Source organism: Actinomadura alba, from assembly GCF_014323705.1.
Classification (GTDB): Bacteria; Actinomycetota; Actinomycetes; order Streptosporangiales; family Streptosporangiaceae; genus Actinomadura_C; species Actinomadura_C alba.
This window is the reverse complement of sequence record NZ_JABVEC010000024.1, coordinates 1-56,626: the sequence shown is the minus strand read 5'-3', so window position 1 is coordinate 56,626 and position 56,626 is coordinate 1. Positions and strand designations below refer to the sequence as shown.

Sequence of the window (56,626 nt, the reverse complement as noted above, 5' to 3'; positions counted from 1 at the left end):
GGTAAAACTTCGGTTTGTATAGGGTGAATTCGGGGTCATGGCGCAGTACGCGGGAATCGGGGGCGGGCCGGATGCGGGAGGACCTGCAGGCTCATATCGACGAGCTGATGAAGCAGTATCGCACCAAGCGCTCTCAGCTCCAGGACCTGCAACGGCAGATGGGCTCCGCGCAGGCCACCGTCGAAGCGGCGGACGGCATGGTGACGGTCACGGTGGGCGCGCAGGGCCGGCTGTCGGGCCTGGAATTCGACCCCCGGGTGTACCGGAAGCTATCGCCGTCCGAGCTCGCCGAGTGCGTGCTCGCCGCCGTCAACGAGGCCGCCGCGCAGGTCGGCGATCAGGTACGGGCGGTGCTGGAACCGCTGGTGCCCACCGACACGTCAGATGGCGGCGTGGGCCGAACCGACCTCTCGAAGGTTCTCCCGGAACGCCCGGACGACCTCGACGCGATGAAGGAACGCTACGGGTTGCGCGACAAGTGACGCTGCCGGCGGATTGTCAGTTGAAAAGTTGAAAACAGGTGGGCGATGAGTGAGCTCCGGGTCGATCCGGCGGGGCTGAGACGTTCGGCCGAGGGTTTCACGGAGGGTTCGAAGCAGCTCGGGAAGATCCACGACGCCTTGGACGGCAAGTTGTCCGCGGAGGGCAAGTGCTGGGGCGCGGATGACACCGGCAAGCAGTTCGAAGGGGACTACCTCAAGCACGCCGAGAAGGTCCTCAAGCAGTTCGGCGACCTCAGTAAGAGCCTGACGGAGATCAAGACCGGCCTCGACGAGATGGCGAAGATCTACCAGAAGGCCGAAGAGGGGTCCGTCAGCGCGGTCAAGGGCGTGGGGCGGCGTTAGAGCGTGGGCCTCGTACTCCCCTCCGAACTTCAGTGGCTGGAATGGATCGTCGGGTCGGACTGGCCCGAGGGCGACGAGACGGCGATGCGGCGTGGCGCCGACGCGTGGGTCGAGGCCGCCACCGACATCAACGAACTGATCGGTGACCTCCAGGCGACGGCGACGAAGGTGCTCGGCACCGTCGACAGCGTGGGCGCCGAGGCCTTCAGAAGGCACTTCGAGACCTACGTCTCCACCGATCCGCAGTACCTGACCAAGCTGTCGCAGGCGTGCCAGGCGCTCGCCCAGGCGATGAACAACGGCGCGAACGAGATCGAGTACGCGAAGTACATGTTCATCGCCCTGTTGATCATCACGGCGATCGAGATCATCTCACTCATCGCCGCGGCGTTCGCGACGTTCGGGGCCTCAACGGCGGCGATCCCCGCGGTCCAGGTGGCGGCTCAGATCACCTCGCGGACGATCTTGCAGAGACTGCTCATCGCCATCGCCAAGGACGTGGCGCGCGGCCTTCTCGAGGGCGTGCTGCTGGACCTCGCGATCCAGGGAATCCAGATCGCGAAGGGCGACCGCGAGAAAGTCGACTGGAGCAAGACGGGCGCGGCCGCCCTCGACGGGGTCATCGGTGGCGTCATCTCCGGCGGGATCGGCGTCGGGATGGGCAGGGTGCCGGGGCTGGGCGAGGGCGCCGAGAGCGCGCTCGGGGGCATGCTGAGGGGAGCCGCCCGCGAGGGCCTGTCCGAGGGGATCGGCGGGGTCGCCGGCACCGTCGCCAGCGCGGCGATCTCCGGTGAACCGCTCACCGCCGAAGGGCTGGCCAAGAGCGCCACCTCCGGTGCGTTCGGTGGCGCCGTCGGCGGTGCCAAGGGCGGTCTCGGCGACGTCGACGTCCCCCAGGTCGGCTCGCCGAACCTGGGCGGGGCGGCAGATCCCGGCGCTCCCGGCGGCGGTGGGTCCGGCGACGGGTCCTCCGGTTCGGGCGGCTCGGACTCCGGTTCATCGGGTTCGGGCGGCTCTGGGTCGGGCGACTCCGGTTCGGGCGGCTCCGGTTCGGGCGGCTCGGGCTCGTCCGGTTCGGATGGCTCCGGTTCCTCCGGATCCGGCCCGTCGGGCTCGAACCTGGCCGGTGGGGGCGGTTCCGCCGACGGCGGATCGAGTGGCACCACGATGAGCGCGGGCGGCTCCGACGGCTCTTCCTCGGCGAACGCGTCCGCCGGCGGAGGCTCCGGGCACGCCGGTGGATCCGATGGTCAGGCGGCGTCGACGTCCGGCGGCGGTTCACCCTCGGTCCTTTCCTCCGCCGACGGCGGCGGGGGCGCACAGCATGGTGGCGGCGGCGCCGGCACGACCGGAGACGGCAACGGGTCGAGTCCTTCGGGCAACCGGGTCGCCGACGCGCTGAACACCCAGACCGTCGGCGACTCGTCCGGATCCTCGACACAGTCCTCGCCGAGCGGCGGCCACGCCGCCCCCGCCGATCCCGGGACGTCCCATGGGGCGCCGTCCGGGACGCAGGGCGGCGATCCGCAGGATGGCGGCTCGCCGGGCCGCTTCGACGGCCCGAAGGAAGGCACGTCCCTGGCCGGTGCCGCAGATCCGGGCTCCGCGCCGGGCTCTCAGGCACAGCCGGGAGGGGCCGCTCCGGTGCCCCCGGGCGGAGCGGGAGCCCCGATGTCCGACGGCCGCTCCGGCGGACCGGCCGGCGCGTTCCCCATGGGCGGAGCCGCGCCGGGAGGTTCCCCGGCGGGCGCGCCATCGGCCGGCGCTCCTCCTCGTACGGCAGGAGACGGCTCACGCCCTTCGGGCCAGAGCGGTTCGCCGTCGGGCTCGCCTCCGCGCACGCCCGAGCGGGCCGGTGACCCCGGTCGTCCGGCCGGCGACGCGCCTGCGGCGGGCCGCACGCCCGACCCTCGTACAGACCACGCGGGCAGGGGCGACAGGCCCCCAGCCCGACCGGGGGGCGAGGGAAGGGCCGAAGGCCCTCCCTCCCGCCCGCCACGCGCGTACGCCCGCCCGCCGGAGGCCACCCCGCCCCCCGGCACCGGAACGCCGGACGGTACGGGGCCACAGACGACTCCCGCACCGCCCGAGGTGGGCTCCGGGCCCGAAGTGGGTGCGGGGCCGCCGGAACCGGGTCCGAGCCCGGAGGTCGGCCCCGGGCCATCGGAACCGGGTACCGGCCCGGAGGCCGGTCCAGGGCCACAGGTCGGTTCAGGGCCGGAGGTCGGTTCGGGGCCGGAGGTCGGTTCGGGGCCGCAGGAACCGGGTCCGGGTCCAGAGGTGGGTGCCGGGCCGCAGGAACCGGGCTCAGGACCAGAGGTGGGTGCCGGGCCGCCGGAACCCGGTACCGGCCCGGATGGCACCGAGGTGCACGAGGGATCGGGAACGCAGGACGGCGCTGAGCCGGACGCCCAGGACCCGCAGCAACCGGCCCCGGTGCCGGAGAACCTCCCGCCGCACTTGCACGACGTCTATCGCATGAGCGAGGAGACCCCGGCCGGCCGGTCGTTCTTCTCGCCGGACGAGCAGAACATGCGCGACCTGGCGCAACAGGTGCCGCCCGATCCCGACGGCGGCTATGTCGTCGACGGTCACGGCCGGCCCGACGCGATGCAGGTCGGAGACATGCTGCTCAATGCCCGCGACGCCGCCGACCTGATCAGGAGCGATCCGAACTGGGGCGGCCGCCCCATCATGTTGATCTCGTGTGAGACGGGGCAGGGGCCGGACTCGTTCGCCTCCCAGCTCGCACGGGAGCTGGGCGTGCCGGTCACCGCGCCGGACCAGCTGGCCTGGACCGACGACACCGGCAACATCTACTCCGCGTCCGGCGTGTACGAGCCGGACGATTCGTTCGTGCCGACCTGGCCGCCGGACGGCGGCTGGAGTTCGTTCGAACCCGACGGCACGGTCACCCCCGTGGGCCACGACGGCCTTCCACCCGGCCGCGATTGGGCTTATGGCGATTCGGACACACCGGATACACCGGACTCACCGGACCCGGATGCCGAGAACCGCGGCGCGGACGACCTTCAGACCGGCGACGACGGCCGGCTCCACCGGGAGGGCGACGAACCGGGTACCTACCGAGACCCGGACGGAACGCTGCATCGTGACGGCGATCCAGCCGGCTGGTACCGCTCCGATGACGGAAAGCTGCACCATCCCGACGATCCGCCGGGCTCATTCCGCAACGAGCACCATCACAACCTGTACGGTGCGGGCGGGCGCATCCCCGACCACCTCACCGAACGTGATATCGACTACCAGGCTCAAAAGGGAGAGCCGACCGAATATCACGTCATCGATGAAACCCAGGCCGACCTGGAGAATCTCGCGGACAGCCGCGAGGACCAGTCGGAGCACGGTCTCGGTGGTCGCGCGGACCTCCGCGACGACATGGCCACATATTTCGATGAGTTCGGCATCGAATCGATCAATGAGCTGAGCAGCACGAAGCTCGACGCCGCGATGGCCGACCTGCAGGACAAGATCAGAGATAATCCAGATCTGTCCGACGAGGAGAAGGCGGAGGCCCTGGACCGGCTGCAGGAGCTGGACGGGCACGCGTTCGAATACAACACGAAAATGCAGGCGCTCGTTCAGGTCAGCGAGCAGATGGGCATGATTGCGGCGGTCGACTACGCGACGAACGACCGCGGTGGCATCCTCCTCACCCCGTCCGAGGACAAGCCCGGAACGCCCGGGACGATAGACGTGGTGTCCTTTATCGACGGAGATCCGCCCACCCTGCTCTGCGTCGAGGCCAAGGGCGCCGGCTCCGACCTCGAGACCCGTACGGTCGAAGGCGACAAGAAGGCTCAGCAGGGCAGCCCGGAGTATCTGCGGCACGTCCTGTCCATCGACCGTGATCTCGCGGCCGCGCTGGCGGACCGGCCCGAGGTGAAGGCGAAGATCGAAGCGGCACTCGCCGCGGGAACCCTGCGCGTCGAGTATCACCTGATGCACGCCGACAAGAACGGCATGGTCACGCGGTCGGAGTTCGACCTGAAGCGCGACCCGGATCAGCCGTTCAGAGCCGACCAGGTCGCGGGAGCCGAACCGGGCGGCGGCCCGGGACGCGCCGATCCCTCCGCGGCGGCGCGAGACGCGGCGCCCCCGCCACGACCGGAGTTCGCCGCGCCCCGCTCGGCCGGCGGTGACGGCGGTGACGGCGGTGACGGTGGTGACGGCGGTGATGGCCAGGGCACCGGGCGGCGTGACACCAACGCCCCTCAGGACGGCTCGGGCACGCAGAGTTCGTCCGCGGGTTCCGGGCAGACCGCGACCGAGCCTGCCTCGCCGGCCCCTCGTGCCGGTGAGGCGGGATCGAGCTCCGATGGGCAGGGCGCGCGGCCGGGTTCTCCCGAGGCCGCCTCGGCGTCGCGCGCGGACATGGGCGGCCCGTCCGGCGAACAGAGCGCGGGTCCCGTGCGACCCGACAGGACACCGGCCGAGACGGCCGCCGCGAGTGCCGCGTCGCCGCCCGCCGCTACCTCGGACGACGCTGCGCCGGCCTCGGATGGCCGGGACGGCCAGAGCACCGAGGATCGGACCGACGACGGGACCGACGACGCGTCCTCCGCGGCTGAGGAGGACACGCGAGCGCCCGAGGCCCCGGTGTCCCGCGCACCCGTCCGGGAGGCGCCCGATCATGACTCCATCGAACTCGCCAAGCAGTACAAGGAACTGCTCGAACGCCGGGAGGACGTCGATCCCGGAGATCCCGCGTCGGAGGAGTTGGCGCGTGAGATCGAAAGGCTGGATGGTGAACTGGATCGGCGCTTTCCCGACGATGCGGCACGTGATTACGTCGAGCAGTACGCGGACGTGCACCGCAACATCGACCAGCTCGCGGCGGAGACGGGACAGGATCCGGCGGCTCTGCGTGAGCGGATGAAAGCCGAGTTGGACGAACTCTTCGCGGGCAAGCCCGTGGGCATCCGCATCGACGCGGACACGCTGCTGCAGGTCCTCGAGGACGGCCGATTCAAATCACAGTTCGAGAGCGGGGTGTCGGGCGGACTCTTCCGGCCGGAGTTCCGCGCCGAAGTGGAGTCCGCGTGGTTCGGTCACCCGGCGGACCTACCCGGCCGCGAGCGTCCCCTTTACGGTTACGTCCAGATCGGTGACGACCGCCCTGCGGGTATCGGTGAGCGCGGCATGACGATGAACACCGATGAACTATCGAAGTACGGTGAAGTCCAAGTCGTTCTCAACTCCGAAGTGCTGGAGCGCACGACCGCTTGTGTCGGTGATTCCCTCGACAATCGTACGGGGACGATTCCCAGCCCGATCATGAATCCGCGGCCAGAGTCATATGGCGCGTTCCCTAGTTCCGCAGAAGGGCGCGAGGCCGCGCTCGCCGGCCTGGATCGAGATTATGAGAGCACAGCATTCCAGGGTAGGGCCTATATAGAGGCGCAGATCCACGGTGGCGTCGCCATCGGTGACATCGATCACGTCATTTTGCATGGCACGGAGAGTCCGGAATTGCGTGCGGCGCTGGACGAGGCGGGACTGGATTGGCGTATCGTTAACAACGAGACCCTCGCGGAGGGTGGCACCCCCGAGGAGCGTGCTGCTGCGTGGCAGCGTACCTTCGAGGACCTCGCGTGGGTTGAAACCGAGATCAATCGCTTGAACGATCTCCTTCCCAGTCATGACCCGGATGCCGATATATGGCAATGGGACTTGGATCGGGCAACGCGAATACAACAGCAACTACTTACTGAGATCGAACGGCTTCGGCCGGGATGAGAAGATAGTCGATATGCCGAGGATCGTTGCGAGGCGGCCCGACGGGACGCTACTCGTCGCCGTGGGTCATGCGGGACTCATCGTCCATCCGGACGGGTACATTCCCGTGATCCGCGAGAATATGCGGATATCAATGGTTTACTCATTGTTCGCCCGGCCTGGGTGGGAGGAGGTCAACGAGCCAGTGCCGGAGGGTCTTCTCACGCAGGAACATATCGCGGCGATGCGTGAATTCGACAAGCAGCAAATGGAGAAGGCTTCGCCACGCGAGCGGAGAAGGCTGGAGCGGTACCGCCTGGACACGGGCGACGATTAGCCGTGAGCCGGGGTGATACGGGGTCCGGCCGGTGTGCGCGCTGGACGGGTCACTGGGATGAGGTCATGGTCGAGCGGCGCATATCCTCGGACGAGGAGATCTCCGACCTCGTCACGGGGCTGCGGACCCTGGACTGGACGTGGGATCCCGATGAGGTCGATCAGGTCGTCGAGCGGTTCGGCTGGAAGGTGGAGTCGCGTCGGCGCAGGTCCGTGCGGCTCGACGCCGGATTCGGGATGGCCACCGGTTTCATCGACTTCTCGCGGGACGGCAAGGTCGAGCAGATATCGGTGGCCGTGTGCGAGTCCGCCAGTGCCGAATCGCCTGAAGGCAGGGCTTACGTCCAGGACGCCTTCGCCAAGATCGTGGCGGCGGCCACGCGGGCGCTGGGTGAGCCCACCGAACGCGTTCCGGGCGAGTCGGCCGAGGTGCGGTGGCGTGGGGACGAGGCGACCGTCGGAGTGAAGCGCCTGTCGGTGCAGGTGAACGTCTTCCTGGCGACGAACGAGTACGTTGACGAGTTCGATCGGGTCGTGGAGCCGGGATCGTGAGCGTCGTGGATCGGGAGTGGTTCGGGCCGGAATGAGACTGATAGAGGCATGCCCAGGATCATCGCGAGGCGGCCGGACGGAACCGTACTGGCGGCCGTTGGCCATGCCGGGCTCATCGTCCGGCCGAACGCATTGCTCCCGATAATGCGCGAGCATATGCGAATATCGCTGGTGCACTCGTTGATGGCCAGGCCGGGCTGGAAGCCCGTCGACGGGCCGGTGCCCGACGGACTTCTCGCCGAGGTCCATATCCAGGCCATGCGGGAATTCGACCGGCACCAGCGCGAGACAGTGGCGCCCTACGAACGGGAGTTGTTCGAAAGCGCCCGTCCGGATACCGGTGACGACTAGCGGGATGGAACCCACCCGGGAAAGACGTCGAGCACCGAGTTTCGGATGCCGTTGAGCGGAGCGGCTGGTCGCTAGGATGAGAGTCATGACTGATCGGCGCGTATTGTCGGAGCAGGAAGTCGCCGACCTGGTCACGGGGTTGGGCTCCCTCGAGTGGTCGTGGGAGCCCGACGAGGTCGACGGGGTCGCCGAGAGGTTCGGCTGGAAGGTCGAGTCGCGCCGCGGCCGGTCGGTACGACTGGACGTCGGATTCGGGGTGGCCAGCGGCTTCTTCTACCTCTCGCGGGCCGGGAAGGTCGACAGGATCTCGGTGGCCGCGTGCCGATCCGCGAGCGCCGAGTCGGCCGAAGGGCGGGCTTACGTGCAGGACGCCTTCGCCGACGTCGTGGCGGCGGTCACGCGGGCGCTGGGCGAGCCCACCGAACGCGTCCCGGGCGAGTCGGCCGAGGTGCGGTGGCGTGGGGACGAGGCGACCGTCGGAGTGAAGCACCTCTCGGTGCAGGTGAACGTCTTCCTGGCGACGAACGAGTACGTCGACGAGTTCGATCGGGCCGTGGAACTGGGGTTGTGAGCGCCGTGGATTGGGAGTCGTTCGCCGAGGGGCTGGCCGAGGAACTGGCCGCCCTGCCGGCCGGAGCACTGGTGGTGATCTCCGAGTTCGCCGACGGCTCGAGCGGCCGGTACGCGCAGTTCGTCCAGAGGCCCGACCGGTTGATCGCCGAGGTCGTGGAGAACTCGTTCCTGGAGCCGGAGCAGCGGGCTTCGGCCGGCGGCGAGAGCGCGATCACGGCGGCGGGCTGGCGACCCGCGGACCGGCCCGCCGGCCGGGAGAACTGGTGGACCGAGCTGGGATGGCCCGCCTCGGCCCGGCAGTACCGGGACATGGCCGGGATGGTCGTCACGGCCCTGCGCGACGGGTACGGCATCGCCGACCCGGGCGAGTTCCGGTACCGGGCGTGGAACGAGAAGAAGGGCAACGACCCCTTCGACCTGCCCCGGCTCGGCCTGCCCCGCGAGAAGCCGCGTAAGGCGAAGCTGTTCGACGGGGAGGACCTGGACGGCCGGCCCTACGTGTCCCGCCCACCGGTCGACGCGGCCGAACGGGAACGCTTGCTGGAGTACCTGCGGAAGGCCCCGATCGTGCTGGCGGCACGGGGGTTCGACGCCGACCGGCTGGAACCCGGCGGGCACAAGGACGTCCCGATGGCGTTCCACACCGACGGCGAGTGGGTCTGGCCGGGGGCCGTCGGCTACTACCTGCGCAAGCACGACGTGGCCCCGGAGCCCGATCTCGTCGACCATGTCCGACGGATGGACTTCCAGTTGCCCGAGGTCGACGAGCGCGCTCGTGCCGCCGCCCTATCGGTGATCACCGGTCCCAAGGGCGCGGCACCGGCACGGCCGGCGGATCAGACCGTACGGCGGTCCACGCCGGACCGGCCGTCCGGTGGCCGGTCCACGGCGCCGGACCGACGACCCACGCCTTCGGCCGGCGCGGCCGACGAGGAGAACTCGATCGAGCCGTTGCCCGGCGAGCCGCCGTTGTCACTGCTGCGGGACCGCCGGGTCGTCGGCCTGCCGGTCGATGCCGAGGTCGACCGGCACGGGGACCCGGACGGAAACTTCACGTACGCGGTGCGCACGCCCTTTGAGCGGCGGTCGTGGCCGGTGGAATGGGCGGACCGCCCCTATCACGTGTACCGGTTGCGGCGGCCGTTGCGCGTGCTGACGGGCGTCGCGGTGCCGTGGTTCGACCAGCCCGGCGGCGGGATCGCCTACGTCCTGCCGTCCTCGGTCGCGGACCTGCTCGCCGACGGCACCCTCACCGAGGTCACCGGCGACCGGTAGTTCGAGTGCGCTTGCGCCGGACGGGCATGACGGCACGACGCCGGTGCCTCGTCCCGCCCGGGAGCACCCTCGGGGACGAGGGCGGCGCGGCCGAGGTGGGTGGCGCGCGACGTGGCCGAGGTGGGCGGTGTGGGCGATAAGCCGTTGTTCGTCACGGAGCGGCCCCTTACGGTCGTGGCATGCCCGTCGCCGTACGCCGCGCCGAACCGGCTGACCTTCCCGTCCTACCGGAGATCGAGGGAGCGGCCGACCTGCTGTTCGCCCGGCTGGGAATCGTGTTCCCGCCCGGCCCCACCGTGATCGAGGAGGCCATCCGGGACGGCGAGCGCATCTACGTCGCGGGAGACCCGCCGGTCGGGTTCGCCGCCGTCCGGGAGCGAGACGGCGGCACCCATCTGGAACAGATCGCCGTGCATCCCCATCACTATCGCCGGGGCATCGGCACCTCGCTGATGGACCAGGTCATCGCGCATGCGGCCGAGGCGGGATCTCCTCGCATCACGCTGATCACCTTCCGCGACGTGCCATGGAATGCCCCGTGGTACGCCCGGTTCGGCTTCACCGAGATCCCCGAGGTGGCCCACGGCCCCGAGATCCGGTCCCTGTGGCAGGCCGAGATCGCTGCCGGCCTCCACGAGCTCGGCCCGCGTGTGGTCATGTCCGCCCGGCCCACCCCGGGCTCCCCCTTGCCGTCATGATCATGCGGTCGTTGTCGCAACGACCGCATGATCACGAAGGGTATGGGGGTGTCAGGGGGAGGGGCCCGAGTGCGCCGCGGTGCGTTGCCTCCGCCGACGGCGTCGGGCTCGCAGGCGGCGGAGGAGCCGCATGGCGACGTAGACCAGGATGATCAGCAAGATCAGGGCAACCACCGGCAGCAGGATGGCCAGCAGGCTCATCCCGAGGGAGATGGTGTCCTCCACCGTGCTGACCACCGGCGTGCCGGTCCCCATCGTGCCCCCGTTGACGACCGGTCGCACACTGGCCTTGGTCGCGTGGACGACGAGGGCCACTGCCATGCCCAGCGTCCAGCCGATCCAGGAGTGCTCGCGCATGAAGGCCGAGGAGTCGAGCTGTGCCGCGGCGTTGCTCGCGGCGAACACGGCACCACCGGCGGCGGGTCGTACGAACGTCTGGATGGCGTCGTTCACATGGTCGACAACGGCGATCTTGTCGAGCACCACCTCGGCGGCGAGCAGCACGGCCACGGTGGCGAGGGCCCAGCCGTTGGTCATCCAGGAGAACTCGGCCGGCACGGTCACCACATCGGAGTACCGGTCGAGCAGCCCAATGACCAGGATTGGGATATAGGCGTTCAGTCCGGCCGCAGCTGACAGGCCCAACCCTGTCACCATTGCGAACAATGTGATCGCCCCTCGATGTGATCCGTTGTAGCCCGTTGGACGTGGGGGTTCTCGTCCGGGTTCCTGGGCGTTCGGGGAGGGGGCAGAGTTCGTGATCGACGTCACCTGACGTCGTGATCTCCGGCGAGAACCCGGCATGGTGTCGAACGTCTACGGCCGGCAGGTGGAGAGGCAGGCGATCGCGGACCTGCCCGCGACCCTCCCGGCCGCCGCGCGCAGCACCTACGTGTACGAGGGCAACTCCCAGGTACTCGACCACGTCCTGCTCTCGCGACCGGCTACAGCGACATCGTGCACGTCAACAGCGAGTTCACCACCCCGGCGAGCGACCCCCCAGGTCGTACGACTGCCACTTCCGTAAGCACCGAACTGCCGTAGCCGCGAGCCTCGTCATGTCCGACCACCGGCCTACCGGCGGGACCGGTGGTCTGGAGGCTCAGTCCGGATAGGCATGGATATCGGCTCGGTGCCCCGGCGTGCTCGCGAACTTGCCGTCATCAGTAAGCAGCGGCATATCCAGTACCTCGGCCAGCGCCACATACATCGCGTCGTAGGCGGTGAAATCGTGGCGCAGATCCAATACGCGCTTCTGAAGTGGCTGCATGGCCTATCGCACGATCCGCAGGCCCGCATAGTCGGTCAGCATCTGGTCGGCACGCTTCAGGCTGACGCGGACGCTGGGCGTGCTCGTGATCGTCAGGCCCGAATGGCGCTGGAGACCTCGGCGTCGATGAGCGCTGGGGCGTGCACCGTACGGGCCAGGCGCTGACGCAGCAGATCATCACCCTCCACGTTGCACAGCAGCCGGATGATGATGGAGCAGTCGACGACGAACGTCATCACCGACCGTCACGTATGAACGACCGGAGATCCTCGATCGAGTAGTCGACCGGCTCACGTGCGGCGATATTCGTCATCACGTCCTCGATCGATGGTCGTGCCGCCTCTTCCGTCAGGAGGTCGCGAAGGTAGACGGCCAGGGACTGCCCGCGAGCCTCGGCGCGTGCCTTGAGTATGGCGACGACATGCTCAGGGACGTCCCGCACCTGCACGACTGTGGTGTCCATTAGGCCATCTAAGGTGTTCTGCATGCGCACTGCATGCAGATTCCCCCTCCGCATCACCGCCGAGTCCCATGCACTGTCGTGATCTTGTAGTCGTTCGCGCTGTTCGGATGAGCCGCTGATCACTCGTCAGCCGAAGTCGCCGTGCTTGATCGAGGTGAGGAGGGTGTGCCACTCCGTGGGCGTGACGGTGAGCATCGGTCCGTTCGGATTCTTCGAGTCGCGTACGGCCACCAGCCGGTCGGCCCGCGCCACCTCGACGCATTCCCCCTCTCCGCTTCCGCTGTGGCTGCTCTTGCGCCAGACGGCGTGGGAAAGGTCCGGTTCGGTCATAGCTCTGAGATTATGCGCTGGATCAAGGTCCGGGAATCGGTTTCCGACAGTGCCACGGCACAGGCCCGCTCGAATGTCTCGCGGTAGCGGACGAGATCTGCTTCATCCTCCAAGGTCAACCGGCCAGTCAGATGGTCGACCAGCACTGCGCTGAGGATGGACGGCCGCCCGATCTCCAACATCGTGGACGCTCCGTTGATGCCCGGATCGGCCATGCAGGAGAACGGAAGGACCTGCAGGGTGATGTGGTCTCGTTGAGACTCGTTGAGCAGTTGGTGTAGCTGGGCGCGCATCACCTCACGGCCACCCCTGACTCGGCGCAGCGTGGCCTCGTCGAGGATCGTCCGCAGCTGTGGCGGGTCTGGTCGGCGCAGGATCTGCTGTCTGGCCATCCGGAACGCGACAAGCTGATCTGCCTTGCCGATCTGGCGCTCCACCAGACTCGACTCCATGACGGCGCGTGTGTAGGCCTCGGTCTGTAGCAGCCCGGGGATGAACTGTGTCTCGATGGCGTCGAGCAGCGTGGCGTCGTACTCCAGTGAGGCGTAGTCGAGTCCGGAGGGCGAGAGGACGTCTTTGAAGTCTGTCCACCAGCCGGTCTGGCGGGCTTGGCGGGCCAGTTCCATCAGGCCCACGCGGAGGGTGCCGTCGGGGGCGCCGTACACGTCGAGGATGTGTTTCAGGTCGCGCAGGCGGAGCGGCTGGAGGCCGTTCTCGATCAGGCTCAGCGAGCCGGAGGAGCGTTCGACGCGGTGGCCGGCCGCCTTGAGCGTCATTCTCTTGGCCTCGCGCAGCTCGCGCAGCGTGCGGCCGATCCGGCGGAGGCGCGCGGAGGACGGGGGTTCTTCCGGCATGTGGTCAGCGTGTCACGCTCCGTTGTCGGCCGGGCGTGAAAGCGCGTCGCTCTCAATCTTCAATTTTCGATCGTCCCGAGGCGGTCGAAAAGTGTTGTCTTCGCTACCGTGCGCGACCATCGTGGCAGGCGGCATCGAGGACAAGGAACGGTGATGACGCCGAGCGAGGCACGCTACGCACTACTCGTCCGTCTGGCGTGGGAACTGCACGCGATCCCGGTGAACTCGTGGCTGGTGCTCCTCGGCCGTGCGGAACCCGTGCTGTACGTGCCCCGAAATGACGGGCGCAAGGACGCGATCGTCGCTCTGCCGCACACGGGCAGGTGGCTCCTGCTCTGGCGGGGCACCGTGTTCGACGGCGGAGATCTCCGGGTGGCCGCTCGGCGCATCGCGATGGGGGCGGCCAGATGAGCGAGACGGTCGTCATCGGTGCGATCACACTGCCGGGCCTGGGTCGTTCGGTGGCGCACGCCCGGAGTTTCACCCGCGACGTGCTTGGAGCCGGACACCCTTCGCTCGGGGACGTCCAGATGTGTGTGAGCGAGGCGTTCACCAACGGCGTGGTGCACACCGCCTCGGGGCGGGGCGGCAAGATCACCGTCGTGTTCGTCGCCGCGGACGACATGGTGATAGCCGAGGTCACCGACGACGGCGCAGGAGGGGCCCTTCCCCGTCTCCGGGACGACCTGATGGGGGTGAGCGGCCGGGGTATGCGGATCATCAACGCGCTGGCCTTGGGCTGGGGCGTCCGGCCGGAGGGCGGTCGGACCACCGTCTGGATGCGCTTTCCCGGGCCGATCCCGGTGATTCCATGACCGCCGGCGGAGTTATCCACAATTGTTGTGACCGACCCACAACACTCTGTGAGAATGCCAGCCTGGCGAGCATGGAGACGAGGAGGCACCATGAGTGTCATGCACATCAACGACGTTCAGTTGCCGGACGATCGGCCGCTCACCGTCGACGATCTCGAACTGTTGCCCGACGATGGCAACCGTTACGAGTTGATGTACGGGGTGCTTGAGGTGAGCCCGGCACCCGGCGGCGAGCACGAGGACGCGCTTCACCGGCTGGAGTTCCTTCTGGAGCTTTGCCGTCCGGCGAAGTTCAAGCTCATGGGAGGCCAGGGCGTGAATCTCCACGGAGATCCCACCCGGCACCGGATTCCGGACACCACCGTGATCCGGCAGGACGAGTTCGAGTCGAAGTACCAGGTCCGCCCCGCTGTGCTCGCGGTGGAGGTCGCCTCTCCCGGCACCGCGCTGCGGGACCGGAACGTCAAGAAGGCCGAGTACGAGGAGTTCGGCATCGAGTCGTACTGGATCGTCGTGCCGGATCCGGACCATCCGAGCATCACCGCGTACGACCTTCGCGACGGTCGCTACGTGCAGGTCGCCCATGTCGTGGACGACGAGGTCTTCCGCACCGAGCAGCCTTACCCGTTCGCGGTCAGTCCGCGGCAGCTCGTGACGCAAGGGGAGTGGCGGCCCGGGGATAGGCGTCCGTGACCCCGCGAGGCCAGGTCCGGCGGGAACCGGCTCCGGCGGTGGACGTCTTCTATGGCTGAGACTCCGGGAAGGGCGACGACCACACCCCGGTCCGACCTGCGTCCCGGGGGCGCGGTCAGAGATCCTGGCTGATGGCCTCCGCCGTCGCGCGCAGCGGCGGAAGCATCGTGTGCAGGTTCTCCTCAGTCATCCGCTGGTGCGGCAAGCTGACCGCCAGCGCGGCGAGCGCGCGGTCCAGATGGTCTCGTACGCAGACCGCTACCGCGTCGAGTCCGGCGGCGCTCTCCTCGTGGTTCACCGCGTAGCCGAGGTCGCGAACGCGGCGTAGCTCGTCGCGCAGCGCGTCGACGTCGGTGATGGTGTGGTCGGTGACGCGGGTCAGCCCGTCCGCGAAGAGCGCGAGCACCTCGTCGTCCGGCAGTTCGGCGAGCAGGGCCTTGCCGCCCGAGGTGCTGTGCGCGGGCAGCAGGGTGCCGGTGCGCGAGGTGACGCGCAGCGGCCGGTCGCCCTCCACCCCGTCGATGAAGCGGCTGCCGGTGCCCTCGAGCACGATCAGGTTCACCGTCTCGCGCAGTTCGGCCGCGAGCCGCTCCATGTGCCGCCTGGCCTTGCGCCGTACGTCCAGCCCGCCGACCGCCGACAGCCCGATCTCCACGACGACCCGGCCGGCCCGGTAGGCGCGGGAGACGCGGTCCTGGGCCACGAACCCGCGGTGCGCCAGCGTGAGCAGCAGGCGATGCGCCGTCGAGCGCGCCACGCCGAGCTCGTCGCTGACGTCGGTCACCCGCACCTCGCCACGCTCGCGGATCAGCAGCAGCACGAGCATCGCCTTGTCGACCGAGCCGATCGCGTAGGGAGGCAGCGGGTCCGTCATGTGTTCTGTATAACAGAAAGCCAAGCTGAGATCATCCCGCATCCCGCAACGCGTGGGACGATGAGCACGACGGCCCCGACCGGCGTCCGGCCGGTCGTCGGGGCGGGTCATCCGGCCGCCTCGCCGCCCGGTGGCGGCCATCGCACAGCCGAGGAGCATCCATGCCACGACACCGGACCGATTCCAGGACCGCCTCGATCGAGGACGACGTCCTGATCGTCGGCGCCGGCATCGCCGGACTGGTGCTCGCGCTCGAACTGCACGACGCCGGGATCGGCTGCCGCGTCTACGAGGCCGTCCCCGAGGCGGGAGCGGTCGGGGTCGGCATCAACCTGCTGCCGCACGCCTCCCGGATCCTGCACCAGCTGGGCCTCGGCGACAAGCTCGGCGCGGTCGGCGTCACCACGGCGGAGTCGGCCTTCTACAACCGGTTCGGCCAGCTCATCTACCGCGAACCCGCGGGGCGGTACGCCGGTTACGACCACCCGCAGTACTCCATCCACCGCGGAGACCTGCACGCCGTCCTCCTGCGGGCGGTGCGAGCCCGGCTCGGCGACGACGCGGTGCTGTTGGGACGCCGATGCGTCCGGGTCGAGCAGGACGAGACGTCCGCGACCGCCCACTTCCGCTCCTCCGTCACCGACGCCGTCCTGCCGCCCGTCCGCGCCCGGGTGGTGATCGGCTGTGACGGGATCCACTCGGTGGTCCGCAAGCAGCTGCACCCCGGTGAGGGAGAGCCGCGTTACTCCGGCATCAACATGTGGCGCGGTGTCACCCGGGGCCGGCCGTTCCTCACCGGCGCGAGCATGGTGCGGGCCGGCTGGCTCGACCGGGGCAAGCTCGTGGCGTACCCCATCCGCGACTTCGCCGACGGCTCCGGCGACCAGCTGCTCAACTGGGTGGCGGAGATCAGGACGCCGGTCCACCAGCAGCGGGACTGGAACCGCAGGGGCCGCCTGGAGGACTTCATCGGGGCGTTCGAGGACTGGCACTTCGACTGGCTGGACGTGCCCGCGATGATGCGCGGCTCCGAGGCGGTGCTCGAGTATCCGATGGTCGACCAGGATCCCCTGGACCGCTGGACCTTCGGCCGGGTGACGCTGCTGGGCGACGCCGCCCACCCGATGGTGCCGCGCGGCTCCAACGGCGCCGGGCAGGCGATCCTCGACGCGCGGGCGCTCCGCCGGCGCCTCTCGGATGCGCCGGACGCGGTCGCCGCGCTCCAGGCGTACGAGGATGAGCGCCGGCCGGCGACCACCAGGGTCGTGCTCACCAACCGCAGCACGCCGCCCGACGTCATCCTGCGCGAGGTGTGGGAGCGGACCGGAGACCGGCCGTTCGAGTCGATCGACGACGTGATCAGCGCGGACGAGCTCGCCCGGATCACGCAGAGGTACAAGGACGTGGCCGGTTACTCCGCCGCGGCCCTGCGCGACGCGCCCCCGGCGGCGAACGTCTGACCGCCGCCGCCGCCGCCGCGTCCCGCGTTCGCCGGGTCCGGTGCGCGGCGGGAACCCCGGCCCGCTGACAGACGTCTGTCAAAGCGGAGAGCGGGGAGGGCGGCGATGACAGGGCCGGGGGCGTGGCTGGGCTCGATCCGGGAGCGGCTCGGCCCGCGCGGCGGGGCCCTGGTCGTGATCGTCGCGCTGCTCGTCGCGACCGTTGTCCCGCTGGTCTCCCTGCCCGCCGTACGCTGCGCCGTGTTCGGAAGCGGGTGCGCCGGAACGGTGCCCCCACCCAGGGACGAGCCGGACTCGGCACGACGCACGCCGCTGACGCCGCTCGAGGCCGCGACGCATGGCGGCTACGTCGCGCTCGGCGACTCCTACTCCTCCGGTGAGGGCGCGTACGTCCTCGCCGCCGACCGGGCGGTGGTGAACCGCTGTCACCGGACGTCGCAGTCCTACGTCCACGTGGTCACGCGGGCCTTCAAGTTCGCGCGGGGAGCGGCGTTCTGGGCCTGCTCGGGGGCGACCGCGTCGAGTGTCCTGAAGAGACGGTTCGGTGAGCCGCCGCAGGTGGAACGCGTCGGGGCGGGGACCAGCCTGGTGACCATCAGCATCGGCGGCAACGACGTGGGGTTCTCCCGGGTCCTCGCCCGATGTGTGATCAGGCTGCCGTGGACCGGGGACTGCCAGGCCCAGGGCGGCGAGATCGCCACGCGGATGGCCGGGTTGCGGCTGTCGCTCGCGCGGGTGCTCGACGAGGTGACGTCCCGTGGACCGTCGGCGCGCGTGGTCGTGCTGGGCTACCCGCGGCTGTTCTCCGAGATAAGGGGGGAGGGGCTCGACAACATCGGCATCGGCGACCAACGGTGGCTCAACGCCAGGGCGCGCGAGCTCAACGAGGTCATCCGGCAGACGGCCCGTGACGCCGACGAGCGGATCGTCGCCGAGCGGGGCAGGGGCAGCGTCGAGTTCGTGGACGCCTACAGCGGGTTCGCCGGGCACGAGGTGGGCAGCGCCGACCCCTACGTGCACGGGCTCGATGTCGACCTGATGGAGTTGCGCGCCAAGGCGCACAGCTTCCATCCGACCGCCGCCGGCTACCGCAGGCTGGCCGAGCTGGTCACGCGGCAGGTCGGTGCCGGTCCCGGCCGTCCGCTCAACCAGTACCACTGACGGTACCGCGAGACCGCGGCTCAGCCCTCGGTGATCTTGTTCAGCCGCTCGATCGCGTCCGCGAACTCCTCGATCATGTCGTAGACGACCTGCCGGGCCGGCTTCACGGTGTTCATGAGCCCGACGCACTGGCCGACGAAGTAGTTCGCGAGCCGCCTGGCGCCCTCGTTGCCGCTCTCGGCGACCTTGTCGATGTGCCGCATCGCGCCCTCGGCCACGATCATCTGCAGCGGCATCGGCAGCGCCCCGGGGCTCCCCGGGCCCTCCCACTCCTCGGTCCACGCGGACACGAGCTGACGTGCGGGCTTTCCGGTGCGGGACCGGGACCGTACGGTGTCGCGCGATGTCGCCGCGAGCATCTTGGCCTTGACCGCGGGGGCCGTCTCCGCCTCCTCGGTGGTGAGCCACACCGAGCCGCACCACACACCGGAGGCGCCCAGCGCCATGGCGGCGGCCATCTGGCGGCCCGTGGCGATGCCGCCCGCGGCGAGCACTGGCACGGGTGCGACGGCGTCCACCACCTCGGGCACGAGCACCATCGTGGCGATCTCACCGGTATGGCCGCCCGCCTCGCCGCCCTGTGCGACGACGAGGTCGACCCCGGCCGCCACCTGGCGTCGGGCGTGCTCGACGGTGCCGACCAGTGCCGCGACCGCCACACCGGCCTCCCGCGCCCGCTCGACCATGAGCGGAGGGGGTGGTCCGAGCGCGCTCGCGATGAGCCGGATCGGGTGGGACAGCGAAACGTCGATCAGTTCGGCCGCGCCCTGCCGGGTGACCTGACGGGCACCCCCCGCGGCCGCGGCGGCGTTGCGCCGCCGGTCCAGGTCGGGCGCGGGAACGCCGTACTTCTCGAACAGCGACGCGACGAAGCTCCAGTGCTCGGCCGGGATGGCGCCGAGAACGGAGCCGAGATCGCCCTCGCCGCGCCCGGCCCGCTCGGCCGACTCGTCGATCCGGCCCGGCACCAGGACGTCCACTCCGTACGGCAGGCCGCCGACATGATCGTCGATCCAGCGCAGTTCCTCTTCGAGGCGCTCCGGGGTGTAGGCCACGGCCCCGAGCACGCCGAAGCCGCCGGCGTTGGTCACCGCGGCGACCACGTCGCGGCAGTGACTGAAGGCGAACAGCGGGAATTCGACGCCGAACCTCTCACAGACCTCGGTGCGCATCGGCCGGTTCCTCTCCTGTGGTGGGGCGGAAGACGAGATAGGCCTCGCCCTCGCCGGGGTGCTCGAAGGCGGCGGCGAGGGGGAGCCCCTCGCGCAGGAGACCCGCGTCCACTCCGTCCAGCCGTGCGTGCAGCCACGGACCCTCGGCCAGCTCGACCAGCGCCAGCATGGCCGGTGCCGGTGCCGGGGATCCGTCGTCGCGCGGCCTCGCGTGCGACACCGCCCAGCTCACCAGCGTCGCCTGGCCGCCCGCCCGTGCCCAGACGAGCTCTGGGCCGCCGCAGTCGGTGCAGCCGCTCGCGTCGGGCGCGAACCAGCGGTCACAGGCCGGGCACCACTTGATCATCAGCTGGTCGGCGGCGGCACCGTCGAAGAAGGCGTCCGTGCGGCCGTCGCGGCGCAGCACCCCGAACCCCGTGTCGGTCATGGCCGGTGTCCCCTCGGTTGCGGACTGAGGATCAGGGTGGAGTGGTGGTCGAGGATGCCGCCGTTGCCGCTGACCAGGATCACGTCGTTCTTGGTGACCTGCCGCTCCGCGGCGTGACCGCGTGCCTGGACGACCGCTTCCGACAGCGGCGTCATGCCCCACATGTAGTAGGCCGAAAGCTGCCCGCCGCCGGTGTTGGTCGGCAGGGACCCGCCGGGGGCGAGCGCACCGGACGCGGCGAAGGGCCCGCCCTCGCCCTTGGCGCAGAAGCCGTAGTCCTCCAGTGACACGAGCACCGTGTAGGTGTAGCAGTCGTAGAGCTCGCACACGTCGATGTCGTCGGCGGTGACGCCGGCCATCTTCATCGCCACCGGTCCCGAGGTCGCCGCGCCGGTGACCAGGCCGAACTCGCTGCCCCGCTCGAGCCGGTGGCCGGGGTGGCCCTGTCCCCAGCCCCAGATGTGCACGGGCGGCCTGGCGAGGTCGCGGGCACGGTCGGCGCTCGTGACGACGACCGCGACGGCTCCGTTGGAGACCAGGCAGCAGTCGAGCAGGCGCAGCGGCTCGACCACCCAGCGGGAGTTCTGGTGGTCGTCGACGGTGATGGGCTCGCGCATCTGGGCGAGGGGGTTCATTCCCGCCCATCGCCTGGTGGCGACGGCGATGGCGCCGAGCTGTTCGCCGGTGGTCCCGTACCGCGCCATGTGGCGCTGGGCCGCGAGCGCGTAGAAGGCGTTGACGCTGCGGAACCCGAGCGCGGCCGTCATGCCGGTGAACCCGTAGTACTCCCGGGCGGCGCTGTCGTAGGCCGAACCGGCCGGCTGCCGGGGCTTCAGCGGGGCGTCGGCGAACACGCACGCGACGGTGTCGGCGGCTCCGCTGATCACCGACATCGCGGCGTAGGAGACCATCGCCCCGGCGGTCGCGCCGAAGGCGTTCATGTGCGTGAGCAGCCGCAGATCGCGCAGGCCGAGCGTCTCTGCCAGCTCGATGCCCGGCGAACCCGACATGCCATGGCTCACCAGCAGGCCGTCGACGTCGTCGAGCGTGAGACCGGCGTCCGCCACGGCGGCGCGGACCGCCTGGGCCGCGAGCCGGCGCGGGCTCGGCCCGTACACCTTGCCGAGTTCGGTCATGCCGAGCCCGGCGATCGCCGCCTGCCCGAACCGGTCCGTCCGCACACCGCACCTCCACGGGCCACGATACCGAACCTTGTTCGGTTGCCGCGGGTGGCGCGGGGGCGGTGCGTCCAGGTAGGGGCAGGCTGAATCGTCCGCCCGCAGTCCTGAGGGGCGCCAGGCCCTGGCTGCGGACTTGGCAGGACGGAGCCGACATGGTGGCCTCGTCCTTGGGGCTGGCCCGAACCAATCTGGCGAAGGGGGTCCGCCGAAGTGGGAGGTGGCGCGCGAGGAGGCGGAGGCCGCCGAGACGCTGATCCGGCTCGTACCGATCTCGACCCCGGGAGCAGCGTTCCGATCGAGGAAGATGCGACGGCTCGCGAATAGGCCTGCCACCTCCCTCCCCGCTCGTAGCGCGTGTGAGGTGACCCTCTGCTGTACGCTGATCATGATGCCGGATGAGCGCCGCGGAGTAGCGCTTGGGGTTTTGGCGTATGTCCTGTGGGGGATGTCCGCGCTCTATTGGCCGCTCCTTGAACCCGTCAGTGCCGTGGAGATCCTGGCGTTGCGGATCGTCTTGTCATTCGTTGCGCTCGTTGGCCTCTTAACTTTGCTCCGCCGCTGGAATCGGGTACGCCGCCTGGCAAGAGGATTCCGGCAAGTGTGCCTCCTCGTCATCGCCGGAGCGTTGACGTCGGTCAACTGGGGTCTGTTCATCTTCGCCACAATGACCGGTCATGTGGTGGATGCGGCGCTGGGGTACTTCATCACACCGCTGGTCAGCATATTTTTCGGTGTGGTTATATTCCGTGAGCGCCTGCGCGCTTGGCAGTGGGCCGCTTTTGTCCTGGGTGTTGTCTCCGTGGTCGTCCTCACGGTCGACTACGGCACGGTGCCCTGGATAGCCGGTGGTCTTGCCCTGACCTTCGGTATCTACGGTCTGATTAAGAAGCATGTGAGCGTCGGTGCCCTGGAAGGCCTCATGGTGGAGACGGCTGCATTCCTTCCTTTTGCCCTGGTCTTCACCGTGGCGCTTCAGGTCACCGGGAACGCTACTTTCGGGCACGTCTCCGTGGCGAATACCTGCCTGGTGATCGGCGCTGGTTTTGTCATGCTGATTCCGATGCTGCTTTTTAGTGCAGCGGCCACTCGCATCCCGCTCAGTGTCACAGGTATGCTGCAGTTCATCGAACCCTGCGTGCAGTTTCTCATAGGGTTGCTTGTCTTCCATGAGTCGATGTCGGTGACCCGATGGGGCGGGTTCGTCCTCGTCTGGGGTGCTTTGATCACGTTGAGCATCGATGGGCTTCGCGTGCGGCGGCGCATGAGTGGAGCAGTGAGTTCGACCCACCGCTCAGATCATGAGGTGCCGACGCTCTGAGTACGTCTCGGAGGGTCCGGCTCGTCGATCTCCACGGCGCTTCTCTCGATCAGCTCGAACTGCCGCATGAGCCGTTCCAGGTCCGGGGGAGAGACAGTGAACGAATCGTGCACGGCCTCACCGCCTGCGGTGTAGCTCAACTCGTGTCCGCAGGTTCCGTCCCAAATGCCCGTGATGACGCGTAGTGCTGGGGACAGCCGGTCTGCGTGGACTCGCCTCACATGGACGCCTGCCGCGATCTGTTCACGCGCCAGAGCATCGAGGTCGTCGGTCCACTCCTGGTAGATGAACACCCTGCGGATCTCAATTCCGCGGGCAATGGCGTCCACTTGAGCCAGCCAGTACTGGCGGCCTACCGGCTGCAGCCACCAACCGAGGTCCACCGACGGGACGCTGGTGACGCACATTGAGGTCCGACAGTTCTTGATGAGGCTGAGGAAGAGCCGGTTGTCTCCATAAGGCGCACGGAAGTGGCCGCGCTCCAGGTCCGCGAGCGTCCGAAGGCAGTCTTCGAACGCGTCACGGCAAGCGTCTTCGGCCGGCGTACCCTTGAACTCCCGCTCCACATGCTTGGCGGCCCGCAACATCGGCTCCATCAGATCTGGCAACCATGGGATCTTCTCGATCGTGGAGATCATGTATCCCACGCGAGTCTCATGCTCGATGCGGCGCTTGTCCCGGAGCAATGTCTGAACTTGAAGCGTGATCATGCCGCCGATCAGGCCGGCGACAGTGCCCATAGCCTGAGCGGTGTCCTCGCGGACGTAGAAGATAACGGACAGCCCGACCGAGAGGATGATCCCGATGACCAGAATCGGATCGAGTGTGAGCGATGACCTCTGCCTCTGCCGGTTCATCCAGAGCTCCCCGATGTTCACTTTGTTTTATTTGTAGGCCCCGACGGAGCAAAGGATAGACGCAATGCCGCCGAATAGCCTCAATCTTGATCATATTGTGCCTATGTCGCTCAAGCATCGTTAGTGTTGCTCACGGGTGAAAACATGCCATACGAGGTATATGTCCGGTTTCTTACTGCGAAGGCAGACTGGTCTGCGGCTGGATCGATGAAGTGCTTCGCTCGCCGACGTCGGGATGTGGCGATCGCGCTCAGCGCTATGAGCGGCTCGAGAAGGCTGCGCCAGGGCAAGTGCGTACCAGACATCTCAACGGGCAGGGATGCGACGTTCGACGCCGAACAGGCCACAGCCTTCTCACCGGCTTGGCCTGGAACGTAGCTTGCCGCGCTGGTCGCCGACACCGACACGGCCGGCGATGAGCCGACCAGACCTCGGTGGTAGAAGCCCATGGACTCAGGCGCACGTTCCATGAACGCGCGATCAGTCGCATGTTGTGATCGGCCACAAGCGCACGAGGGAACTGCGTCAGGCGCGCGCGAAACGGTCGGTGGCCTCGATGAGCCGGTGCAGGATGCCCGGCTCGTCGAAGGCGTGGCCCGCGTCGTCGACGATGTGGAAGTCGGCCTCCGGCCAGGCCTGGTGCAGGTCCCACGCCGTGGCGACCGGCGTGCACACGTCGTAGCGGCCCTGGACGATGACGGCCGGGATGTGCCGGATCTTGTCCACGCCGAGCAGGAGCTGGTCCTCGGTGAAGAAGCCCTCGTTGACGAAGTAGTGGTTCTCGATCCGCGCGAACGCCACCGCGTAGTCGGGCTCGCCGAAGTGGTCGACCAGCTCCGGATCCGGGCGCAGCGTCACGGTGGACCCCTCCCACTGCGACCACGCCCTGGCCGCCGCGATCCGCACCTTCGGGTCGGGTGAGTCGAGCCGGCGCCCGAACGCGGCGATGAGGTCGTCGCGCTCGTCCTCGGGGATCGGTGCCACGTAGCGCTCCCACAGATCCGGGAACAGCAGCGACGCGCCCTCCTGGTAGAACCAGTAGAGCTCGAACGGGCGCAGCATGAAGATCCCGCGGAGCACGAGCTCGCTCACCCGGCCGGGGTGCGCCTGCGCGTACGCCAGCGACAGCGTGCTGCCCCAGGAGCCGCCGTACACCAGCCAGCGGTCGATGCCCAGGTGCTCGCGCAGCCGCTCCATGTCCGCGACCAGATGCCAGGTGGTGTTGTTCTCCAGCGACACGGCCGGGTCGCCGGCGTGCGGGACGCTGCGCCCGCAATTGCGCTGGTCGAACAGCACGATGCGATATGCCTCCGGATCGAATTGCCTGCGGTGCTTCTCATTGCACCCGGCGCCGGGACCGCCGTGCAACATCACCGCCGGCTTGCCGTCGGGATTCCCGCAAGCCTCCCAGTAGACGGATTGGCCGCCGCCGACGTCCAGAAACCCGGAGTCGTACGGCTCGATCGGCGGATACAGGGTTCGCAGCTCCATGGCCGAGATTGTTCCACCCACGCGTTCCGGACTCGAAACCGCAGCGTACGGGTGGTCTTCATCGAGGATGAGACCAAGCGCATTCGCCGACCGGGCAGACACGGTTGCATAACGCACTTAGAGTTTCCCATGTGAGCGATCTGAACCGATCGGGCGGTTCGCCCCCTTCGCCGGTAGTCGGCAAGCCGTGGCCACCCGCGCGCAACCTCCCCGCCGTGCCCGAGGAGGAGGCTCAGCCCTGGGACACGGTCAAACAGCTCAAGCAGATGGCCGACCTGCTCGGCGACGCGCTGGCCGTCGGGGAGCGCAAGGTCGCCGAGACGCGGGACGAGGCGGCGGCCGCATGGGATGAGCTGCAGCGGGCGCGGGCGCACGCCGAGCAGGCCAAGAAGGACGCTTCGGCTCAGCTCGCGGCGGCACTGGCCGACCGCGAGCAGGCGCAGCGCGACGCCGCCGCGGCCTGGGGTGAGGTGCAGCGGGCGCGGGCGCAGGCCGAGCAGGCCCAGACCGAGGCGTCCGCGCAGATCGCCGCCGCGCAGGGCGACGCCGAGCAGGCGCAGCGCGACGTGGCGGCGGCGTGGGGTGAGGTGCAGCGGGCGCGGGCGCAGGCCGAGCAGGCCGACCGTCGTGCGGTCGAGACGCAGAGCGAGATGAAGGGCCAGCTCGCGTCGGCTTTGAGCGAGCGCGAGCAGGTGGTGGCCGAGCGTGAGCAGGCGCAGCGCGACGCCGCGGCGGCGTGGGGTGAGGTGCAACGGGCGCGGGCCCAGGCCGAGCAGGCCGACCGCAGGGTCGCTGAGGCCGAGACCAGCGTGCAGCAGATGCTGGCCCAGCGCGAGTCGATGCGCGAGGCGAGGGACGAGGCGCAGCGGCGCGTCGAGGAGATATCGGCCGGCCGCCGCAACGCCGAGTCCGAGCGCGACATGCTCGCGGAGCGCGGAGGCGAGCTGTCCCGTGCCCTCGAGTCCGCCCATGCCGAGCTGGCCGCCCTGCGTGCCAAGGTCGGCGAGGCCGAGATGGGGACGCAGAGCCTGCAGCACGCGGCCGCCTCGGCCCGGCAGGAGGCCGACGAGGCCCGCCAGCGGCTCGACGAGGCCCGCCAGCGGCTCCAGGAGGCCGAGGTCGAACGCCAGCAGGCGCTCGAGGCCGCCCGGCAGGCGCTCGAGGCGGCCAAGCAGGCCGAGATGGTCCGGGACACGGCCGCGCAGACACGGGCCAAGGCCGATTCCGAGATGGCCCTGGCACGTGGCCAGATCGACAAGGCCAACCGGGAACGCGACGGCGCGGTGGCGGCGATGCGGCAGATGGCCGCCGAGCGCGACGCCGCAGTGACCAAGCTGACGGAACGCGACCAGTGGGTCGACCAGCTCGCCGACGCGGTCACCGAGCAGCGAGACGCGTTGAAGGCGCTCTCCTCGGAGCGTGACGCCGCGCGCTCCGCGGCCGACCAGGCCAGGGGTGTGATCGACGAGCTCTCTCGTCAGCTCCGTGGGATCATGCCCACCCACTGATCACCGCCGGCCCGCGCCGGCTCCGCCGCCCCTGGACCGGCGGCGGCCGGGGCGACCCGGGAGACCGCGGGCCCGTCTCGGGCCAGGTCATCCGGCCCGACTGTTATTCTGGTGGCCCGTGGACAGGCGGTTCACGACCGCCTCGCCAGCGACCACGGGAGCGCATTCTTGCGATCGGCATCCATTGGTAGTCCACGAACTACCAAGCACCTCTTCGTCACCGGCGGTGTCGCCTCCAGCCTGGGCAAAGGGCTGACGGCATCGAGCCTCGGTCGGCTTCTCACCCTGCGCGGCCTGCGGGTCACCATGCAGAAGCTCGACCCCTACCTCAACGTCGACCCCGGCACGATGAACCCCTTCCAGCACGGGGAGGTCTTCGTGACCGACGACGGGGCCGAGACCGATCTCGACATCGGTCACTACGAGCGGTTCCTCGACACCGAGCTACACGGATCCGCCAACGTCACCACCGGTCAGGTCTACTCCAACGTCATCGCCAAGGAACGGCGCGGAGAGTACCTCGGCGACACGGTCCAGGTGATCCCGCACATCACCAACGAGATCAAGGATCGGATCCGCAGCATGGCCGGCTCCGGGGTCGACGTGGTCATCACCGAGGTCGGCGGCACGGTGGGCGACATCGAGTCGCTGCCGTTCCTCGAGGCGGTGCGGCAGATCCGGCATGAGATCGGCAGGGACAACTGCTTCTTCCTGCACGTGTCGCTGCTGCCCTACATCGGGCCGTCCGGCGAGCTCAAGACCAAGCCGACCCAGCACTCCGTCGCCGCGCTGCGCAGCATCGGCATCCAGCCCGACGCGATCGTCTGCCGGTCCGACCGGCCGATCACGCAGGGGCTCAAGCACAAGATCAGCCTGATGTGCGACGTGGACCAGGAGGCGGTCGTGTCGGCCGTCGACGCGGCGAGCATCTACGACATCCCCAAGGTGCTGCACTCCGAGGGGCTCGACGCCTATGTGGTGCGCCGGCTCGGGCTGCCGTTCCGCGACGTCGACTGGGGTGACTGGGACGAGCTCCTGCGCCGCGTGCACCGCCCGGCCCGCGAGGTGACCATCGCACTGGTCGGCAAGTACATCGACCTGCCCGACGCCTACCTGTCGGTCACCGAGGCACTGCGGCACGGCGGCTTCGGCAACGACGCCCGGGTGAACATCCGCTGGGTCAAGAGCGACGAGTGCGCGACGCCCGAGGGCGCCAAGCGCGAGCTCGACGGCGTCGACGGGATCCTCGTGCCCGGCGGCTTCGGAGTGCGCGGCATCGAGGGCAAGATCGGCGCGGTGCGCCACGCCCGCGAGAACCGGATCCCCATCCTCGGCATCTGCCTCGGCCTGCAGTGCATGGTGATCGAGACGGCACGGTCACTCGCCGGGATCCACGACGCGGGCAGCACCGAGTTCGAGGAGGTCACCTCGCATCCCGTGATCGCGACCATGGCCGACCAGGTCGATGTCGTGGCCGGTGAGCGCGACATGGGCGGCACGATGCGGCTCGGCCTCTATCCGGCCAACCTGGCCGACGGCTCGCTGGTGCGGGAGCTCCACGGCACCGCCAAGATCGAGGAGCGGCATCGGCACCGTTACGAGGTGAACAACGCCTACCGCGAACAGCTGGAGAAGGCCGGGCTGAGCTTCAGCGGCACCTCGCCCGACGGCCGTCTCGTGGAGTACATCGAGCTGCCCCGGGAGAGCCATCCGTTCTTCGTCGCCACCCAGGCGCATCCGGAGTTCCGGTCCCGGCCGACGCGGCCGCATCCGCTGTTCACCGGGCTCGTCTCCTCGGCTCTCGACTACGCCGAGGCGCGCGGCGCCGAGGCGGCCTCGGCCTCATGAGCGACAACGTCCGCGAGGCGTCCGGCGTGATGAGGATCCGGGACACCCCCGAGCGCTGGGAGGTCGTCGACCGGCAGGAGCTGTGCGCCGGACACGTGTTCCGGGTCCGCAGGGACCTCGTGCGGATGCCGAAGGGCGACGGCACCGAGGTCGTCGCCCGTGACGTCGTCGAGCACCCCGGCTCGGTGGGCGTCCTCGCGCTCGACGACGAGGATCGGGTGCTGCTCGTCCGGCAGTACCGCCACCCGATCGGGTACCGGCTCTGGGAGGTGCCTGCCGGGTTGCGCGACGTCGACGGCGAGCCGCTCTGGGAGACCGCCGCGCGGGAGTTCGCCGAGGAGGCCGGCCACCGCGCGGAGCGATGGCACACGCTGGTCGACACGTTCACCTCGCCCGGAATGGGCGACGAGCGGCAGCGCGTCTTCCTGGCGCGGGGGATCAGCGAGATACCCGAGGGCGAGCTGGACTTCGAGCGGGTGCACGAAGAGGCGGACATGCCCGTGGCGTGGGTGCCGCTGGACGAGGCCGTCGCCAAGGTCCTCGGCGGCGACCTGCGCAATCCGACGGCGGTCGTGGGTATCTTGGCGGCCTACGCCGCACGCGCCGGCGGGTTCCGGGATCTGCGCCCCGCCGACGCCCTCGACGCGTAGGCGGCGAAGGGGCGCCCGGCCGATCAGGTTCGTTCTGTCGGCGGGAACGGGCATGATGGACGGGCCCGAGCATGATGGACGAGCCCAGGGCAAGCGGAACGGGTGGGGCATCCCGCCCACGGTCCGCGGGCCGTCCGGCCAGTGAGGAGGCGAGCGTGACCGCCAGCACGGCTCATGACGCCGCAGTCGCCTCCGCGCTGCGGTCGGCGGTCGACACCTACCTCGGCCACCTCGCCGTCGAGCGCGGGCTGGCCGCCAACACCCTCAGCTCCTACCGCCGCGACCTGCGCCGCTACGTCACCGTGCTGTCGGCGCGCGGGCGTACGACGGTCGACCAGGTGACCGAGCTCGACGTACTGGCGTTCCTCGCCGGCATGCGCGAGGGCGACGAGGAGCACCCGCCGCTGTCGGCGGGCTCGGCCGCCCGGGCCGTGGTCGCGGTGCGCGGGCTGCACAAGTTCGCTCTCCGCGAGGGCCTGACCGCGGCCGATCCGGCCCGTGACGTCAAACCGCCCACACCGCCGCGCCGGCTGCCCAAGGCCATCTCGGTCGACGAGGTCGAGCGCCTGCTCGGGTCCGCGGGCCAGGGCGACGGCGCGCGAGCGCTGCGCGACCAGGCCCTGCTCGAGTTCCTGTACGGGTCCGGCGCGCGGATCTCCGAGGCCGTGGGCCTCGACCTCGACGACCTCGACCTCGGCGACGGTTTCGTACGGGTCTCCGGCAAGGGCGGCAAGGTCCGGGTGGTCCCCATCGGCGACTACGCGTGCCGGGCCGTCGACGCCTACCTCGTCCGTGCCAGACCGGCGCTCATGGGCGCCGGCCGGGGCACTCCGGCGCTGTTCCTGAACGCCCGCGGCGGACGGCTGTCCCGCCAGGGCGCGTGGATGGTGCTGCGGGCGGCCGCCGAGCGGGCGCGGCTCTCCGAGGTGTCCCCGCACACGCTGCGGCATTCTTTCGCGACCCATCTGCTCGACGGCGGCGCGGACGTTAGGGTGGTGCAGGAGTTGCTCGGCCACGCGTCCGTCACCACGACGCAGGTCTACACACTGGTGACGGTCCAGCGGCTTCGGGAGGTCTACGCGACTTCCCACCCGCGCGCGAAGGGCTGAACGGTTTCGGCCGCTCGGTCGTTCGCGTCGACTCGGCGAGCGGATCGATGGGAACGTGATGGACGCGCCGGTGAGCATGTCGGCGTGCAGCGGAAGCGAAGCACGAGCATTGGCGCGCGTCGCCTTGCCGCGAGGTTGGTCAATCCGTAGAGTCCCGGTCTTGACGGCAAATCGCGGCCGCCGGGGAGGTTCGAAAGCTGGTGACCAGCACACAGCAGGCCGAGGGGGTTCTCTCGGCCGCCATCGAGACCGATCCGAGGCGTGCCCTGGGTCCGACCCAGCGCCCCGTGCCCGAGTTCCCCGACCCGGAGCCGCTGGCGGAGCACGGCCCGGCCCGCATCGTGGCGGTGTGCAACCAGAAGGGCGGGGTCGGCAAGACGACCACCACCATCAACCTGGGCGCCGCACTGGCCGAACAGGGGCGGCGGGTGCTGCTCGTCGACTTCGACCCGCAGGGTGCGCTGTCGGTCGGGCTGGGCAAGGGCGACCCGCGCCAGCTGGACGTGACCGTCCACAACCTGCTCCTCGAGCGCAACGTCGAGTGGGACGACGTCGTCCTCGAGACCAGCGTCGAGGGCATGGACCTGCTGCCGAGCAACATCGACCTGTCCGGCGCCGAGGTGCAGCTCGTGCACGAGGTCGGCCGGGAGTACATCCTCAGCCAGGTCCTCAAGCCGGCCGTGCCCTACTACGACTACATCATGATCGACTGCCAGCCGTCGCTCGGCCTGCTGACGATCAACGCGCTGGCGGCGAGCGACGGTGTGCTCGTGCCGCTGGAGTGCGAGTACTTCGCCATGCGCGGTGTGGCGCTGCTCATGGAGACGATCGAGAAGGTGCAGGCCCGGATCAATCCCGAGCTGGAGATCGACGGCTTCCTCGGCACGATGTACGACTCCCGGACGCTGCACACACGTGAGGTACTCGGCCGCATCGTCGAGGCCTTCGGCGAGAAGGTCTTCCACACGGTGATCAATCGCACCGTGCGGTTCCCCGACGCGACCGTCGTCGGCGAGCCGATCACCCGCTTCGACCCCTCGTCCATGGGGGCCAACGCCTACCGCGGGCTGGCCAAAGAGGTGCTGCAGAGGTGGCACGCCCTCGCGTGAGCCGCGCCGTGCGTCGCCGTGCCCCATGTCCCCGTGACACCGCCCCTGCCGGGCCGGGCGCGCGCCGAGGCCGTACGATCACTTGATCATGGCACCGGCGGGGAAGGTTGGGGATGGCCTCGGTTACCGTGGGTGAGGTGAACGAGGCGCTGACGGACGGTGCCGGCTCCGGTGAGCCGGCGGCCGGGCATGAGGCCGCGCAGCCGGCCGCGTTCCAAGTGCACCTCGACAACTTCGAGGGCCCGTTCGACCTGTTGCTCGGGCTGATCTCCAAGCACAAGCTCGACATCACCGAGGTGTCCCTGCACAAGGTCACTGACGAGTTCATCGCGTTCATCCGGGCGCGCGGCCGCGACTGGGACCTCGACCAGGCCAGCCAGTTCCTGCTCATCGCGGCGACCCTGCTCGACCTCAAGGCGGCCCGGCTGCTGCCGTCCGGCGAGGTGGACGACGAGGAGGACCTCGCGCTCCTCGACGCTCGCGACCTGCTGTTCGCGCGGCTGCTGCAGTACCGCGCCTACAAGGAGGTGGCCCAGGTCTTCTCCGGGTGGATGGTCGAGGAGGCGAAGCGGTTCCCCCGTCTGGTGCCCATGGAGCCGCGGTTCGCCGACCTGCTGCCCGAGGTGCTCCTCGGCCTTGGCCCGACCGAGTTCGCCCGGCTCGCCGCCAAGGCGCTCACCCCGAAGGCACCGCCCACCGTCTCCGTCGAGCACATCTACCAGCCACAGGCCAGCGTGCGCGAACAGGCCGCTATCCTCGTGAGGCGGCTGCGCCGGCTACGGCGCGCCACGTTCCGGGCGCTCACCTCCGACTGCCCGGGCAACTACGAGATCGTGGCGCGGTTTCTCGCACTGCTGGAGCTCTACCGCGAACAGGCGGTGTCCTTCGAGCAGCTCGAACCCCTCGGCGACCTGCATGTGAGCTGGACCGGCAGCGACGAGGGCGAGGTCGACGTCGGCGACGACTACGAAGGCGCACGAGAGCCGAACGGTGACAGCACGGATGAGTGAGCACACGACCCCGTTCCCGGGCGACGGCCCGCCGGCCGCGCCGGCGGACGATCGCGCGGGAGACGAGGAGATCGACGGTCTGGCCGGGCCCGCGTCGGCCGACCTGCCGAGCCTGCGGGCCGGGCTCGAGGCGATCCTGCTCGTCGTCGACGAGCCGGTGCCCGAGGTGACCCTGGCCCAGATCCTGGAGCGCCCGCGCGACGAGGTGGTGACGGCCCTGCGCGATCTCGCCGCGGAGTACACCGAGCAGGGCCGAGGCTTCGAGCTCCGCGAGATCGCGGGCGGCTGGCGCTACTACACCAGGGACATCTGCGCCCCGATCGTGGAGCGCTTCGTGACCGACGGCCAGCAGGCCCGGCTGACCCAGGCCGCGCTCGAGACGCTCGCCGTGGTGGCCTACCGCCAGCCGGTGAGCCGGGCCCGGGTGTCGGCCATCCGCGGGGTCAACAGCGACGGTGTCTTCCGCACGCTGAGGCTGCGCGGTCTCATCGAGGAGGCGGGGCAGGAACCGGAGACCCAGGCTCATCTGTACCGCACCACCAGGTACTTTCTGGAGCGGCTCGGGCTGAACAGCCTCGAGGAACTGCCCGAACTCGCCCCGTACCTGCCCGACGACGTGGAAGGCCTAGAGGAATCCCCAGCGTGAGCGACAACGAAGGCATCCGGTTGCAGAAGGTCCTGGCCGAGGCCGGGGTCGGCAGCCGCCGCCACTGTGAGCAACTGATCGCCGACGGCCGGGTGAAGGTCGACGGCAAGGTGGTGGCGTGGTTCGGCTCCCGGGTCGACCCCCGCACCGCCGTGATCCATGTCGACGACAAGCGGGTCGAGACCCGAGCCGAGATGCGCTACTACGCCGTCAACAAGCCGCGCGGCGTGGTCAGCACCATGTCCGACCCGCAGGGCCGGCGGACTCTCGCCGACTACGTCGACGTGCCCGAGCGGCTCTTCCATGTCGGCCGGCTCGACACCGACACCGAGGGCCTCATCCTGCTCACCAACGACGGTGAGCTGTCGCACCGGCTGACGCATCCGAGCTACGGCGTCGGCAAGACCTATCTCGCCGAGGTGCCCGGGCCGATACCGCGCGATCTCGGCCGGCGGCTGCGCGAGGGCGTGACGCTCGAAGACGGCTTCGTCAAGGCCGACGGATTCCGCGTCGTCGAGACCTCGGGCAAGCGGGTGCTGGTCGAGGTGACTCTGCACGAGGGCCGCAAGCACATCGTGCGGCGGCTGCTCCAGGAAGTCGGCCATCCGGTCCGCCAGCTGGCGCGCACGGAGTTCGGGCCGGTGCGGCTGGGTGCGCTCAAGCCGGGCACGATGCGGGCATTGACCTCCCGAGAGGTCGGCGAGTTGTACGCGGCGGTGGACCTTTAGGGGGGCGGGGACCGATGGCGGTACGCGCGATCAGGGGAGCGACGCAGGTCGACGCCGACGACCGGGATCAGATCCTCAAGGCGACGACCGAACTCGTCACCGAGGTGATGAGCCGCAACGGGCTCACCACCGACGACGTCATCAGCGTGATCTTCACGGCGACGCCGGATCTGACCGCCGAGTTCCCGGCGCTCGCCGCGCGCAGGCTCGGCTTCCACGAGGTGCCGCTGCTGTGCGCCAGTGAGCTCAACGTCCCGCACGCACTCCCGCGGGTAATACGACTTATGGCGCATATCGCGACAGACCTGCCTCGATCGGCCCTCCAGCACGTCTACCTGCGCGGTGCTTCCGCCCTCCGGCTCGACATCGCCCAGTAGTCTGGCACGGTGGAGAAAGAGGGGGATCCGCGCCGCGTGGTCATCGTCGGCGCCGGCCTGATCGGCACGTCGATCGCACTGGCGATGCGCGAACGCGGTGCCGAGGTACTGCTGGCCGATCACGACGAGGTCGCCCTGCGGCTGGCGGTCGAGATCGGCGCGGGGAGCGCGCTCCCCGAGGACGGGCCGGACGAGCCGGCTGACATCGCCGTGCTGGCGGTGCCGGTGGCGGCCCTCGGCGCGACGCTACGGGCCGCGCAGAAGCGGGGGCTGGCCCACGTCTACACCGACGTGGCCAGCGTGAAGACCCGGCCGGTGCTCGACGCCATGGAGCTCGGCTGCGATCTACGCGGCTTCGTGCCCGGCCATCCTCTCGCCGGGCGGGAACGTTCCGGGCCCGCAGCCGCGCGAGCCGACCTGTTCCTCGGCCGCCCGTGGGCGTTGTGCCCCACGCCGGCCACCGCCCCCGAGGCCCTCGGCGCGGTCCGCGCGCTGGCGCGCGCCTGCGGCGCCGAGCCGCTGATCACCGAGGCGACCGAGCACGACCGCGCCGTGGCGCTGGTCTCGCACGCCCCGCACGTCGTCTCGGCCGCGATGGCGGCCCGCCTCGGCGAGGCCGACGACGTGGCGCTCGCCCTGGCCGGGCAGGGCGTCCGTGACGTCACCCGCATCGCCGCGGGCGACCCCGACCTGTGGACCGGCATCCTCGGCGCCAATCCCGAGCCGGTCGCCGATGTGCTCGAGGCGGTCGCCACCGACCTCGCCGTCACTGCGTCGGTGCTGCGCGCCGGCGCTGACGCCGGGCAGGCGGGGGCCGAGGCCGCAGCGGGCCTGCTCGATGATCTGCTGCGCCGTGGCAACACCGGCCGCGCCAGGATCCCGGGCAAGCACGGGGCGCGCGCGTCGTCCTACGCGGTCGTCTCCGTCGTCGTCCCCGACCGTCCGGGGGAACTGGCCCTGCTGTTCCAGGCGGCGGGGGTGGCCGGCGTCAACATCGAGGACGCGACGATCGAGCATTCACCCGGCCTGCCGGTCGGGGTCCTCGAGCTCTCGGTGAAACCCGAGGCCGCCGAAGGGCTGGCCGACGAACTGCGCGCCCGGGGCTGGTCCGTTCCCCGCTGAGCACCGCGTTCCGGGTGCCGCACGCGCCGGACCCGTCGCGGTGGACCGCTCGAACGCACTCGCCCGCACGGCGCGCGGGATCCCTCGGGCGGCTGGATTGCCGGTGCGGTGCGCTCGGCCCGGTAGCCTGGTGCGTTGGGGCTCGATAACGGGGATCATCAGCCGACGAGACCGCCTGGGCGCGGTACTTCAGCGTGGAAAGGAAACAGACGTGACGCTGGTCATCGCCGTCGACGGCCCCTCGGGGTCCGGAAAATCCAGTGCCGCCAAGGGTGTGGCACGTGCGCTGGGGTTCCGCTACCTCGACACCGGGGCCATGTACCGTGCCATGACGTGGTGGATGCTCCGCGAAGCCGTGGCAGTGCTGGACGCCGATGCCGTGGCGGCCCGGTCGGCCGAGCCGGTGATCGAGCTCGGCACCGACCCGGACGCTCCGGCGATCCAGGTGGACGGCGTCGACGTGTCCGTTCCGATCCGTACCCGTGAGGTCACCAACGCGGTGAGCGCGGTCAGCTCCGTGCCGGCGGTACGTAAGCGGCTCGTCCTGCTCCAGCGCGAGATCATCGCCCCCGGGAACATCGTCGCGGAGGGCCGTGACATCGGCACCGTGGTGGCGCCCGACGCCGCCGTCAAGATCTTCCTCACCGCGAGCGAAGCAGTGCGCGCACAACGCCGGGTCAAGGAACTGGCCGCCGACCCCGTGGCGACCGTCGAGGTGACCCGCACCGAGCAGGCCCGCCGGGACCTGCTCGACTCCACCCGTAAGACATCCCCCCTGATCAAGGCCGACGACGCCCACGAGATCGACTCCACGGAGCTCGGCCTCCACGAGGTCATCGAGGCGATCCTCCGGTTCGCGAAAGAGCAGACGTGACTGAGTACGAGATGACGCACGCCGACATGATCGGCGACGACCTGCGGGACGACCTGGAGAGGGACGCGGCGCCCTCGCCGGTCGTCGCGGTGGTCGGCCGGCCCAACGTCGGCAAGTCCACGCTGGTCAACCGGATCCTCGGCCGCCGCGAGGCGGTCGTCGAGGACGTGCCGGGGGTGACCCGTGACCGGGTCGCCTATGACGCGGAGTGGCGCGGCAGGCGGTTCACCGTCGTCGACACCGGCGGCTGGCTGCCGGACGCCGTCGGCCTGGCCGCGGCGATCGCCGAACAGGCCCGTCTGGCGGTCGAGCTGGCCGAGGTGGTGCTGTTCGTGGTCGACGCGACCGTGGGCGCCACCGACGTCGACGAGGCCGTGGTCGAAATCCTGCGCCGGTCCGGCAAGCCGATCGTGCTGGCCGCCAACAAGGTCGACGACATCGGCGCGGAATCGGACGCGACGGCACTGTGGTCGCTGGGCATCGGCGAGCCGATGGCCGTCAGCGCCCTGCACGGGCGCGCCAGCGGCGACCTGCTCGACGCGGTCCTCTCGGCGCTCCCGGAGCCGGCCCCGCCGGAGACCTTCGGCGAGGCGGGCGGGCCGCGCCGGGTCGCGCTCATCGGGCGGCCCAACGTCGGCAAGTCGAGTCTGCTCAACAAGCTCGCGGGCGAGCAGCGCGCAGTGGTGGACGACGTCGCGGGCACGACGCGTGACCCGGTCGACGAGCTGATCGACCTGGGCGGCAAGACGTGGCGGTTCGTCGACACCGCGGGCATCCGCCGGCGGCACCGCGAGAACCAGGGGGCGGACTTCTACGCCACGCTGCGCACCCAGTCGGCGCTCGACCGTTCCGAGGTCGCCGTGGTGCTCGTGGACGCCAGCGAGTCCCTCGCCGAGCAGGACCTGCGGATCGTCTCCACCGTGATCGAGTCCGGCCGCGCGCTCGTGCTGGCGTTCAACAAGTGGGACCTGCTCGACGAGGAGCGCCGCTTCTATCTCGATCGAGAGATCGACCGGCAGCTGCACAACGCTCGCTGGGCCCCGCGCGTGAACATCTCCGCCCGTACCGGCAGGCACGTGGAGAAGCTGGTACCGGCGATCGAGACGGCGCTGGAGAACTGGGGCTCTCGCGTGCCGACCGCGCGGCTCAACACCTTCTTCTCTGAGCTGGTCTCGGCGCACCCGCACCCGGTGCGCGGCGGCAAGCAGCCGCGCGTGCTGTTCGCGACCCAGGCCGGGGTGCGGCCACCGAAGTTCGTGTTGTTCACCTCGGGATTCCTCGAGCCCGGCTACCGCCGCTTCATCGAGCGCCGGCTGCGCGAGGAGTTCGGTTTCGAAGGCACGCCCATCGAGGTCAGCATGAAGATCCGGGAGAAGCGGGGCGGCAAGAAGAAGTAGCCGCCAGGCTGCTCCCGGATCCTTTCGTGTCCGGCCGGCCCGTCCGGTCCGTCCGGCCCGGCCTTCCCGCGGCCGGACGGGTCGCGCATCACATGCCCGGCGTGCGCGGGTGCGCCTGGTACGGAGCGACCATCTGGTCTCCATGGTGCGGGGCGTTGTCGCGCCGTGGGGCGTGGTCGGGGCCGGTGTCGGTGTCGGGCTGCGGGCGCCGCGCGTAGCGCCGGGGGAGCGGCTGGGTCTCGCCGATCGGCGGGCGGGTGCTCTCCTCGTGCGGCGGGACGGTGGCCTGCTCCTCGGCGAGGCGGGCGTCGCGCACCGCCACCACCGCGAGCCGGCCCAGAGCCAGTGCCGCGAAGAAGACGATGAGGGCGCCGGCACCGGAGAAGAACGCGAGCTGCTCGGCGACCTGCTTGGCCTCGTCACCGACGGGGGTACCGGTGGCGACCGTCCCGTTCTCGGTCCACAGCGCGCTCAGCGGGCCGCCGACCACGAACCAGACACCGCCGAGCGCGGCGATCCAGGCACCGAACATCGCGACGACGCGGTTGGCGCTGAGCAGCAGGATGAGCCCGCCGAGCCCGGTGGCGGCGGCCGGAAGGATCGACAGCCAGAGCCGGTCGGAAGTGTAGACCCATGCCTTGTCGGGCGTGTAGGCGAAGTCGAAGTACGGGCCGACGAACGGGATGAGTCCGCCCCACAGGCCGAGCAGCAGCAACAGCAGGCCGCTGAACGCGCCGCGGCTTCGAGGGACTCGGAGTTTTCCTGCCATGACGATCACTCTCAATCGGGGGGACGCGATTCAGTTTTCAGCGGGCCCTTTACCCGACGAGAACGTCTCTATGCGACGGCCGCGCGATGGATGCGCCCTCGGCTCGCGAGACGACGCCGCGTCTGGGCAAGACCCCGCACTGATCCGTACGGTGGTCGCGGGGCGAGGGCCATGAGCGCGGCGGAGGTGACGCGGTGGGCGAGGGGGCGGGAACCGGACCGGTGAACCGGGACGTCGTGGTGGTGTACGCGGGGGAGCCGCCCCCGGCGGACTGGCACGCGGCCGTGTTCCTCGCGGGCCCGACGCCGCGCCGTCCCGAGACGGCGTCGTGGCGGCCCGAGATGATCGAGCGGATCCGGGATCAGTGGCGGGGCGACGGCCGCCTGGTCGTGTTCGATCCCGAGCGCCGTGACGGAATCTACGAGGATTACACGGCACAGGTCGAGTGGGAGGAGCGGAGCCTGCATCTCGCCGACCAGGTGATCTTCTACGTTCCCCGTGAGCCGGCCACGATGCCGGCGCTCACGACCAACGTCGAATGGGGGATGTGGCATGACAGCGGCCGGGTGGTGTTCGGGGCGCCGCCCGAGGCCCCCGGCAACCGCTACCTGCTCCACTACGCGCACAAGTACGGAGTGCCGACGGCCACGACCCCGGCGGACACGGTGGCCGCGGCGCTGAGCGAGATCGGGGCGGGCGCGCATCGCAGTGGCGGCGAGCGGGAGGTGCCGCTGCTCATCTGGCGCACCGAGAGCTTTCAGTGCTGGTACGAGGCGCAGTGCGCGGCCGGGAACACGCTGCGCGCCGCCCGCGTGGTGTGGACGTTCCGGGGCCGGGCTCAAGCCCTGGCGTACTGGGCCGTGCACGTCCACGTGCATGTGGCGGCCGAGGACCGGGTGAAGCGCAACGAGGTCGTCATCTCACGGCCGGACACGAGCGTGGTGGCGTTGTACCGGCGGGGCGCGACGCCGGACGACACCATGGTCGTGCTGGTCCGCGAGTTCCGCAGCGCGGCGGCCACCCCGGACGGGTTCGTCCACGAACTGCCCGGCGGATCGGGGCCGGGTGATCCGCTGGCGCAGGCGGTCAGCGAACTCGACGAGGAGACCGGGCTCGTGATCGAGCCGAGCCGGCTGCGCGCGCACGGCGCCCGGCAGATGGCGGCGACCGTCTCCGCGCACCGTGCGCACCTGTTCTCGGCCGAGATCACCGCCGGCGAGTTCGACCGGTTGCGCGGCACCGGCCCGCACGGCGTCGTGGCCGACGGAGAACGCACCCATGTCGAGATCCACACGTACGGAGAGATCCGCGCGGGCGGGCTGGTCGACTGGGCGACCCTCGGCCTGCTGGCCGAGGCCCTGGACGGGCCTAGGCCGCGGCCAGGGCCACCGCCGGTGCGGTCCGGCGCTGGCGAGCGCCCGTCATGATGGCGTGCTTGACGAGACGCATGATCAGGGCCTCGAGCACCGAGAGAAGAGCCTTGGCCAGTACAGCGGCCAGGAAGTCGGTCACTGTAACCTCCGGTTTGGGTGGTCTGTCAGGTTCCGGAGGAAACTCTATGCCGGATTTTTAGCCAAACGTGACATTAGTCCGGTTCTGTTTTGGTGAACATTCGGTGACTGATCGCGTTCGGCATCGATCCGGGCGCCCTTGGTGCCCGGGCCCGCAGGTCACGGGGTCAGGCGGATCGGGCCGACCCCCGGCCCGCCGACGCCCGCGGGAGGCCGTCCTTCTTGAGGGCGCGCTTGGCGAGGATCGTGCCGGCGCCGATCGCCGCCGCCACCGGCCACTCGATCACCCCGAACGCGGCCAGCGCGCCGAGCCCGGCGTAGTAGGCCATGCGCTCGGGTGGCGGGAGGGACGACTGGGCGCTGGAGACGGCGCGGCCCACTCCGCTGGGCCGCACTCGCGGCACATGCGGCGCGCGCACCTGCACGGTGAGGAGGGGCAGCCTGACGGTGACGCTGGTCCGCGAGTTCTCCAGTGCCGCCGGCCTGGACGCCGCGGCCCTCGCCGCCGTCTTCGACGGTGCGGCGGTGCGCCTCGAGGTCGTCGGCCGCGAGCTGCGTCCGGACGGCTTGGTCGCCGCCCTGCGCCGAGTTGGTGAAGGCGCGGTCTTCGTCTGTGCCATCTCCGGTTCCCCCTGGTGTCCGCGTATGGGCCTCTCGACGGTAACTCGCGTTGGTCTGGACGTCCGGGGGCGAAGGTCCTTTGATGTCGGGCCTTGCGTCGGTGGTGCGGCTCGGTGGATACGACCTTGCCGTACGTCAATGTGGTGCGGCTCACGTTTCATCGGAAAGCGGCGATATCAACGGCGTTACATGCCTGACATCCTCGGACATGTCTAGAAATTGGTCTAATCCATTGGTCTGGGCCAATTGGTCAATTAAGTCGCCGTTCGTCATGATACGAAGAACCGATGGACAGTGTAAGGAGCTGCTCGTGTCCCACCAGGTCTCTGGCCTCGACCAGGCCCCGACCAGGCACGCCGCGTTGATCGACTGGGTTCGTGGCATCGCCGAACTGACCCAGCCCGAGCGTATCGAGTGGTGCGATGGGTCGGACGCCGAATGGCAGAGACTCACCGATCTTCTCGTCGAGCAGGGCACCTTCAAACGGCTGAACCCCGCGAAACGGCCCAATAGCTTCTACTGCGCATCCGACCCCACCGACGTCGCGCGGGTGGAGGACCGTACATTCATCTGTTCCGAGAAGGAGCAGGACGCGGGCCCGACCAACAACTGGATCGCGCCCGCCGAGATGCGCGCGACCTTCGGCGACATCTTCCAGGGCTGCATGCGCGGCCGAACGATGTACGTGGTCCCGTTCTGCATGGGCCCGCTGGGCGGCAACATCTCCCAGCTGGGCGTGGAGATCACCGACTCGCCGTACGTCGCCGTCTCCATGCGGATCATGACGCGGATGGGCGACCCGGCTCTGCGGCTCATCGAAGAGCGCGGCTCGTTCGTGAAATGCGTGCACTCGGTCGGCGCCCCGCTCGAGCCCGGTCAGGCCGACGTGCCGTGGCCGTGCAACTCGACCAAGTACATCTCCCACTTCCCCGAGACCAGGGAGATCTGGTCCTACGGCTCGGGCTACGGCGGCAACGCCCTGCTCGGCAAGAAGTGCTACGCCCTGCGCATCGCCTCGACCATGGCGCGCGACGAGGGCTGGCTGGCCGAGCACATGCTCATCCTCAAGCTGACCCCGCCCACGGGCAGGGCGAGATACGTCGCGGCCGCGTTCCCCTCGGCCTGCGGCAAGACCAACCTCGCGATGCTCGAGCCGACGATCCCGGGCTGGAAGGTCGAGACGATCGGCGACGACATCGCCTGGATGCGGTTCGGCGAGGACGGCCGGCTCCACGCCATCAACCCCGAGGCGGGTTTCTTCGGCGTCGCGCCCGGCACCGGCGAGTCGACCAACGCGAACGCGATCAAGACCCTCTGGGGCAACAGCATCTTCACCAACGTCGCGCTCACCGACGACGGGGACGTCTGGTGGGAGGGCCTCACCGACGAGCCTCCCGCCCATCTCACCGACTGGAAGGGACGGGACTGGACGCCGCAGGATGCCACCGGGCCCGCGGCCCATCCGAACGCCCGGTTCACGACACCGGCGGGGCAGTGCCCGATCATCGCGCCGGAGTGGGAGGACCCGGACGGCGTGCCGATCTCGGCGATCCTGTTCGGCGGCCGCCGCGCCACGGCGGTACCGCTGGTCACCGAGTCGTTCGACTGGCAGCAGGGGGTCTTCCTCGGCGCCAACGTCGCCTCGGAGAAGACCGCGGCGGCCGAGGGCACGGTCGGCGAACTGCGCCGCGACCCGTTCGCGATGCTCCCCTTCTGCGGCTACAACATGGGCGACTACTTCGGCCACTGGCTGAAGCTCGGGGCCTCCGCCGATCCGGAGAAGCTGCCGCGGATCTACTACGTCAACTGGTTCCGCAAGGACGCCGACGGGAACTTCCTGTGGCCGGGCTTCGGGGAGAACAGCCGGGTCCTGAAGTGGATCGTGGAGCGGCTGAACGGGCGGACCGACGTGGTCAAGACCCCGATCGGCGGCATCCCGGCCAGGAAGGCGCTGGACACGAGCGGCCTGGACATCGACGACGCCGACCTCGACACGCTCCTGTCGGTCGACCTGGAGGTGTGGAGGCAGGAGGCCGCGCTCATCCCCGAGTTCTTCGACACCTTCGGCGACCACCTGCCGCAGGGCCTGCGGGACGAGTACAACGCCCTGATCAACCGGCTGGGCTGATCCGCGCTGGGCGGCCCCCGCGCCGGGCCGCCCAGCCCATCACCACCGTGATCCTCGTCACCCGCCGCTCAGCCGGCGGGTGACGAGGACCCCGGATCCCGCGTGGCGGGACCGGCCCGGCGGGCGGCCGGTTCCCGGCCCGGCGGCTGGCTCGGCCTCGGTAGCCCGAGCGCGACGGGGACCGGCCGCTCGACCGGCTCGTCGCCGAGGGTGAACTCCTCCCCGTGGTGGCTCAGCGTCAGTTCGGCGCCGCCGAGCAACTCGTACATGGCGCTGCCGGCGGTCACGGTGACGCGCAGCCGGCGACCGCGGTAGCGCATGCGGAAGGCCAGCCGGGTGATGCCGCCGGGCAACCGGGGGGCGAAGCGCAGGAGCCCGTCGCGGGCACGCATCCCGCCGAACCCGGCGACCAGCCCGGTCCAGGCGCCGGCCAGCGAGGCGATGTGCAGCCCGTCGCGGGTGTTCCTGGCCAGGTCGCGCAGGTCCATCAGCGCGGTCTCGCCCAGGTAGTCGTGCGCCAGGTCGAGCTGGCCCACCTCCGCCGCCATCACCGCCTGGGTCTGGGCGGACAGCGAGGAGTCACGCACGGTCAGGCCCTCGTAGTATCCGAAGTTCCGTGCCTTCTGCTCCTCGGTGAACGCCTCCCCCTGCAGGTGCATGGCCAGCACCAGGTCGGCCTGCTTGACGACCTGTTTGCGGTAGAGGTCGAAGTAGGGGAAGTGCAGCAGCAGCGGGTACCGCTCGGGCCCGGTGGCGGCGAAGTCCCACCGGGCGTGGTCGGTGAAGCCCTCGCTCTGCGGGTGCACGCCCAGCCGCTCGTCGTACGGCACGTGCATCGCCGCGGCGGCGTCCCGCCACGAGGCGGCCTCCTCAGCGGTGACCCCCGACCGTTCGGCGAGGTCGGGGTGGCGCATGGCGACCGTGGCGGCGGTCCGCAGGTTCTGCCGGGCCATGAGGTTGGTGTAGACGTTGTTGTCGGCGACGGCGCTGTACTCGTCCGGCCCGGTGACGCCGTCGATCCGGAAGACGCCGTCGACGTCGTGGTGACCCAGGCCGTGCCACAGCCGGGCCGTCTCGACCAGCAGCTCCAGACCCACCTCGCGCTCGAACCGCTCGTCCTCGGTGGCGTCCACGTAGCGGATCACGGCGTCGGCGATGTCGGCGTTGATGTGGAACCCGGCGGTGCCCGCGGGCCAGTAGCCCGAGCACTCCTGGCCGCGGATGGTACGCCAGGGAAAGGCGGCCCCCGCGAGGCCGAGCTGGCCCGCGCGCTCACGGGCCAGGGGAAGGGTCATGTGCCGCCAGGTGAGCGCGTCGGCTGCGGCGTCCGGCCGGGTGTAGGTGAGCACGGGCAGCACGAAGGTCTCGGTGTCCCAGAAGGTGTGCCCGTCGTAGCCCGGCCCGGTCAGCCCTTTGGCCGCGATCATCCGCCGTTCGGCGCGCGCGCCCGCCTGCAGGATGTGGAACAGCCCGAAGCGCACCGCCTGCTGGACCTCGGCGTCGCCATCGATCTCGACGTCGGCGCCCGACCAGAAGTCGTCCAGGTATTCTCGCTGCTCTTTCAGCAGCCCCTCCCAGCCGGAGTGGCGTGCGGCCGCGAGCGCGGCCGCCACCTGGTCGTGCAGGGCGGGGCGGGACCGCCGGCTGGACCATCCGTAGGCGATGAACTTCACGATCCGCAGCCGCTGGCCCGGTTCCAGCCGGGTGGCCACGGTGAGCCGGCCCACGTCCGGCGAGCTCTCCACCTCCACCGCCATGTGCTCCGGGCCGTCGATCCGGTGGGCCATCGCGGCGGCCATCCGCAGCCCGCTGTGCCGGCTCCGGTGCATCAGGACCACGCTGGTGTCCTTGGCGACGTGTTCCTCGCTCACCAGCGGCATCTCCAGCGCCGCCGCCACGCGCGGATCCTTGCCGAGATCGGGGAGCGCCTCGTTGGCCACCAGCTCCGACTGTGTGACCACCCGGACCGCCCCGTCGACCGGCTCGACCTCGTAGCAGATCGCCGCGATGGCCCGCTGGGTCAGCGAGACCATCCGGACCGAGGTGATCCGGACCGTGCGGTCGGCCGGGGTGCTCCACTCGACCGTCCGGGTGAGCGTTCCCGCGCGCATGTCGAGCACCCGCTCATGGCCGAGCAGCCGGCCGTAGCGGACGTCGAAGGGCTCATCGTCGACCAGCAGCCGGATCAGCTTGCCGTTCGTGACGTTGACGACCGTCTGGCTGGACTCGGGGTAGCCGTTGCCGGCTTCCGGGTACGGCAGGGGGCGCAACTCGTAGAAGCTGTTCAGGTAGCTGCCCGGCAGCCCGTGCGGCTCGCCCTCGTCGAGATTGCCGCGCAGCCCGACGTGGCCGTTGGACAGCGCGAAGATCGACTCGCTCTGGGTGAGCCGGTCGAGCCGCAGCTCGGGTTCCCGCACGCACCACGGGTCCACGTCGTACACCGGCCGATCCGTCATGCGTTCTCCAGCAGCGCGGCGAGATCGGGCACCACGATGTCGGCGCCGTGCTCCCGCAGCCGGTCGGCCTGACCGGCCCGGTCGACTCCCACCACGAGCCCGAAGCCGCCGGCGCGGCCGGCCGCCACCCCGGCGAGCGCGTCCTCGAACACCGCGGCCTGGTCCGGCCGTACGCCCAGCGCTTCGGCACCGGCCAGGAACATGTCGGGCGCCGGCTTGCCGGGCAGCCCCCGCTCCTGCGCGACCAAGCCGTCGATCCGCGCCTCGAACAGCCCGGTGATGCCGGCCGCCTCGAGCACTTGGGCGGTGTTGGCACTGGAGGAGACCACGGCGGTGCGCAGCCCCGCGTCACGCGCCGCGCGGACGTAGCCGATGGAGCCGTCGAACACCTCGATGCCCCGTTCGTCCAGCAGGCGGAGCACCAGCGCGTTCTTGCGGTTTCCGAGCCCCTGGACGGTGGGCACGTCCGGCGGATCGCCGCCCGATCCCTCGGGCAGGGTGATGCCACGGGATTCGAGGAACGACCGGGTGCCGTCCTCACGTCGCTTGCCGTCCACGTACGCCTCGTAGTCGCCGGCCGGGTCGAACGGCACGAACGGCTCACCCGACCGCGCCGCGCGCTCCCGCAGGAAGTCGTCGAACATCTCCTTCCAGGCGGCGGCGTGCACGGCCGCCGTCCGGGTCAGAACACCGTCCAGGTCGAACAGGCACGCGCGTATCTCATCCGGGAGCCCCAGCATCCGCCACTTCCCCGTTGTCGTGTTGTTCGCAACGTTAGGAATGATTGCGGAATGTCGGCTCTGTCGTACAGCCGGGGTGGACATGGGCATCGTTGGACGCGGGGCCGGGCGGCCGCATCGAGGCGCGGTCAGCGCACCTGCGTCGCCGTGCGGCGTCGTGCCGGCTCGCGGCCGGCCGGCTGGCTCGGACGGGGCCCGGGCGTCGCCGCCGGGACGGGCCGCTCGACCGGCTCGCGGCCGAGCGAGAACTCCTGGCCGTGGTGCGACAGCGACAGTGGCGCCCCGCTCAGGAGCGTGTAGACCGCGCTGTCGTGAGTCACCTCGGCCCTCAGACAACGCCCTCGGTAACGCATCCGGAAGGCCAGCCGGGTGATGCCGCTCGGCACGCGCGGCGCGAACGCGAGCCCGCCGTCAAAGCAGCGCATCCCGCCGAGACCGGCCACGAGCGCGATCCACGTGCCGGCCAGGGCGGCCAGGTGCAGGCCGTCACGGGTGTTGTGCTCGAGGTCGTGCAGGTCCATCAGGGCGGCCTCGCCGACGTAGTCGTGCGCCAGCTCGAGCTGCCCCACCTCGGCGGCCAGCACCGCCTGGGTGCATGCCGACAGCGAGGAGTCCCGCACCGTGAGCCGCTCGTAGTAGGCGAAGTCGCGGGCCTTCTGCTCCGGCGTGAACGCGTCGCCGCGAAGATGCAGCGCGAGGACCAGGTCGGCCTGCTTGACGACCTGTTTGCGGTAGAGGTCGAAGTAGGGGAAGTGCAGCAGCAGGGGGTACTGGTCGGGTCCGGTGGCGGCGAAGTCCCACCGGGCGTGGTCGGTGAAGCCCTCGCTCTGCGGGTGCACGCCCAGCCGCTCGTCGTACGGCACGTGCATCGCCGCGGCGGCGTCCCGCCAGCCGGCCGTCTCCTCGTTGGTCACCCCGAACCGGCCGGCGAGCTCGGGGTATCGGCAGGCCGTCTCGGCTGCGGCGACGAGGTTCCGCTGTGCCATCAGGTTGGTGTAGACGTTGTTGTCGGCGATCGCCGTGTACTCGTCCGGCCCGGTGACGCCGTCGATCCGGAAGCGGCCCTCGGTGTCGTGCTGGCCCAGGCTGCGCCAGAGCCGCGCCGTCTCGGTCAGCAGCTCCAGCCCGACCTCCCGCTCGAACTCCTCGTCCCCGGTGGCGTCGACATACCGTACGACCGCGTCGGCGATGTCCGCGCCGATGTGGAAGGCGGCCGTGCTCGTCGGCCAGTACCCCGAGCACTCCTCGCCGCCGATGGTCCGCCAGGGGAAGGCGGCGCCCTCCAGGCCGAGTTGCGCGGCCCGATCCCTGGCGCTCGGGAGCGTCCTGTGCCGCCAGGTCAGCGCGTCGGCGGTGGCGTCCGGCCGGGTGTAGGTGAGCACGGGCAGCACGAAGGTCTCGGTGTCCCAGAAGGTGTGCCCGTCGTAGCCCGTGCCGGTCAGGCCCTTCGCCGCGATCGGCCGGTGCTCGGCCCGCGCTCCGGCCTGCAGGATGTGGAAAAGCGCGAAGCGCACCGCCTGCTGCACCTCGGAGTCACCGTCCACTTCGACGTCGGCGCCCTCCCAGAAGTGATCGAGGAAAGCCCGCTGGTCGGCGAGGAGCCCGTCCCAGCCGCTCAGGCGGGCGGCCGCCAGCGCCGCCACCACCTGGTCGTGCACCGCCGGCCGGGAGCGCTCGCCGGACCAGCCGTAGGCGATGAACTTCACCATGCGAAGCCTCTGGCCGGGCTCCAGGCGGGTGGCGACGGTCAGCCGGCCGATGTCGGGCGCGCTCTCCAGCTCCGTCGCCGTTCCGTCCGGGCCCTCGATCACGTGGCTCATGGCCGCGGCGACCCGCAGCCCGCTGTGCCGGGTGCGGTGCACCAGCACCGCGCCGGTCTCGGTGAGGGAGTCCTCCTCGGGCTGGAGTGGGGACTCCAGCCGGTGGGCGACCCGCGGGTCCCGGCCGGGATCGGGCAGCGACTCGTTGGCGACCAGCTCGGACTGCACCACGGCGCGCATGGGCTGGTCCACTGCCTCGACCTCGTACTCGATCGCCGCCACCGCCCGCTGGGTCAGCGAGACCAGCCGGGTGGACCTGAGGTGCAGAGGGCAGCCCGCCGGGGAGATCCACTCGGCCCGCCGGCTCAGCGTCCCGGCGCGCAGGTCGAGGATCCGCTCGTGGGTCAGCAGGTCGCCGTAGCGGACGTCGAACGGCTCGTCGTTGACGAGCAGGCGCAGCAGCTTGCCGTTGGTCACGTTGATCGCCGCTTGATCGCACTCGGGATAGCCGTACCCGGCCTCGGCGTACGGCAGCGGTGCCAGCTCGAACACGGAGTTGAGATAGGTGCCGGGGAGCCCGTGCGGCTCGCCCTCGTCGAGATTGCCGCGCAGCCCGAGGTGCCCGTTCGACAGCGCGAACACCGACTCGCTCTGCGCCAGAGTCTCGAGGCTCAGCTCGCACTCGCGGATCCGCCACGGTTCCACCGTGTAGGCGGGCTGCTCGATCATGTGCGCTCCAACAGCTCCGACAGGTCCTCCACCACCACGTCGGCCCCGTGCCGGAGCAGTTCCCCGCGGTGGCCGGCCCGGTCGACCCCGATCACGATGGCGAAGCCACCGGCCCGCCCGGCCGCCACGCCGGCGAGCGCGTCCTCGAAGACCGCCGCACGTCCCGGCGGCACGCCGAGCGCCTCAGCGCCGGCCAGATAGGTGTCGGGCGCCGGCTTGCCGGCCAGCCCTCGCCGGTCCGCCACCAGGCCGTCGATCCGCGCGTCGAAGAGGTCGGCGAGGCCGGCCGCGTCGAGCACCTGCGCGGTGTTGGCGCTGGAGGAGACGACGGCCGTGCGCAGGCCCGCCGCGCGCACGGCCCGCACATACTCGATGGACCCGTCGAACACCTCAACACCGTCCTCGGCCAGCCGGTGGAGTACCAGCTCGTTCTTGCGCTCGCTCAGCCCGTGCACGGTGGGGGCGCCCGGCGGGTCGCCCGGGTCCCCCTCGGGCAGCTCGATGCCGCGCGCGGCGAGGAACGAGCGAGTGCCGTCCTCCCGCGGCCGGCCGTCGACGTACTCGGCGTAGTCCCCTGCCGGGTCGAACGGAACGAACGGCTCGCCGGTGCGATCGGCCCTCTCGCGCAGGAACTCGTCGAACATCTGCTTCCAGGCGGCGGCGTGCACCGCGGCGGTGCGGGTGAGCACCCCGTCAAGATCGAAGAGGCACGCATGAACGGAATCCGGCAGTCCCAGCATCGATCGCCCCCCGCGCAGATCTTGGAACGCGCATCAAGGTGTCTACCCCGGGATGGCCGAGCCATCCGTGAACCACCGGCAGGATGGAGGGCGTGACCCTCATCGATCAGCTTCCCGCAGCCCCCGACCCCGACAATCTGTTCGAAGCCTTCGCGGGCTGGGTGCAGGAACGCGGGATCACGCTCTATCCCGCGCAGGAGGAGGCGCTGATCGAGCTGGTCTCGGGCGCCAACGTCATCCTCAGCACGCCCACCGGCTCGGGCAAGAGCCTGGTCGCCGCGGGCGCGCACTTCGCGGCCCTCGGCCGGGACGAGTGCAGTTTCTACACCGCGCCGATCAAGGCTCTGGTGTCGGAGAAGTTCTTCGATCTCTGCGCGATGTTCGGCACCGAGAACGTCGGGATGATGACCGGTGACGCCAGCGTCAACCCGGACGCGCCGATCGTCTGCTGCACCGCCGAGGTGCTCGCCAACATCGCCCTGCGCGACGGCGCGGACGCCGACATCGGCCTCGTGGTCATGGACGAGTTCCACTTCTACGCCGAGCGGGACCGCGGCTGGGCCTGGCAGATCCCGCTGCTGGAACTCCCGAAGGCCCAGTTCCTGCTGATGTCGGCCACCCTCGGCGACGTCACCAGATTCGAGAAGGACCTGGCACGGCGCACCGGCCGACCCACCGCCGTGGTCCGCTCGGTGACCCGGCCCGTCCCGCTGACGTACGAGTACCTCGACACGCCGCTGCACGAGACGATCGAGCAGCTGCTGTCGGTGCAGAAGGCGCCGGTGTACGTCGTGCACTTCACCCAGGCCGCCGCCATCGAGCGGGCTCAGGCCCTGATGAGCATCAACGTGTGCACCCGGGCGGAGAAGGACGCCATCGCGGCGCTGATCGGGAACTTCCGGTTCACCACCCGCTTCGGCCGCAATCTGTCGCGTTTCGTACGGCACGGCATCGGGGTGCATCACGCCGGGATGCTGCCGAAGTACCGCAGGCTCGTGGAGCGGCTCGCGCAGGCCGGGCTGCTCAAGGTCATCTGTGGCACGGACACGCTCGGGGTCGGCGTGAACGTGCCGATCCGCACGGTGGTGTTCACCGCCCTGTCGAAGTACGACGGCACGCGCGTGCGCCGGCTGCGGGCGCGGGAGTTCCACCAGATCGCCGGGCGGGCCGGGCGGGCCGGGTTCGACACCGTCGGCTACGTCGTCGCGCAGGCGCCCGAGCACGTCGTCGAGAACCAGAAGGCCCTCGCCAAGGCCGGCGACGACCCGAAGAAGCGCCGCAAGGTCGTCCGCAAGAAGGCGCCCGACGGCTTCGTCAGCTGGGACGAGGACACCTTCACCAAGCTCATCGCGGCCGACCCCGAGCCGCTGCAGTCCCGGTTCCAGGTGAGCCACGCGATGCTGCTGTCGGTCATCGCCCGGCCGGGCAACGCCTTCCAGGGGATGAAGAAGCTGCTCACCGACAACCACGAGGAGCGCGCCGCGCAGCGCCGGCACATCGGCCAGGCCATCGCGATCTACCGGTCGCTGCTGTCGGGCGGGGTGGTGGAACAGCTCGCCGAGCCGGATGCCGACGGCCGCTACGCCCGCATCACCGTCGACCTGCAGTCGGACTTCGCCCTCAACCAGCCGCTGTCGACCTTCGCGCTGGCCGCCTTCGAGCTGCTCGACCCGGCGTCGCCCTCGTACGCGCTGGATGTGCTCTCGGTCGTCGAGTCCACGCTCGACGACCCGCGCCAGATCCTCGCCGCCCAGGAGAACAAGGCGCGCGGAGAGGCCATCGCCGAGATGAAGGCCGACGGCATGGAGTACGAGGAGCGGATGGAGCGCATCCAGGAGATCACCTATCCGAAGCCCCTGGAAGAGCTGCTGGAGGGCGCGTACGAGATCTACCGCCGCGGGCACCCGTGGGTCGGCGACCACCCGCTGCGGTCGAAGTCGGTGGCGCGTGACCTGTACGAGCGGGCGATGACCTTCACCGAGTACGTCGGGGCCTACGAGCTCGCCCGTACCGAGGGCCTGGTGCTGCGCTACCTGTCCAGTGCCTACAAGGCGCTGCAGCAGACCGTGCCCGAGTCGATCAAGACCGACGACCTCGTCGACCTCATCGAGTGGCTGGGTGAGCTGGTCCGCCAGGTCGACTCCAGCCTGCTGGACGAGTGGGAGCAGCTGACCAATCCCGCCGCCGAGGAGACGGCCGGGGTCACCGACGAGCGCCCGGCACCGGTCACCGCCAACAGGCGCGCGTTCCGGGTGCTGGTCCGCAACGCGATGTTCCGCAGGGTCGAGCTCGCCGCGCTCCGCAGGTACCACGAGCTCGGTGAGCTCGACGACGGCTCCGGCTGGGACGCCGCCGAGTGGCAGGAGTCGATGGCGGATTACTACGAGGAGCACGACGAACTGCTCACCGGCCCCGACGCGCGAGGCCCGAAACTGCTCCTCATCGAGGAGGAGCCGACCCTGTGGAAGGTCCGGCAGATCTTCGACGACCCGGCCGGCGACCACGACTGGGGCATCAGCGCCGAGGTCGACCTCGCCGCCTCCGACGAGGCCGGCCGGGCCATGATCCGCGTGACCGCGGTCGACCGGCTCTGACCCCCGCGCCGCACGGCGCCGCGCGAACCCACGCGGCCGGCGGGCCCCGTGTCACCGGATGCGCTGCGGTGGGGGAGGGGTACGCCGGCCTGTGGACTTCGTCAGTCGACGGGGATCCAGGCCAGCGGCTTCGGATAGGTGAACGGCTGCAGTCGCCGGGCCGCCTGGACGGCCCGCAGGGCGGGATAGGCGGCGCCCAGCGCGACCACGACCGGCAGCAGGTCGAACGCCACGTGGTCGATCTCCAAGGCCGCCAGCGCGGCGCGGATCGTCAGTGCGTAGATGGCCAGGACGGTGGAGAACGACAGCGCCTGGGCCAGGTGCCGGCGGAGCAGGCCTGCCTGGTCGCGGCTGCGGTACACCAGGAAGAGGGCGAGGGCGGGCACCCACATGAGCGGGAAGAAGACGAGGGCGACGAGCACGGTGCCGATGTGCGCCAGGGTCGCGTGGGTCTTCACATCCGAGGCGGTCAGCTGTTGGTCGCCCTGAGACCACCAGGGGCCGGCATCGGCCGTGCTCGGGTTCTCTGGGGAGGGGGGAGGCGTCTCGTGTGCACTCATCACGGATCCAAGCTGGGGGGGCAAGTGCCGATCATCGTGCCATACCGGGCGCTCCGAATCAGCGGTCGCCCGAGCGATCGGCTCTGGGAAGCTCCGTAAAGGACCGAAAAAGATGCGCAACGGCGAGGGAACCGGCCGCGGAGGGGGCACGTTGTCGTAACGTACCGCGCACGGCCAACGGAGGCCGCTGTCGATCAAGTGCATGGAGGTTCATGGTGGGAGTCAGTCTGTCCAAGGGCGGCAACGTCTCGTTGACCAAGGAGGCCCCGGGGCTGACCGCCGTGGTGGTCGGCCTGGGCTGGGATGTGCGCACCACCACCGGGAGCGACTTCGACCTCGACGCCAGTGCTCTGCTGTGCACGGACTCGGGCAAGGTCGCCTCCGACAAGCACTTCGTGTTCTTCAACAACCTGAAGAGCCCGGAAGGCTCGGTGGAGCACACCGGCGACAACCTCACCGGTGAGGGTGAGGGTGACGACGAGCAGATCAAGGTGAACCTCGCGACCGTCCCGGCGGAGGTCACCAAGATCGTTTTCCCGGTGTCGATCTATGACGCCGATTCGCGCAGCCAGAACTTCGGCCAGGTCCGCAACGCCTTCATCCGCGTCGTGAACCAGGCCGACAACGCCGAACTCGCTCGCTACGACCTGAGCGAGGACGCCTCGACCGAGACCGCCATGGTCTTCGGGGAGCTCTACCGCAACGGTGCCGAATGGAAGTTCCGCGCCGTCGGGCAGGGCTATGCCTCTGGGCTCGCCGGCATCGCGAGCGACTTCGGCGTCACGGGCTGACCCGCCCGTCGCCGTACTGGCACGACATGAAAGGCGCCTCCCCTGCCGGGGAGGCGCCTTTCGCGTGTACGGTCAGGCGGCGGTGAGCAGGGTCGCGAGCAGATCGTCCATGCTGATGAGCCCGATCAGCCGGCCGTCGGCGTCGTGCACCAGCCCGAGCTGGCTGTGCCGGCTCCGCAGGGTCGCGACGGCGCCGGCCACCGGCGTGTCCACGGTCAGTGCCGGCACGGGATGGGCCAGCTGCGCGGCCGACGGGCAACGCCCCTCGGCCCGGGCGAGATACGCGTCCCGTACGTGGACCAGCCCGGTCGGTGTGCCCGCCTCCTCCCGGAGCAGGATGCGGGTGCGCTGGGTGCGCGCCGCAGTGTCGATCAGTGTCTGCGGATCGGCGTCCGGCGGGACGGACACGATGTCGGCCGCCGGGATCACCAGGTCGGCGAGCCCGGCATGCGGGGCCTGCAGCGCCCGCCTGAGCAGGTTGTGGTCGGCCTCCTCTATGAGGCCGAGCCGGCGCGACTCCTCGACCAGATGACCCAGCTGCTCGGGCGTGCGGGAGATGCTGAGCTGATCGCGTGGCCGTACGCCGACGAGCCGCAGCAGCACGTTGCTGATGCCGTTGAGGAAGGCCAGCACCGGCCGCACGATTCGCGTGAACGCCCGGAACGGCGGCGCGAGCAGGATGGCGGACCGCTCGGGGTGGGCGATGGCCCAGGACTTCGGAGCCATCTCCCCGATCACCATGTGCAGGAAGGTCACGAGGCTGAGCGCGATCACGAAGGCGACCGCGTGAGCCGCCGCCGTCGGCAGTCCCGCCGAGTGGAAGGGCGGGATGAGGGTGTCGGCGATGACCGGCTCGGAGACCAGTCCCAGGCCCAGCGAGCACATGGTGATGCCGAGCTGCGCGCCCGCCAGCATCAGCGACAGCTCACGAATGCCCGCGACGGCCGAGGCGGCGGCGCGGTTGCCCTCGGCGGCGGCCCGTTCCAGCCGGGCGCGTTTGGCGGCGATGAGCGCGAACTCGGCCGCCACGAAGAAGCCGTTGCCGATCAGCAGCAGGATGGTCAGCGTGATGCCGAACGGCAGGTTCACGGCGCGCCTCCGGCCTGCCGGTCGCCCGTTCTGCCGGTCATGGTGCTTCTTCCCCTTCGTCGTCGGTGCTGTCGGCCATCCGTAGCCTGATGCCTTCGGGCACGTGCCGGTCCACGGTGAGGACCTCGAGGTCGATCCGTCGCGGCGCTCTGTCGGAATCCGCCGGACCGAGGTCGACGGTGACGGCGTCACCGGGCTCGGCGACCCGGCCCAGGCGTTCCAGCAGCAGCCCGGCGACGGTGTCGTAGTCGCCCTCGGGCAACGGGATCCCGGTCAGCTCCTGCACCTCGTCCACACGCAGCCCGGCGTCGGTGACCCACCAGCCGTCCCGCTGGACGGCCGGCGGGCCGTTGTCGCTGTCGGTCTCGTCAGAGATCTCCCCGACCAGTTCCTCGGCGACGTCCTCCCAGGTGACCAGTCCGGCGAATCCGCCGTACTCGTCGACGACGCAGGCGATCTCCTCCTCGCCGGCCTGCATCTGGGCGACCACGCTGGGCAGCGGGAGAGACGAGGGCACCATGAGCGCGGGCCGAGCGATCTCTCGCACCGTGATGAGCGCGGCGCGGCCCGGATCGAGCGGTACCAGTTCACGCAGGCCGACCACGCCGATCAGGTCGTCGACGCGTTCGCCGACGACCGGATAGTGGGAGTGGCCATGCGCTGAGATGATCTCGCTCAGGGTGTCCGCCGCCGCGGTGCCCGAGACGGTGACGACGTCGACGCGCGGCACCATGACCTCGTCGGCGCTGCGGTCGGAGAACACCAGTGCCCGCCCGAGGAGCGCGGCGTGCTCGTCGGCGAGCTGGCCCTCGGACTCACCGATGATGTGTCCCAGCTCCTCCAGGGTGGCCCCGTGGTGGAGCTCCTCCACCGGCTCGATGCCGAACGCGCGCAGCAGCCGGTTCGCGGCGGCGTCGAAGAGCCGGATGACGGGTCCCGCGATCATGAGGTAGACGAGCGTTGATGCGGCCAGCGCGCGGGCCAGCGCCTCGGGCTGGGCCAGGGCGAGGTTCTTGGGGAACAGCTCGCCGAGCACCATCTGAACGATCGTGGCGAGGGCGAACCCGGTCGCGAGCGCGATGCCGCCGACGGCTCGGGTGGGAATGCCGACGGCGTCGAGCAGCGGGGCGATGACCTCGGCCAGCGCGGGCTTGGCGATGAACCCGACCACCAGCGTCGTCACGGTGATCCCCAACTGGGCGCCGGAGAGCATGAACGACAGGCGTTCCATCACCTTGACGGCCCGGGCGGCCTTCTTGTCGCCCTCGGCGGCCAGTTTCTGCAGCGCGATGCGGTCGGCTGTGACGAAGGTGAACTCCTGTGCCACGAAGTAACCGGTGGCGGCGGTCAGCACGAGGACCGCGAGGAGGCCGAGCGCGACGTTCACGGCATGGCCCCCGGCGAGGAGAGCACACGGCCGGTGCGGGGATGATGGGGGTCCGAATCTTCGGACGGCAACGGCTTTCCCTTTCTGGTCCGGTATGGGGAGCGGCCCCCTGCGTCCGAAGATAGTTCATGATCGCCGATCCCCGGCACGCGGCCCGTCGGCACGACGTACCGGGACACGTGGGTGAACTCCGCCTCCGCCGCCGTCGCCCGGTCGGCCGGTCCGCCGACGTCTCAGGGCGTGGTCGGCGCGGGCCCGCCGTCCGCGTCGTCGCGCGACGCGGCGTGGGGATCGTCGACCAGGCTCACCCCGGCAGGCTCACACCGGAATCGTGAGGAGCGTGCGGCCGTCCTCGGCCTGCACCTCGAACCGCATGATGTCCGAAGGTCCGCTCGCGGTGCCGCCGTGCACGGCCAGATCGCCCGGTGAACCGGGGAACCCGTAGCCGGCCTTCGGCACGGCCCACTCGGTCACGACGTGCCGGCCGCCGGAGCGGGTGACGGCCACCAGCCGGCACACCAGAGGACCGCGGACGCGGCTGAGGCCGAGCGCGACCTGAGTGCCCCAGCCCTTGGCCTCCATGGCCACGGTGCCGACCACCCGAGTGGTGGGATCGGTGGCGGAACGGCGGTCTCCGGTGCCGAGGAGATCCTGGGCGAGCGCGCCGTGGTCGTGCGCCGGCCGTTGCCCGGAGCCGTCCTGGCCGGCGATGGCGGCGCCGGCGGCCACGCCGCCGGCCAGCAGAGCGATCCCCGCGGCGGCGCTGAGGACCGCCGTCCCACGGCGACGGCGGCGCGCCGTGGTCGCGCGGCGGCTCAGCAGGTCGAAGAGTTCGAGGGGATGGGCGTCCCGGCCGACCTCGGCGGGAGCCACGCCCGAGAACAGCCTTCGCATGCCGGAGAGGTCGGCGAACTCCGCGGTGCAGGCGTCGCAGCCGATGAGATGGAGCTCGAAGAGCTCTCGTTCGGTGTCGTCGAGCACGCCCAGCGCGTAGGCGCCGACATCGGTGTGCCGGATGCCGTCGCTCATGGCGTCACCCCCCTCTCTTCGAGTGCGACCCGGAGTGCGCGCAGCGCGTAGTAGACCCGGGACTTGGCGGTGCCCACCGGAATGCCCAGCCTCTGGGCCGCCTCGTTGACGGTGCGGTCCCGCAGCACCGTCTCGTTCAGGATCTCGCGGTGAGCGGGAGTGAGCGCGTTGAGCGCCTCGGACACGACCACGGTGCGCAGAAGACCCTCCACGTCATCGGGAATCTGCAGGTGCTCCAGCGGGCCGTCGTCCGTTTCCCGCGGACGCGCATCCTTGCGCCGCCGGTCGTCGATGACGATACGCCGGGCGACCGTCGCGAGCCAGGGCATCAGTGACGAAGCCTCGGAGTCCAGCCGGTCGACGCTGCGCCACGCACGGATCATCGTCTCCTGGACGACGTCCTCGGCCCATTGCCGGTCTCCCGCGGTGAGGCGCAGGACGAATCCGAGCAGCGGACGCTGGTACTGCCGGTACAACTCGGCGACGACGATCTCCCGGTCGACGTCCACGACGGGACGCAGGCGCCTGATCCAGCCGCGCAGCCCGTCTGCGGCGGGGGGTGGGGGCGGGGGGAGTGCCATGTTCGGACGGCTCCGGCCGGTAGGGGGA

At 70.2% G+C, this 56,626-nt stretch carries 55 protein-coding genes; 32 read left to right on the top strand and 23 right to left on the bottom strand.

The genetic code is table 11. The features are described 5' to 3' along the window. The first annotated feature begins 71 nt into the window (after positions 1-71). From HKK74_RS27240 to HKK74_RS27200, 9 genes are all read left to right on the top strand, one after another. Positions 72-482: a YbaB/EbfC family nucleoid-associated protein gene (locus HKK74_RS27240; RefSeq protein WP_187246211.1), complete on the top strand. Its 411-nt coding sequence runs from the start codon at positions 72-74 to the stop codon at positions 480-482. Positions 483-527: 45 nt separating this feature from the next. Continuing rightward, on the top strand, positions 528-845 hold the full coding sequence (locus HKK74_RS27235) for a WXG100 family type VII secretion target (protein WP_187246210.1): 318 nt from the start codon (positions 528-530) through the stop codon (positions 843-845). A 3-nt stretch (positions 846-848) separates the two neighbouring features. After that, positions 849-6,605, top strand: coding sequence for a DUF8616 domain-containing protein (locus HKK74_RS27230; RefSeq protein ID WP_187246209.1), 5,757 nt, complete (start codon positions 849-851; stop codon positions 6,603-6,605). 13 nt (positions 6,606-6,618) lie between these two features. Beyond that, positions 6,619-6,921, top strand: coding sequence for a hypothetical protein (locus HKK74_RS27225; RefSeq protein WP_187246208.1), 303 nt, complete (start codon positions 6,619-6,621; stop codon positions 6,919-6,921). Between the two features lie 65 nt (positions 6,922-6,986). Next, a complete protein-coding gene (locus HKK74_RS27220) occupies positions 6,987-7,472 on the top strand; it encodes a DUF6301 family protein (protein WP_187246207.1) in 486 nt (161 codons plus the stop codon). A gap of 48 nt (positions 7,473-7,520) precedes the next feature. Further along, the gene (locus HKK74_RS27215) at positions 7,521-7,823 is read left to right on the top strand and encodes a hypothetical protein (RefSeq protein WP_187246206.1); all 303 of its coding nucleotides are present in this window, start codon (positions 7,521-7,523) and stop codon (positions 7,821-7,823) included. Between the two features lie 85 nt (positions 7,824-7,908). Next, the gene (locus tag HKK74_RS27210) at positions 7,909-8,394 is read left to right on the top strand and encodes a DUF6301 family protein (protein ID WP_187246205.1); all 486 of its coding nucleotides are present in this window, start codon (positions 7,909-7,911) and stop codon (positions 8,392-8,394) included. Beyond that, the gene (locus HKK74_RS41585; protein ID WP_312881816.1) at positions 8,391-9,671 is read left to right on the top strand and encodes a TNT domain-containing protein; all 1,281 of its coding nucleotides are present in this window, start codon (positions 8,391-8,393) and stop codon (positions 9,669-9,671) included. The genes HKK74_RS27210 and HKK74_RS41585 overlap by 4 nt, the downstream gene beginning before the upstream one ends. A 179-nt stretch (positions 9,672-9,850) precedes the next feature. Further along, a complete protein-coding gene (locus HKK74_RS27200; RefSeq protein WP_187246204.1) occupies positions 9,851-10,369 on the top strand; it encodes a GNAT family N-acetyltransferase in 519 nt (172 codons plus the stop codon). Positions 10,370-10,420: 51 nt separating this feature from the next. Here the strand turns inward: HKK74_RS27200 and HKK74_RS27195 are convergent, their stop codons facing one another. After that, the gene (locus HKK74_RS27195) at positions 10,421-11,023 is read right to left on the bottom strand and encodes a DUF4126 domain-containing protein (protein ID WP_312881829.1); all 603 of its coding nucleotides are present in this window, start codon (positions 11,021-11,023) and stop codon (positions 10,421-10,423) included. 148 nt (positions 11,024-11,171) lie between these two features. Here HKK74_RS27195 and HKK74_RS27190 point away from each other — a divergent pair, with 148 nt between their 5' ends. Then, positions 11,172-11,396: a hypothetical protein gene (locus HKK74_RS27190; protein ID WP_187246202.1), complete on the top strand. Its 225-nt coding sequence runs from the start codon at positions 11,172-11,174 to the stop codon at positions 11,394-11,396. 75 nt (positions 11,397-11,471) lie between these two features. On the opposite strand, the gene HKK74_RS40245 is transcribed toward HKK74_RS27190, so the two are convergent. The 5 genes from HKK74_RS40245 to HKK74_RS27170 all read right to left on the bottom strand — a co-directional run bounded on the left by HKK74_RS40245 (position 11,472) and on the right by HKK74_RS27170 (position 13,286). Further along, positions 11,472-11,615, bottom strand: coding sequence for a type II toxin-antitoxin system VapC family toxin (locus tag HKK74_RS40245; protein WP_281398056.1), 144 nt, complete (start codon positions 11,613-11,615; stop codon positions 11,472-11,474). A 116-nt stretch (positions 11,616-11,731) separates the two neighbouring features. Then, the gene (locus HKK74_RS40240) at positions 11,732-11,878 is read right to left on the bottom strand and encodes a PIN domain-containing protein (protein ID WP_246492022.1); all 147 of its coding nucleotides are present in this window, start codon (positions 11,876-11,878) and stop codon (positions 11,732-11,734) included. Further along, a complete protein-coding gene (locus HKK74_RS27180; protein ID WP_246492021.1) occupies positions 11,875-12,102 on the bottom strand; it encodes a FitA-like ribbon-helix-helix domain-containing protein in 228 nt (75 codons plus the stop codon). The genes HKK74_RS40240 and HKK74_RS27180 overlap by 4 nt, the downstream gene beginning before the upstream one ends. A 126-nt stretch (positions 12,103-12,228) precedes the next feature. Next, complete coding sequence (locus HKK74_RS27175) at positions 12,229-12,432, bottom strand: DUF397 domain-containing protein (protein WP_187246201.1); 204 nt, start codon at positions 12,430-12,432, stop codon at positions 12,229-12,231. Further along, positions 12,429-13,286 carry a helix-turn-helix domain-containing protein gene (locus tag HKK74_RS27170; RefSeq protein ID WP_187246200.1) on the bottom strand — a complete coding sequence of 286 codons (858 nt, stop codon included), beginning with the start codon at positions 13,284-13,286 and terminating at the stop codon, positions 12,429-12,431. Before HKK74_RS27170 ends, HKK74_RS27175 begins: the two co-directional genes overlap by 4 nt. 153 nt (positions 13,287-13,439) lie before the next feature. Here HKK74_RS27170 and HKK74_RS27165 point away from each other — a divergent pair, with 153 nt between their 5' ends. The 3 genes from HKK74_RS27165 to HKK74_RS27155 all read left to right on the top strand — a co-directional run bounded on the left by HKK74_RS27165 (position 13,440) and on the right by HKK74_RS27155 (position 14,794). Then, the gene (locus HKK74_RS27165) at positions 13,440-13,697 is read left to right on the top strand and encodes a hypothetical protein (protein WP_187246199.1); all 258 of its coding nucleotides are present in this window, start codon (positions 13,440-13,442) and stop codon (positions 13,695-13,697) included. After that, the gene (locus HKK74_RS27160; RefSeq protein WP_187246198.1) at positions 13,694-14,101 is read left to right on the top strand and encodes an ATP-binding protein; all 408 of its coding nucleotides are present in this window, start codon (positions 13,694-13,696) and stop codon (positions 14,099-14,101) included. Before HKK74_RS27165 ends, HKK74_RS27160 begins: the two co-directional genes overlap by 4 nt. 90 nt (positions 14,102-14,191) lie before the next feature. After that, the gene (locus HKK74_RS27155; protein ID WP_187246197.1) at positions 14,192-14,794 is read left to right on the top strand and encodes a Uma2 family endonuclease; all 603 of its coding nucleotides are present in this window, start codon (positions 14,192-14,194) and stop codon (positions 14,792-14,794) included. A gap of 115 nt (positions 14,795-14,909) precedes the next feature. On the opposite strand, the gene HKK74_RS27150 is transcribed toward HKK74_RS27155, so the two are convergent. Continuing rightward, a complete protein-coding gene (locus HKK74_RS27150) occupies positions 14,910-15,668 on the bottom strand; it encodes an IclR family transcriptional regulator (RefSeq protein ID WP_187246196.1) in 759 nt (252 codons plus the stop codon). A 161-nt stretch (positions 15,669-15,829) separates the two neighbouring features. Between HKK74_RS27150 and HKK74_RS27145 the strand changes: the two genes are divergently transcribed. Both HKK74_RS27145 and HKK74_RS27140 read left to right on the top strand, forming a co-directional pair. Continuing rightward, positions 15,830-17,128, top strand: coding sequence for a flavin-dependent oxidoreductase (locus tag HKK74_RS27145; RefSeq protein WP_187246195.1), 1,299 nt, complete (start codon positions 15,830-15,832; stop codon positions 17,126-17,128). 105 nt (positions 17,129-17,233) lie between these two features. After that, on the top strand, positions 17,234-18,289 hold the full coding sequence (locus tag HKK74_RS27140; RefSeq protein ID WP_187246194.1) for an SGNH/GDSL hydrolase family protein: 1,056 nt from the start codon (positions 17,234-17,236) through the stop codon (positions 18,287-18,289). A gap of 20 nt (positions 18,290-18,309) precedes the next feature. Here the strand turns inward: HKK74_RS27140 and HKK74_RS27135 are convergent, their stop codons facing one another. Genes HKK74_RS27135 through HKK74_RS27125 form a run of 3 tightly spaced genes read right to left on the bottom strand, consistent with a single transcriptional unit; the run spans position 18,310 to position 21,069 of the window. Then, positions 18,310-19,461 carry an NAD(P)H-dependent flavin oxidoreductase gene (locus tag HKK74_RS27135; RefSeq protein WP_187246193.1) on the bottom strand — a complete coding sequence of 384 codons (1,152 nt, stop codon included), beginning with the start codon at positions 19,459-19,461 and terminating at the stop codon, positions 18,310-18,312. Next, entirely contained in the window at positions 19,442-19,888 is a 447-nt protein-coding gene (locus HKK74_RS27130; RefSeq protein ID WP_187246192.1) for a Zn-ribbon domain-containing OB-fold protein, read from the bottom strand. The genes HKK74_RS27135 and HKK74_RS27130 overlap by 20 nt, the downstream gene beginning before the upstream one ends. After that, a complete protein-coding gene (locus HKK74_RS27125) occupies positions 19,885-21,069 on the bottom strand; it encodes a thiolase family protein (RefSeq protein WP_312881813.1) in 1,185 nt (394 codons plus the stop codon). Before HKK74_RS27125 ends, HKK74_RS27130 begins: the two co-directional genes overlap by 4 nt. Positions 21,070-21,457: 388 nt before the next feature. Between HKK74_RS27125 and rarD the strand changes: the two genes are divergently transcribed. Then, positions 21,458-22,387, top strand: coding sequence for an EamA family transporter RarD (gene rarD / locus HKK74_RS27120; RefSeq protein ID WP_187246191.1), 930 nt, complete (start codon positions 21,458-21,460; stop codon positions 22,385-22,387). On the opposite strand, the gene HKK74_RS27115 is transcribed toward rarD, so the two are convergent. Beyond that, positions 22,366-23,265 carry a hypothetical protein gene (locus tag HKK74_RS27115; RefSeq protein ID WP_187246190.1) on the bottom strand — a complete coding sequence of 300 codons (900 nt, stop codon included), beginning with the start codon at positions 23,263-23,265 and terminating at the stop codon, positions 22,366-22,368. The genes rarD and HKK74_RS27115 overlap by 22 nt on opposite strands. A 504-nt stretch (positions 23,266-23,769) precedes the next feature. Then, positions 23,770-24,729, bottom strand: coding sequence for a prolyl aminopeptidase (pip, locus tag HKK74_RS27110; protein ID WP_187246263.1), 960 nt, complete (start codon positions 24,727-24,729; stop codon positions 23,770-23,772). A gap of 137 nt (positions 24,730-24,866) precedes the next feature. Between pip and HKK74_RS27105 the strand changes: the two genes are divergently transcribed. The 12 genes from HKK74_RS27105 (at position 24,867) to der (ending at position 37,113) form a co-directional block, all read left to right on the top strand. Beyond that, positions 24,867-26,243, top strand: a complete 1,377-nt coding sequence (locus HKK74_RS27105) for a coiled-coil domain-containing protein (RefSeq protein ID WP_187246189.1) — start codon at positions 24,867-24,869, stop codon at positions 26,241-26,243. A gap of 168 nt (positions 26,244-26,411) precedes the next feature. Beyond that, positions 26,412-28,091 (top strand): CTP synthase, encoded by a 1,680-nt coding sequence (pyrG, locus tag HKK74_RS27100; RefSeq protein WP_222722786.1) that lies wholly within the window; start codon positions 26,412-26,414, stop codon positions 28,089-28,091. Continuing rightward, the gene (locus HKK74_RS27095; protein ID WP_187246188.1) at positions 28,088-28,741 is read left to right on the top strand and encodes an NUDIX domain-containing protein; all 654 of its coding nucleotides are present in this window, start codon (positions 28,088-28,090) and stop codon (positions 28,739-28,741) included. The genes pyrG and HKK74_RS27095 overlap by 4 nt, the downstream gene beginning before the upstream one ends. 155 nt (positions 28,742-28,896) lie before the next feature. Then, positions 28,897-29,850 carry a site-specific tyrosine recombinase XerD gene (xerD, locus tag HKK74_RS27090; RefSeq protein ID WP_312881811.1) on the top strand — a complete coding sequence of 318 codons (954 nt, stop codon included), beginning with the start codon at positions 28,897-28,899 and terminating at the stop codon, positions 29,848-29,850. Between the two features lie 242 nt (positions 29,851-30,092). Beyond that, positions 30,093-30,959, top strand: a complete 867-nt coding sequence (locus tag HKK74_RS27085) for a ParA family protein (RefSeq protein WP_312881828.1) — start codon at positions 30,093-30,095, stop codon at positions 30,957-30,959. Between the two features lie 113 nt (positions 30,960-31,072). Continuing rightward, the gene (locus HKK74_RS27080) at positions 31,073-31,969 is read left to right on the top strand and encodes a segregation and condensation protein A (protein WP_187246187.1); all 897 of its coding nucleotides are present in this window, start codon (positions 31,073-31,075) and stop codon (positions 31,967-31,969) included. After that, entirely contained in the window at positions 31,962-32,615 is a 654-nt protein-coding gene (gene scpB, locus HKK74_RS27075) for an SMC-Scp complex subunit ScpB (RefSeq protein WP_187246186.1), read from the top strand. The genes HKK74_RS27080 and scpB overlap by 8 nt, the downstream gene beginning before the upstream one ends. Then, positions 32,612-33,343 carry a pseudouridine synthase gene (locus HKK74_RS27070; RefSeq protein ID WP_187246185.1) on the top strand — a complete coding sequence of 244 codons (732 nt, stop codon included), beginning with the start codon at positions 32,612-32,614 and terminating at the stop codon, positions 33,341-33,343. The genes scpB and HKK74_RS27070 overlap by 4 nt, the downstream gene beginning before the upstream one ends. A 14-nt stretch (positions 33,344-33,357) precedes the next feature. Beyond that, positions 33,358-33,720 carry a chorismate mutase gene (aroH, locus tag HKK74_RS27065; RefSeq protein ID WP_187246184.1) on the top strand — a complete coding sequence of 121 codons (363 nt, stop codon included), beginning with the start codon at positions 33,358-33,360 and terminating at the stop codon, positions 33,718-33,720. 9 nt (positions 33,721-33,729) lie between these two features. Further along, on the top strand, positions 33,730-34,842 hold the full coding sequence (locus HKK74_RS27060) for a prephenate dehydrogenase (protein ID WP_187246183.1): 1,113 nt from the start codon (positions 33,730-33,732) through the stop codon (positions 34,840-34,842). Positions 34,843-35,053: 211 nt separating this feature from the next. Then, the gene (cmk, locus tag HKK74_RS27055; protein ID WP_187246182.1) at positions 35,054-35,716 is read left to right on the top strand and encodes a (d)CMP kinase; all 663 of its coding nucleotides are present in this window, start codon (positions 35,054-35,056) and stop codon (positions 35,714-35,716) included. A gap of 11 nt (positions 35,717-35,727) precedes the next feature. Then, positions 35,728-37,113, top strand: a complete 1,386-nt coding sequence (der, locus tag HKK74_RS27050; RefSeq protein ID WP_187246259.1) for a ribosome biogenesis GTPase Der — start codon at positions 35,728-35,730, stop codon at positions 37,111-37,113. Positions 37,114-37,201: 88 nt separating this feature from the next. On the opposite strand, the gene HKK74_RS27045 is transcribed toward der, so the two are convergent. Further along, positions 37,202-37,882, bottom strand: a complete 681-nt coding sequence (locus HKK74_RS27045) for a hypothetical protein (RefSeq protein WP_187246181.1) — start codon at positions 37,880-37,882, stop codon at positions 37,202-37,204. Between the two features lie 194 nt (positions 37,883-38,076). On the opposite strand from HKK74_RS27045, the gene HKK74_RS27040 reads away from it, so the two are divergent. Beyond that, the gene (locus tag HKK74_RS27040) at positions 38,077-39,309 is read left to right on the top strand and encodes a nucleoside 2-deoxyribosyltransferase domain-containing protein (protein ID WP_222722785.1); all 1,233 of its coding nucleotides are present in this window, start codon (positions 38,077-38,079) and stop codon (positions 39,307-39,309) included. Positions 39,310-39,560: 251 nt separating this feature from the next. On the opposite strand, the gene HKK74_RS27035 is transcribed toward HKK74_RS27040, so the two are convergent. Then, the gene (locus HKK74_RS27035; protein WP_187246180.1) at positions 39,561-40,013 is read right to left on the bottom strand and encodes a hypothetical protein; all 453 of its coding nucleotides are present in this window, start codon (positions 40,011-40,013) and stop codon (positions 39,561-39,563) included. Between the two features lie 311 nt (positions 40,014-40,324). Here HKK74_RS27035 and HKK74_RS27030 point away from each other — a divergent pair, with 311 nt between their 5' ends. Beyond that, positions 40,325-42,142: a phosphoenolpyruvate carboxykinase (GTP) gene (locus HKK74_RS27030; protein WP_312881806.1), complete on the top strand. Its 1,818-nt coding sequence runs from the start codon at positions 40,325-40,327 to the stop codon at positions 42,140-42,142. Between the two features lie 68 nt (positions 42,143-42,210). Here the strand turns inward: HKK74_RS27030 and HKK74_RS27025 are convergent, their stop codons facing one another. The 4 genes from HKK74_RS27025 to HKK74_RS27010 form a co-directional block, all read right to left on the bottom strand. Next, positions 42,211-44,598 (bottom strand): glycoside hydrolase family 65 protein, encoded by a 2,388-nt coding sequence (locus HKK74_RS27025; RefSeq protein ID WP_187246178.1) that lies wholly within the window; start codon positions 44,596-44,598, stop codon positions 42,211-42,213. After that, positions 44,595-45,338, bottom strand: a complete 744-nt coding sequence (locus HKK74_RS27020) for a beta-phosphoglucomutase family hydrolase (RefSeq protein ID WP_187246177.1) — start codon at positions 45,336-45,338, stop codon at positions 44,595-44,597. Before HKK74_RS27020 ends, HKK74_RS27025 begins: the two co-directional genes overlap by 4 nt. A 128-nt stretch (positions 45,339-45,466) precedes the next feature. Next, positions 45,467-47,827, bottom strand: a complete 2,361-nt coding sequence (locus HKK74_RS27015; protein ID WP_187246176.1) for a glycoside hydrolase family 65 protein — start codon at positions 47,825-47,827, stop codon at positions 45,467-45,469. Next, positions 47,824-48,567 carry an HAD family hydrolase gene (locus HKK74_RS27010; RefSeq protein ID WP_187246175.1) on the bottom strand — a complete coding sequence of 248 codons (744 nt, stop codon included), beginning with the start codon at positions 48,565-48,567 and terminating at the stop codon, positions 47,824-47,826. Before HKK74_RS27010 ends, HKK74_RS27015 begins: the two co-directional genes overlap by 4 nt. An 83-nt stretch (positions 48,568-48,650) precedes the next feature. On the opposite strand from HKK74_RS27010, the gene HKK74_RS27005 reads away from it, so the two are divergent. Then, positions 48,651-51,161 carry a DEAD/DEAH box helicase gene (locus tag HKK74_RS27005; protein ID WP_187246174.1) on the top strand — a complete coding sequence of 837 codons (2,511 nt, stop codon included), beginning with the start codon at positions 48,651-48,653 and terminating at the stop codon, positions 51,159-51,161. A gap of 101 nt (positions 51,162-51,262) precedes the next feature. Here the strand turns inward: HKK74_RS27005 and HKK74_RS27000 are convergent, their stop codons facing one another. Continuing rightward, positions 51,263-51,721 carry a magnetosome magnetite crystal formation protein family gene (locus HKK74_RS27000; RefSeq protein WP_187246173.1) on the bottom strand — a complete coding sequence of 153 codons (459 nt, stop codon included), beginning with the start codon at positions 51,719-51,721 and terminating at the stop codon, positions 51,263-51,265. A gap of 215 nt (positions 51,722-51,936) precedes the next feature. Here HKK74_RS27000 and HKK74_RS26995 point away from each other — a divergent pair, with 215 nt between their 5' ends. Further along, entirely contained in the window at positions 51,937-52,512 is a 576-nt protein-coding gene (locus HKK74_RS26995; protein WP_187246257.1) for a TerD family protein, read from the top strand. Positions 52,513-52,584: 72 nt separating this feature from the next. Here the strand turns inward: HKK74_RS26995 and HKK74_RS26990 are convergent, their stop codons facing one another. The 4 genes from HKK74_RS26990 to HKK74_RS26975 form a co-directional block, all read right to left on the bottom strand. Continuing rightward, positions 52,585-53,601, bottom strand: coding sequence for a hemolysin family protein (locus HKK74_RS26990; RefSeq protein ID WP_187246172.1), 1,017 nt, complete (start codon positions 53,599-53,601; stop codon positions 52,585-52,587). Positions 53,602-53,638: 37 nt separating this feature from the next. Next, a complete protein-coding gene (locus tag HKK74_RS26985) occupies positions 53,639-54,988 on the bottom strand; it encodes a hemolysin family protein (RefSeq protein ID WP_187246171.1) in 1,350 nt (449 codons plus the stop codon). A 318-nt stretch (positions 54,989-55,306) separates the two neighbouring features. Continuing rightward, complete coding sequence (locus HKK74_RS26980) at positions 55,307-56,017, bottom strand: anti-sigma factor family protein (RefSeq protein ID WP_187246170.1); 711 nt, start codon at positions 56,015-56,017, stop codon at positions 55,307-55,309. Then, entirely contained in the window at positions 56,014-56,598 is a 585-nt protein-coding gene (locus HKK74_RS26975) for a sigma-70 family RNA polymerase sigma factor (protein ID WP_187246169.1), read from the bottom strand. The genes HKK74_RS26980 and HKK74_RS26975 overlap by 4 nt, the downstream gene beginning before the upstream one ends. Positions 56,599-56,626 lie beyond the last annotated feature (28 nt).

Bases quoted from the DNA above. Each gene is read 5' to 3' on its own strand.
- der (WP_187246259.1), top strand. From the start codon at position 35,728: ATGACGCACGCCGACATGATCGGCGACGACCTGCGGGACGACCTGGAG.
- HKK74_RS27200 (WP_187246204.1), top strand. From the start codon at position 9,851: ATGCCCGTCGCCGTACGCCGCGCCGAACCGGCTGACCTTCCCGTCCTA.
- HKK74_RS27145 (WP_187246195.1), top strand. From the start codon at position 15,830: ATGCCACGACACCGGACCGATTCCAGGACCGCCTCGATCGAGGACGAC.
- HKK74_RS27155 (WP_187246197.1), top strand. From the start codon at position 14,192: ATGAGTGTCATGCACATCAACGACGTTCAGTTGCCGGACGATCGGCCG.
- HKK74_RS27005 (WP_187246174.1), top strand. From the start codon at position 48,651: ATGGAGGGCGTGACCCTCATCGATCAGCTTCCCGCAGCCCCCGACCCC.
- HKK74_RS27095 (WP_187246188.1), top strand. From the start codon at position 28,088: ATGAGCGACAACGTCCGCGAGGCGTCCGGCGTGATGAGGATCCGGGAC.
- HKK74_RS27190 (WP_187246202.1), top strand. From the start codon at position 11,172: ATGGTGTCGAACGTCTACGGCCGGCAGGTGGAGAGGCAGGCGATCGCG.
- HKK74_RS27220 (WP_187246207.1), top strand. From the start codon at position 6,987: ATGGTCGAGCGGCGCATATCCTCGGACGAGGAGATCTCCGACCTCGTC.
- HKK74_RS27150 (WP_187246196.1), bottom strand. From the start codon at position 15,668: ATGACGGACCCGCTGCCTCCCTACGCGATCGGCTCGGTCGACAAGGCG.
- HKK74_RS26975 (WP_187246169.1), bottom strand. From the start codon at position 56,598: ATGGCACTCCCCCCGCCCCCACCCCCCGCCGCAGACGGGCTGCGCGGC.
- HKK74_RS27045 (WP_187246181.1), bottom strand. From the start codon at position 37,882: ATGGCAGGAAAACTCCGAGTCCCTCGAAGCCGCGGCGCGTTCAGCGGC.
- HKK74_RS27160 (WP_187246198.1), top strand. From the start codon at position 13,694: ATGAGCGAGACGGTCGTCATCGGTGCGATCACACTGCCGGGCCTGGGT.
- HKK74_RS27175 (WP_187246201.1), bottom strand. From the start codon at position 12,432: ATGACCGAACCGGACCTTTCCCACGCCGTCTGGCGCAAGAGCAGCCAC.
- HKK74_RS27035 (WP_187246180.1), bottom strand. From the start codon at position 40,013: ATGGCACAGACGAAGACCGCGCCTTCACCAACTCGGCGCAGGGCGGCG.
- HKK74_RS27140 (WP_187246194.1), top strand. From the start codon at position 17,234: ATGACAGGGCCGGGGGCGTGGCTGGGCTCGATCCGGGAGCGGCTCGGC.
- aroH (WP_187246184.1), top strand. From the start codon at position 33,358: ATGGCGGTACGCGCGATCAGGGGAGCGACGCAGGTCGACGCCGACGAC.
- HKK74_RS27170 (WP_187246200.1), bottom strand. From the start codon at position 13,286: ATGCCGGAAGAACCCCCGTCCTCCGCGCGCCTCCGCCGGATCGGCCGC.
- HKK74_RS27025 (WP_187246178.1), bottom strand. From the start codon at position 44,598: ATGACGGATCGGCCGGTGTACGACGTGGACCCGTGGTGCGTGCGGGAA.
- HKK74_RS27210 (WP_187246205.1), top strand. From the start codon at position 7,909: ATGACTGATCGGCGCGTATTGTCGGAGCAGGAAGTCGCCGACCTGGTC.
- HKK74_RS27080 (WP_187246187.1), top strand. From the start codon at position 31,073: ATGGCCTCGGTTACCGTGGGTGAGGTGAACGAGGCGCTGACGGACGGT.
- HKK74_RS27180 (WP_246492021.1), bottom strand. From the start codon at position 12,102: ATGGACACCACAGTCGTGCAGGTGCGGGACGTCCCTGAGCATGTCGTC.
- HKK74_RS27020 (WP_187246177.1), bottom strand. From the start codon at position 45,338: ATGCTGGGGCTCCCGGATGAGATACGCGCGTGCCTGTTCGACCTGGAC.
- rarD (WP_187246191.1), top strand. From the start codon at position 21,458: ATGCCGGATGAGCGCCGCGGAGTAGCGCTTGGGGTTTTGGCGTATGTC.
- HKK74_RS27000 (WP_187246173.1), bottom strand. From the start codon at position 51,721: ATGAGTGCACACGAGACGCCTCCCCCCTCCCCAGAGAACCCGAGCACG.
- HKK74_RS27240 (WP_187246211.1), top strand. From the start codon at position 72: ATGCGGGAGGACCTGCAGGCTCATATCGACGAGCTGATGAAGCAGTAT.
- HKK74_RS27130 (WP_187246192.1), bottom strand. From the start codon at position 19,888: ATGACCGACACGGGGTTCGGGGTGCTGCGCCGCGACGGCCGCACGGAC.
- HKK74_RS26980 (WP_187246170.1), bottom strand. From the start codon at position 56,017: ATGAGCGACGGCATCCGGCACACCGATGTCGGCGCCTACGCGCTGGGC.
- HKK74_RS27015 (WP_187246176.1), bottom strand. From the start codon at position 47,827: ATGATCGAGCAGCCCGCCTACACGGTGGAACCGTGGCGGATCCGCGAG.
- HKK74_RS27165 (WP_187246199.1), top strand. From the start codon at position 13,440: ATGACGCCGAGCGAGGCACGCTACGCACTACTCGTCCGTCTGGCGTGG.
- HKK74_RS27135 (WP_187246193.1), bottom strand. From the start codon at position 19,461: ATGCGCACCGAGGTCTGTGAGAGGTTCGGCGTCGAATTCCCGCTGTTC.
- HKK74_RS27225 (WP_187246208.1), top strand. From the start codon at position 6,619: ATGCCGAGGATCGTTGCGAGGCGGCCCGACGGGACGCTACTCGTCGCC.
- HKK74_RS27010 (WP_187246175.1), bottom strand. From the start codon at position 48,567: ATGCTGGGACTGCCGGATTCCGTTCATGCGTGCCTCTTCGATCTTGAC.
- HKK74_RS27235 (WP_187246210.1), top strand. From the start codon at position 528: ATGAGTGAGCTCCGGGTCGATCCGGCGGGGCTGAGACGTTCGGCCGAG.
- scpB (WP_187246186.1), top strand. From the start codon at position 31,962: ATGAGTGAGCACACGACCCCGTTCCCGGGCGACGGCCCGCCGGCCGCG.
- HKK74_RS27215 (WP_187246206.1), top strand. From the start codon at position 7,521: ATGCCCAGGATCATCGCGAGGCGGCCGGACGGAACCGTACTGGCGGCC.